Annotated in this window: 50 protein-coding genes and 1 pseudogene (2 of these 51 running past the window's edge); 39 read left to right on the top strand and 12 right to left on the bottom strand. The window is 48.0% G+C overall.

The window, feature by feature from the left end:
• The 3 genes from CWE08_RS02875 to CWE08_RS02885 form a co-directional block, all read left to right on the top strand.
• Positions 1-1281, top strand: partial view of a DUF1302 domain-containing protein gene (locus CWE08_RS02875; RefSeq protein WP_126765397.1) — the 3' portion only. 522 nt of this gene lie to the left of the window's left edge; only the last 1281 of its 1803 coding nucleotides appear in the window; the start codon falls outside the window, past its left edge; the stop codon is at positions 1279-1281.
• A gap of 85 nt (positions 1282-1366) precedes the next feature.
• Positions 1367-2122 (top strand): uracil-DNA glycosylase, encoded by a 756-nt coding sequence (gene ung / locus CWE08_RS02880; RefSeq protein ID WP_126765399.1) that lies wholly within the window; start codon positions 1367-1369, stop codon positions 2120-2122.
• An 89-nt stretch (positions 2123-2211) separates the two neighbouring features.
• Positions 2212-2385: a DUF3545 family protein gene (locus tag CWE08_RS02885; protein WP_126765401.1), complete on the top strand. Its 174-nt coding sequence runs from the start codon at positions 2212-2214 to the stop codon at positions 2383-2385.
• A 200-nt stretch (positions 2386-2585) separates the two neighbouring features.
• Here CWE08_RS02885 and suhB read toward each other — a convergent pair whose 3' ends face one another.
• Complete coding sequence (gene suhB / locus CWE08_RS02890; RefSeq protein WP_126765403.1) at positions 2586-3386, bottom strand: inositol-1-monophosphatase; 801 nt, start codon at positions 3384-3386, stop codon at positions 2586-2588.
• 187 nt (positions 3387-3573) lie between these two features.
• Here suhB and trmJ point away from each other — a divergent pair, with 187 nt between their 5' ends.
• From trmJ to CWE08_RS02905, 3 genes and pseudogenes are all read left to right on the top strand, one after another.
• Complete coding sequence (trmJ, locus tag CWE08_RS02895) at positions 3574-4299, top strand: tRNA (cytosine(32)/uridine(32)-2'-O)-methyltransferase TrmJ (RefSeq protein ID WP_126765404.1); 726 nt, start codon at positions 3574-3576, stop codon at positions 4297-4299.
• 153 nt (positions 4300-4452) lie between these two features.
• Entirely contained in the window at positions 4453-4935 is a 483-nt protein-coding gene (iscR, locus tag CWE08_RS02900) for a Fe-S cluster assembly transcriptional regulator IscR (protein ID WP_126765406.1), read from the top strand.
• Positions 4936-5074: 139 nt separating this feature from the next.
• A pseudogene (locus CWE08_RS02905) lies at positions 5075-6223 on the top strand (IscS subfamily cysteine desulfurase); the annotation flags it as partial.
• 148 nt (positions 6224-6371) lie between these two features.
• Here the strand turns inward: CWE08_RS02905 and msrA are convergent.
• Positions 6372-6935, bottom strand: coding sequence for a peptide-methionine (S)-S-oxide reductase MsrA (msrA, locus tag CWE08_RS02910; RefSeq protein ID WP_126765410.1), 564 nt, complete (start codon positions 6933-6935; stop codon positions 6372-6374).
• A 247-nt stretch (positions 6936-7182) separates the two neighbouring features.
• On the opposite strand from msrA, the gene ndk reads away from it, so the two are divergent.
• The 8 genes from ndk (at position 7183) to der (ending at position 16333) form a co-directional block, all read left to right on the top strand.
• Positions 7183-7614: a nucleoside-diphosphate kinase gene (gene ndk / locus CWE08_RS02915; protein WP_126765412.1), complete on the top strand. Its 432-nt coding sequence runs from the start codon at positions 7183-7185 to the stop codon at positions 7612-7614.
• An 85-nt stretch (positions 7615-7699) separates the two neighbouring features.
• Positions 7700-8836, top strand: coding sequence for a dual-specificity RNA methyltransferase RlmN (rlmN, locus tag CWE08_RS02920; protein WP_126765414.1), 1137 nt, complete (start codon positions 7700-7702; stop codon positions 8834-8836).
• A 55-nt stretch (positions 8837-8891) separates the two neighbouring features.
• Positions 8892-10121, top strand: coding sequence for a RodZ domain-containing protein (locus CWE08_RS02925; protein WP_126765416.1), 1230 nt, complete (start codon positions 8892-8894; stop codon positions 10119-10121).
• A 167-nt stretch (positions 10122-10288) separates the two neighbouring features.
• Positions 10289-11404, top strand: coding sequence for a flavodoxin-dependent (E)-4-hydroxy-3-methylbut-2-enyl-diphosphate synthase (ispG, locus tag CWE08_RS02930; RefSeq protein ID WP_126765418.1), 1116 nt, complete (start codon positions 10289-10291; stop codon positions 11402-11404).
• Positions 11405-11647: 243 nt separating this feature from the next.
• Positions 11648-12925: a histidine--tRNA ligase gene (gene hisS / locus CWE08_RS02935; protein WP_126765420.1), complete on the top strand. Its 1278-nt coding sequence runs from the start codon at positions 11648-11650 to the stop codon at positions 12923-12925.
• Between the two features lie 12 nt (positions 12926-12937).
• Positions 12938-13558, top strand: coding sequence for a YfgM family protein (locus CWE08_RS02940; RefSeq protein ID WP_126765422.1), 621 nt, complete (start codon positions 12938-12940; stop codon positions 13556-13558).
• Positions 13555-14742: an outer membrane protein assembly factor BamB gene (gene bamB / locus CWE08_RS02945; RefSeq protein WP_126765424.1), complete on the top strand. Its 1188-nt coding sequence runs from the start codon at positions 13555-13557 to the stop codon at positions 14740-14742. The genes CWE08_RS02940 and bamB overlap by 4 nt, the downstream gene beginning before the upstream one ends.
• A gap of 139 nt (positions 14743-14881) precedes the next feature.
• Entirely contained in the window at positions 14882-16333 is a 1452-nt protein-coding gene (gene der / locus CWE08_RS02950; protein WP_126765425.1) for a ribosome biogenesis GTPase Der, read from the top strand.
• 194 nt (positions 16334-16527) lie between these two features.
• Here der and hslO read toward each other — a convergent pair whose 3' ends face one another.
• Together hslO and hslR are read right to left on the bottom strand one after the other, a co-directional pair.
• On the bottom strand, positions 16528-17400 hold the full coding sequence (hslO, locus tag CWE08_RS02955) for an Hsp33 family molecular chaperone HslO (protein ID WP_126765427.1): 873 nt from the start codon (positions 17398-17400) through the stop codon (positions 16528-16530).
• A 21-nt stretch (positions 17401-17421) separates the two neighbouring features.
• Positions 17422-17808: a ribosome-associated heat shock protein Hsp15 gene (gene hslR, locus CWE08_RS02960; RefSeq protein ID WP_126765429.1), complete on the bottom strand. Its 387-nt coding sequence runs from the start codon at positions 17806-17808 to the stop codon at positions 17422-17424.
• 155 nt (positions 17809-17963) lie between these two features.
• On the opposite strand from hslR, the gene gspC reads away from it, so the two are divergent.
• The 13 genes from gspC to CWE08_RS03025 all read left to right on the top strand — a co-directional run bounded on the left by gspC (position 17964) and on the right by CWE08_RS03025 (position 30234).
• A complete protein-coding gene (gene gspC, locus CWE08_RS02965; RefSeq protein WP_126765431.1) occupies positions 17964-18830 on the top strand; it encodes a type II secretion system protein GspC in 867 nt (288 codons plus the stop codon).
• 10 nt (positions 18831-18840) lie between these two features.
• Positions 18841-20934: a type II secretion system secretin GspD gene (gspD, locus tag CWE08_RS02970; RefSeq protein WP_126765433.1), complete on the top strand. Its 2094-nt coding sequence runs from the start codon at positions 18841-18843 to the stop codon at positions 20932-20934.
• Positions 20931-22526 (top strand): type II secretion system ATPase GspE, encoded by a 1596-nt coding sequence (gene gspE, locus CWE08_RS02975; RefSeq protein WP_126765435.1) that lies wholly within the window; start codon positions 20931-20933, stop codon positions 22524-22526. Before gspD ends, gspE begins: the two co-directional genes overlap by 4 nt.
• A gap of 3 nt (positions 22527-22529) precedes the next feature.
• The gene (gspF, locus tag CWE08_RS02980; protein ID WP_126765437.1) at positions 22530-23750 is read left to right on the top strand and encodes a type II secretion system inner membrane protein GspF; all 1221 of its coding nucleotides are present in this window, start codon (positions 22530-22532) and stop codon (positions 23748-23750) included.
• A 2-nt stretch (positions 23751-23752) separates the two neighbouring features.
• Positions 23753-24190 carry a type II secretion system major pseudopilin GspG gene (gene gspG / locus CWE08_RS02985; RefSeq protein WP_126765439.1) on the top strand — a complete coding sequence of 146 codons (438 nt, stop codon included), beginning with the start codon at positions 23753-23755 and terminating at the stop codon, positions 24188-24190.
• Between the two features lie 8 nt (positions 24191-24198).
• Positions 24199-24759, top strand: coding sequence for a type II secretion system minor pseudopilin GspH (gene gspH / locus CWE08_RS02990; RefSeq protein ID WP_126765440.1), 561 nt, complete (start codon positions 24199-24201; stop codon positions 24757-24759).
• Entirely contained in the window at positions 24750-25124 is a 375-nt protein-coding gene (gene gspI / locus CWE08_RS02995; RefSeq protein WP_126765442.1) for a type II secretion system minor pseudopilin GspI, read from the top strand. Before gspH ends, gspI begins: the two co-directional genes overlap by 10 nt.
• Positions 25124-25747 (top strand): type II secretion system minor pseudopilin GspJ, encoded by a 624-nt coding sequence (gene gspJ, locus CWE08_RS03000; RefSeq protein WP_126765444.1) that lies wholly within the window; start codon positions 25124-25126, stop codon positions 25745-25747. Before gspI ends, gspJ begins: the two co-directional genes overlap by 1 nt.
• On the top strand, positions 25744-26763 hold the full coding sequence (gspK, locus tag CWE08_RS03005) for a type II secretion system minor pseudopilin GspK (RefSeq protein WP_126765446.1): 1020 nt from the start codon (positions 25744-25746) through the stop codon (positions 26761-26763). Before gspJ ends, gspK begins: the two co-directional genes overlap by 4 nt.
• Positions 26756-27958, top strand: a complete 1203-nt coding sequence (gspL, locus tag CWE08_RS03010; protein ID WP_126765448.1) for a type II secretion system protein GspL — start codon at positions 26756-26758, stop codon at positions 27956-27958. Before gspK ends, gspL begins: the two co-directional genes overlap by 8 nt.
• Positions 27955-28500, top strand: coding sequence for a type II secretion system protein GspM (gene gspM / locus CWE08_RS03015; RefSeq protein WP_126765450.1), 546 nt, complete (start codon positions 27955-27957; stop codon positions 28498-28500). Before gspL ends, gspM begins: the two co-directional genes overlap by 4 nt.
• Before the next feature lie 84 nt (positions 28501-28584).
• The gene (locus CWE08_RS03020) at positions 28585-29331 is read left to right on the top strand and encodes a type II secretion system protein N (protein WP_126765452.1); all 747 of its coding nucleotides are present in this window, start codon (positions 28585-28587) and stop codon (positions 29329-29331) included.
• 33 nt (positions 29332-29364) lie between these two features.
• Complete coding sequence (locus CWE08_RS03025; RefSeq protein ID WP_126765454.1) at positions 29365-30234, top strand: mechanosensitive ion channel domain-containing protein; 870 nt, start codon at positions 29365-29367, stop codon at positions 30232-30234.
• Positions 30235-30612: 378 nt separating this feature from the next.
• Here the strand turns inward: CWE08_RS03025 and xseA are convergent, their stop codons facing one another.
• The gene (xseA, locus tag CWE08_RS03030) at positions 30613-31971 is read right to left on the bottom strand and encodes an exodeoxyribonuclease VII large subunit (RefSeq protein ID WP_126765456.1); all 1359 of its coding nucleotides are present in this window, start codon (positions 31969-31971) and stop codon (positions 30613-30615) included.
• A 394-nt stretch (positions 31972-32365) separates the two neighbouring features.
• On the opposite strand from xseA, the gene guaB reads away from it, so the two are divergent.
• The 7 genes from guaB (at position 32366) to tadA (ending at position 43137) form a co-directional block, all read left to right on the top strand.
• Positions 32366-33832: an IMP dehydrogenase gene (gene guaB / locus CWE08_RS03035; RefSeq protein ID WP_126765458.1), complete on the top strand. Its 1467-nt coding sequence runs from the start codon at positions 32366-32368 to the stop codon at positions 33830-33832.
• A gap of 106 nt (positions 33833-33938) precedes the next feature.
• Complete coding sequence (locus tag CWE08_RS03040; RefSeq protein WP_126765459.1) at positions 33939-34163, top strand: hypothetical protein; 225 nt, start codon at positions 33939-33941, stop codon at positions 34161-34163.
• A gap of 335 nt (positions 34164-34498) precedes the next feature.
• Complete coding sequence (guaA, locus tag CWE08_RS03045) at positions 34499-36076, top strand: glutamine-hydrolyzing GMP synthase (RefSeq protein ID WP_126765461.1); 1578 nt, start codon at positions 34499-34501, stop codon at positions 36074-36076.
• Positions 36077-36204: 128 nt separating this feature from the next.
• Complete coding sequence (locus tag CWE08_RS03050) at positions 36205-40644, top strand: ExeM/NucH family extracellular endonuclease (RefSeq protein WP_126765463.1); 4440 nt, start codon at positions 36205-36207, stop codon at positions 40642-40644.
• A 23-nt stretch (positions 40645-40667) separates the two neighbouring features.
• Positions 40668-40994, top strand: coding sequence for a hypothetical protein (locus CWE08_RS03055; protein ID WP_126765465.1), 327 nt, complete (start codon positions 40668-40670; stop codon positions 40992-40994).
• A 172-nt stretch (positions 40995-41166) separates the two neighbouring features.
• A complete protein-coding gene (locus CWE08_RS03060) occupies positions 41167-42564 on the top strand; it encodes a Na+/H+ antiporter NhaC family protein (RefSeq protein WP_126765467.1) in 1398 nt (465 codons plus the stop codon).
• A gap of 51 nt (positions 42565-42615) precedes the next feature.
• Positions 42616-43137, top strand: a complete 522-nt coding sequence (gene tadA, locus CWE08_RS03065; protein ID WP_126765469.1) for a tRNA adenosine(34) deaminase TadA — start codon at positions 42616-42618, stop codon at positions 43135-43137.
• Here tadA and CWE08_RS03070 read toward each other — a convergent pair.
• Entirely contained in the window at positions 43127-43309 is a 183-nt protein-coding gene (locus CWE08_RS03070) for a hypothetical protein (RefSeq protein ID WP_126765471.1), read from the bottom strand. The genes tadA and CWE08_RS03070 overlap by 11 nt on opposite strands.
• Positions 43306-44754, bottom strand: a complete 1449-nt coding sequence (gene mltF / locus CWE08_RS03075; RefSeq protein WP_241973812.1) for a membrane-bound lytic murein transglycosylase MltF — start codon at positions 44752-44754, stop codon at positions 43306-43308. Before mltF ends, CWE08_RS03070 begins: the two co-directional genes overlap by 4 nt.
• Before the next feature lie 151 nt (positions 44755-44905).
• Between mltF and purL the strand changes: the two genes are divergently transcribed.
• The 3 genes from purL to CWE08_RS12455 all read left to right on the top strand — a co-directional run bounded on the left by purL (position 44906) and on the right by CWE08_RS12455 (position 49242).
• A complete protein-coding gene (gene purL / locus CWE08_RS03080) occupies positions 44906-48817 on the top strand; it encodes a phosphoribosylformylglycinamidine synthase (protein ID WP_126765472.1) in 3912 nt (1303 codons plus the stop codon).
• A 228-nt stretch (positions 48818-49045) separates the two neighbouring features.
• Entirely contained in the window at positions 49046-49180 is a 135-nt protein-coding gene (locus CWE08_RS12395; protein WP_275540778.1) for a hypothetical protein, read from the top strand.
• Positions 49144-49242 (top strand): hypothetical protein, encoded by a 99-nt coding sequence (locus CWE08_RS12455; RefSeq protein ID WP_275540777.1) that lies wholly within the window; start codon positions 49144-49146, stop codon positions 49240-49242. Before CWE08_RS12395 ends, CWE08_RS12455 begins: the two co-directional genes overlap by 37 nt.
• 293 nt (positions 49243-49535) lie before the next feature.
• On the opposite strand, the gene CWE08_RS03090 is transcribed toward CWE08_RS12455, so the two are convergent.
• From CWE08_RS03090 to CWE08_RS03100, 3 genes are all read right to left on the bottom strand, one after another.
• On the bottom strand, positions 49536-50918 hold the full coding sequence (locus CWE08_RS03090) for an alkaline phosphatase (protein ID WP_126765474.1): 1383 nt from the start codon (positions 50916-50918) through the stop codon (positions 49536-49538).
• Between the two features lie 37 nt (positions 50919-50955).
• Entirely contained in the window at positions 50956-51552 is a 597-nt protein-coding gene (gene smrA, locus CWE08_RS03095; RefSeq protein WP_126765476.1) for a DNA endonuclease SmrA, read from the bottom strand.
• Between the two features lie 118 nt (positions 51553-51670).
• Positions 51671-52825, bottom strand: coding sequence for a DcaP family trimeric outer membrane transporter (locus tag CWE08_RS03100; protein ID WP_126765477.1), 1155 nt, complete (start codon positions 52823-52825; stop codon positions 51671-51673).
• Between the two features lie 187 nt (positions 52826-53012).
• On the opposite strand from CWE08_RS03100, the gene acs reads away from it, so the two are divergent.
• Both acs and CWE08_RS03110 read left to right on the top strand, forming a co-directional pair.
• Positions 53013-54956 (top strand): acetate--CoA ligase, encoded by a 1944-nt coding sequence (gene acs, locus CWE08_RS03105; protein WP_126765479.1) that lies wholly within the window; start codon positions 53013-53015, stop codon positions 54954-54956.
• A 40-nt stretch (positions 54957-54996) separates the two neighbouring features.
• A complete protein-coding gene (locus tag CWE08_RS03110; protein WP_126765481.1) occupies positions 54997-55653 on the top strand; it encodes a response regulator transcription factor in 657 nt (218 codons plus the stop codon).
• 15 nt (positions 55654-55668) lie between these two features.
• On the opposite strand, the gene CWE08_RS03115 is transcribed toward CWE08_RS03110, so the two are convergent.
• Complete coding sequence (locus CWE08_RS03115) at positions 55669-57249, bottom strand: protein adenylyltransferase SelO (protein ID WP_126765483.1); 1581 nt, start codon at positions 57247-57249, stop codon at positions 55669-55671.
• Positions 57249-57671 carry the end of a PAS domain-containing hybrid sensor histidine kinase/response regulator gene (locus tag CWE08_RS03120; protein ID WP_126765485.1) on the bottom strand. It continues 3042 nt past the right edge of the window, so only the last 423 of its 3465 coding nucleotides appear in the window; its start codon lies off the right edge, out of view; it ends in the stop codon at positions 57249-57251. The genes CWE08_RS03115 and CWE08_RS03120 overlap by 1 nt, the downstream gene beginning before the upstream one ends.

Consider the following 57671-nt stretch of genomic DNA (forward strand, 5'->3'; position numbering starts at 1 on the left):
TTAAGTTGGGGTGAAAGTACCTTAATTTTTAACGGCATCAACTCAATCAACCCACTTGATGTAAACGCAGCTCGTCGCCCAGGCGCTGAAGTACGTGAAGCTTTGCTACCTGTGGGAATGGTAAGCCTATCGGTTGGTGTTGGAGTGAACACATCACTCGATACCTTTGTTGGTTTTGAGTGGGATAACACCAAACTAGATGGCTGTGGTACTTTCTTCTCAACCGTAGATATTCTCGGTGGGCCAGGTTGTAATAAAGTAACCTTGAACCCCGAAGTTGCACCAGGCCGTTTCTTAAGCGACCAAGAATCGGTTGAAGCCGGTTTATATGTTTCTCGTGCGGCAGACCAAGATGCCAGTGATAGTGGCCAATGGGGTGTGGGTTTACGCCATTACTCTTTGGACTTAGATACTGAATTTGGTTTGTACTACATCAATGTGCACAACCATGCGCCGATTATTTCTGCGTACGATTGGGACACGCCAAACTTTAGTAACAATATTGTGGCTTCAAATGGCCCAATGTATTTTGCTGAGTGGCCAGAAGACAACCAAATTTTTGGCGCAAGCTTCAGTACAACTCTAGCCGGCTGGTCTTGGGCTGGTGAAGTGAGCTATCGGCCGAACCAAGCGGTGCAAATAAATACCACGGAAATCCTAACCGCAGGTTTGCAGCCTAACGTTCCAAGCTCGTTCTCTGGCCGCATCCAAGAAGCTCGCCCAGATGGTATTCCAGTGGGTAACTATGCTGCGGGTTATGAAGAGTTAAAAGTGTACCAAGCACAAATGACTTTCATTAACTTCTTCGAACAATTCTGGATTTCGGATCGGTTAACATTACTTGCTGAATTCGGTATGAATCACATTGATAACTTACCGGATTTAGATACCCAACGCTTCGGCCGCAGCCCAGTGTACGGTAAGTGTTTAACAATGCGTGATCAGCGCCAACTGGGTAACCCAGATCCAGCTGCAGATATTAACTGTGAAGGCTTCGTAACCACTACATCATTCGGTTACCGTGTTCGTGCCGCATTTGATTTCAACAACGTTTATCGTGGTTGGAACTTATCGCCTACGTTGGTATTGAACCATGATGTTAAAGGCTACTCGCCAAACGCTAACTTCATCGAAGGCCGCTTGAACTTAGGCTTGGTGATGAATGCAAGCTACATGAGTAAATACAATGTAAGCTTGGCATACAATAACTACAGCGGAGCAGATTACGATCCGATGCAAGACCGTGATCACGTATCTGCGAGCTTCTCAGTAGCGTTCTAATATCATCACAGCAGTGTTAGAACGATACGCTCAAGAATAAAAAAACCGCCTCCGGGCGGTTTTTTATTAGCAAAACGGTAAAACCATGGCGACTTGGCAAACGTTTCTTCAACGAGAGAAGAAAAAGGAATACTTTCAAAACCTGATTGCGCGCCTATCCGCAGAGCGTGAAGCGGGTGAAATTATCTTGCCACCTGAAAAAGATATGTTCAAAGCGTTCGAGCTCACCCCTTTGAATCAGGTGAAGGTGGTGATTATTGGTCAAGATCCTTATCACCAACTGGGGCAAGCCCATGGCTTGGCTTTTTCAGTGCCGAAAGGAATCAAACCACCACCATCATTGAAGAATATTTACAAAGCAATTCAGCATGACTATCCAAAGGTAAGCATTCCGAAGCATGGTGATTTACAAGGGTGGGCAGAGCAGGGGGTGTTTTTACATAATACCGCGTTAACGGTTCGCATGAGTGCGGCCGGTTCTCATGCAAAAATTGGTTGGCAAACCTTCACTGAAAACGCACTGCGCTATCTTGCTGAGCAGCGCACCTGTGCCTATTTGCTTTGGGGTAATCATGCGCAAAAATTCGAGCCTTTGATTACAGAAGCTCATAAAATGCTGCCCGCAAATAACGCACTGGGCCAAAATGAATCTGTAAAAGGGCGAAATATCTCCCCATTAATTTTAAAGGCCGTTCACCCTTCGCCACTTTCGGCTCACCGCGGATTCTTAAATTGCGGGCATTTTGCTGCAGTGAATTGTTGGTTACTACAACAAGGCGAAAGCCCAATTGAGTGGCTGAAAGCAGATACCGAAGCAGAGCAACAATACACATTATTGTAACATTATTCTTTTATAGTTCGGGTGTTTGTGGTACAAAGTAAAGGCGCTTTAACAAAAATATAACAGTAATATTTTTAAGGGGGATTCCCATGAACGACGAACTTAACAGTGCAGGTAGTAATGCTGATAAATCGGGTAAGGGTCGGGCAGCAAAGCGGAAATGGCGTGAAATAGAAGCGATACAAGAACGCCAACGTTTAGAAAAGGAATTAACAGATATTGATTACTGTTACGATCTAGAAACTGATGATTTAGATTTTTAAGCATAGATTTAAAACATCGTTATAGAAAACAAAACGCCGCATTGTGGTTACTCCACAAACGCGGCGTTTTTGATCTTCGTTATTTTAGCCTGCGCACTGAAGGCGCTAGCGCATGATTAGTTGCGCATGATTACTTGCGAACAATTATTTGCGAACAATTATTTGCGAACAATTATTTGCGAACAATCACTTGCGAACCATTACTTGCGCATAGATTCCGATAACAACGGGCGCATTTGCGTAACCATTGTTTGCAGAATTCGCGGTGCAGCAGCAACCACATTTCCTGAATTATTGTGATTCATACCACCACCAAAATCGGTAACAACGCCACCTGCTTCCCGAACAAGTAACTCGCCCGCAGCTGTATCCCAGTATTTAAGGCCGGCTTCGAAAAAACCATCATAACGGCCAGCCGCCACATAAGCCAAATCAAGTGCCGCAGCACCAGCGCGGCGGATATCGGCAGTTTGTTCAAAAAACTTATTAAATACCGCTTGGTATTCAGGAAGCAAATGTTTCATGCGGAATGGGAATCCGGTGGCTAAAAGCGCGCCATCAAGATCTTTACCACCACCAACCCGAATTCGGTAACCATTCAATTGCGCACCAGCGCCACGGCTTGCTGTGAACATTTCTTCGCGAACGGGATCATACACCACCGCGTGTTGGGTGATGCCCTTGTGGGTTAAGGCAATGGAAATACAAAAATGAGGAATGCCACGAACGTAATTCGTTGTGCCATCGATTGGGTCGATTACCCACAGGTAATCCCCTTTTGCACCGTGCTCACCAGATTCTTCTGCCAAGAAAGCGTGATCTGGATACGATTTTTTAATCGTATTGATAATTACTTCTTCACAAGCTTTATCAATGTTTGAAACGTAATCATGTAAGCCTTTTGAGCTTACCTCAACTTGGTCAGGCTGAGCGAATGATTTCATAGCTACACGGCCGGCTGCACGAGCAGCACGCACCGCAATGTTTAAAATTGCATGCATGGGGATTTCCTGTACTGGCAAAGAGCGGGTGAAAATTTCGCCGGCATTATAAGCATGTTCCGCGCCAGATGCAATCAAACTACTGCTGTGCTAGTATCTCAGCGCTTTTTTAAGCGCCAGATAACCGGTATATAGGGCTACAACGCCCAGTACTATAGAGCTTGAATATAACGATGGAAATTGCGCAATGTTAAGCGAAATTCGGATTGTGTTAGTAGGAACCACCGACCAGAGAAACATAGGATCGGCGGCTCGCGCCATGAAAACCATGGGTTTACAGGAATTGGTATTGGTGGATCCGCAAGAGATTCCGCAAGGTAAAGCGCAGGCCTTGGCTGCGGGTGCCACCGATGTTTTAGCTCATGCGCGTACGGTTGATACATTGCAAGAAGCCTTGGCGGATTGCACCCTAGTGCTTGCCACCAGCGCTCGCAATCGCACCCTCGATTGGCCACAGCTCACGCCTCGTGAAGCCGGTGAAAAAGCGATCAAAGAAGGTTTACAGGGCGCAAAAGTTGCTATTGTATTTGGCCGTGAAGCCAGCGGATTAACAAACGAAGAACTGCAACAAAGCAACTTTCATATACATATTCCGGCGAATCCGGAATACAGCTCACTGAATTTAGCCATGGCGGTGCAAACCGTAAGTTACGAGATGCGCATGGCGTTTTTAGCGGCGCAAACACAACCCGTTGAAGATGAACAGGTTTACCCATACCACAAAGAAATTGAAAGTTTTTATGATCATCTTGAACGTGTGTTAACCGCCTCGGGTTTTATTATTCCGCAGCATCCGGGCACGGTGATGACCAAGTTGCGCCGGTTGTTTACCAGAACACGTTTGGAAGAGAATGAATTGAAAATCTTGCGGGGCGTTTTATCCTCTTTAGAAAAACAAATTCCGAAAAACTAAACTTGAGTGTTTTACTAGGTTAAATACTTGATAGGAATAGTCGGGAATGGTAAAGTTTTCAGCATAAATTTCCTCATTGGGCGTTGCAAAAATGCGCGCAGTTAAGTTCAAACGCCGCCATCGGCTTTGGGCTATGGTAAACCGAGGTAACCTATGCGATTAACATCTAAAGGCCGATACGCCGTAACTGCTATGCTCGATGTGGCGTTACACAAAGATAAAGGGCCAGTTCCCCTAGCTGATATCTCCGAGCGCCAGGGCATTTCGCTTTCTTATTTAGAGCAACTTTTTGCGCGCTTGCGCCGCAGCGGCATTGTTAGCAGTGTACGTGGGCCTGGCGGTGGCTATCAGCTTGGCCGTGAAGCCAGCGAAATATCGGTGGCTTCAGTAATTCACGCGGTGGATGAAAGTATCGATGCTACCCGCTGCCAAGGTAAATCAGATTGCCACGGCGGTGCTCGCTGCCTCACTCACTCTTTGTGGTCTGGGTTGAGTGAACGTATCGATGAGTTTCTATCGGCTATCACGCTTGCAGAACTAGTGGCTCAACAAGATGTGCAAATTGTGTCCGAGCTGCAAAAGAAACGCTACGGTGAGAACCAAGAGCATAAAATTGAATTAAATATGCAACTGTAGAGATACGAATTCTCCGGTTGAAAAGCACCAGCAATAGTGCAGCAATCACATTGCACATAACTTATGTGCACTGATGAACTCACCGCATTTTTAACCAGCACGTATTTTTTACTAGCAATAGTGCACCAGGATTCCCTTGATGAAGTTTCCCATTTATCTTGATTATGCGGCAACCACGCCGGTTGCACCGCAAGTTGCGGAAAAAATGATGCAATACCTCACGTTCGATGGCGCCTTCGGCAACCCAGCCTCTCGTTCACATCGTTATGGTTGGCAAGCTGAAGAAGCGGTTGATGAAGCACGGGAACAGGTTGCTGAACTGATAAACGCCGACCCACGGGAAATTGTGTTTACTTCAGGCGCAACAGAAGCTTCCAACTTAGCGTTAAAAGGTGCCACCGAGTTTTATCAAGAACAAGGTAAGCACCTGATTACCGTAAAAACTGAGCATAAAGCAACGTTAGATACCTGCGCTGAACTAGAACGCCGTGGTTTCACTGTTACCTATTTAGATGTACAAGAAAGTGGCCTCATAGATATGGATGCGCTGCGCACTGCGGTGCGTGAAGATACGGTTCTAATTAGTGTGATGCAGGTGAATAACGAAACCGGTGTTATTCAAAACATTGCCGCCATTGCCGAATTGTGCCAAGAACAAAATATTCTTTTACATGTGGATGGGGCGCAAAGTGTGGGCAAAATGCCTGTCGATGTGCGCGCTTTGAATATCGATCTGCTATCGATTTCAGCTCATAAAATGTATGGCCCGAAAGGCATTGGTGCGCTGTTCGTGCGGCGCCGGCCGCGGGCGCAACTGATTGCGCAAATGCATGGCGGCGGGCATGAGCGGGGCATGCGCTCAGGTACCTTAGCTACCCATCAAATTGCTGGGTTTGGTGAGGCTGCTTATTTAGCGCAAACGCAAATGCTCGATAATAGCCAGCATATTCAGAAATTACGCGAACGGTTTTTAGAAAAGCTTGAAACCTTGCCTGGCATACAAATTAACGGCGCGGCTTCGCAAAGCATTCCTGGTATAGTAAATATTGGGTTTGCCGATGTTGATGGCGAAAAGTTGTTGCTAGGGCTGCACGAACTCGCGGTTTCCTCGGGCTCTGCTTGCACATCGGCAAGCTTGGAGCCTTCTTATGTGTTACGCGCCCTTGGGTTAAGCGATGCTTTAGCACACAGCTCTATCCGCTTTAGTTTTGGCGTTAATACTAAAGCGGAAGAGGTGGATTATGCAGCAGAGCTGTTGCTTGATGTGGTTCCGCGGTTGCGCCAACTTGGTTAAATTGTGCTTGGCTATGTTGCTTAGCCCAGTAAATTAGCTGTGTCATTGAATCATTTTACAAAGCCAGCATACAAAGCCAGCATACAAAGCCAGCATACAAAGCTAGTTAACATAGTTGAGCTGCGTGGCAAGCCCCGCTAGTTTAACTTGCCTGTGCCGAGATAACCGGCTTAAGTTTGGCGGCGAAGGTTTGCCGAAACTTCGCTAATTTAGGTGAAACCACGGCCTGGCAATACTGATTTTCTGGATTCCGTTCAAAGTAATTCTCATGATAGTCTTCAGCAGGGTAGTAACTCTGAATGGGCTCTACTTCGGTAACCACTTTTCCTGGCCAAATCTGTTCATCCTCTATTTCGCGAATAATCGCTTCTGCAATTAACCGCTGTTCTTCGTTGTGATAGTAAACACCCGAGCGATATTGAGTGCCAATATCGTGGCCTTGGCGATTCAACTGGGTTGGATCATGCAAGGCAAAGAAAACCTCAAGAATCTCGCGAAAGCTTATCTCTTCCGGGTTGTAGCGCAATCGAATCACTTCGGCATGACCACTGCTGCCACTACACACTTCTCGATAACTTGGATGCGCGATGTGGCCATTGGCATAACCCGAACTGGCTTTTTCTACGCCCTGAAGTTGGTTGAAAGCTGATTCCAGACACCAGAAGCAGCCACCAGCAAGGGTTGCTTCCTGAAATAAACCTGCCATACACACCTCGATAAAAGAGAATCAAATAACCATCTGGACGTCTAAACTACATCAGATTTTATCTTCTGCCAAGTGCTGAATCCACAAAAGCGACACATAAACGTGTAAATATCGTTTCAAGATCAGAGGAAACGCGTGCATGAACGGAAATTTATTGGGAAACTGGCGTTAAATCACGTATAATCCGCGCGTCTTTTTTAACCACTTTGAATGGCTCTGCGGAGCTTCATTTTACTAGGAGTATACAATGGCTTTGGAACGTACACTTTCCATCATCAAGCCTGACGCGGTTGCTAAAAACGTGATCGGCGCAATCGTAAATCGCTTTGAAACTTCAGGCTTACGTATTGTAGGTCAGAAAATGATGCATTTAAGCAAAGAGCAAGCAGAAGGCTTCTACGCTGAACACAGCGAGCGTCCATTTTTTGCTGCACTAGTGGAATTCATGACATCTGGCCCAATTGTTGTAATGACATTGGAAGGTGAAGATGCGGTTCGTAAAAACCGTGAAATCATGGGCGCAACTAACCCACAAGAAGCGGCTGCAGGTACATTACGTGCAGATTTTGCTGAAACTATCGATGAAAACGCGGTACACGGTTCAGATGCAGTTGAATCAGCAGCGCGCGAAATTGCTTATTTCTTCTCTGATGAAGAAGTTTGTTCACGTACTCGCTAAACTAAAAGTTAAGCACGTGATTGAAAAGGGGCTTAGTGCCCCTTTTTTGACTATGTTGGTAGTCATATGAAGAGAGGTCAATGCAATGGAAACCACAACTAAGAAAGTTAACTTACTTGATTTAAATCGAGAGGGAATGCGCAAGTTCTTTGCCGAACTGGGCGAAAAGCCATTTCGTGCGGATCAGGTGATGAAGTGGATCTATCACTATTGCATTGATGATTTCGATAACATGACAAATCTAAATAAGGCCCTGCGCGAAAAGCTAAAAGCGATTGCAGAAATAAAAGCGCCGGAAGTGAAAGTGCAGAATGAATCCATTGACGGCACGATCAAATTCGCTATGGAACTTAGCGATGGCCAAGAAGTTGAAACCGTATGGATTCCAGAAGCCGACCGAGCCACCTTATGTGTTTCTTCGCAAGTGGGCTGCGCATTGGAATGTACTTTCTGTTCTACCGGTCAACAAGGCTTTAACCGAAACCTCAAAGTTTCAGAAATTATCGGTCAAGTTTGGCGTGTAAATAAAGTGTTAGGGTCTTATGGCGATACTGGTGTAAAGCCCGTTACTAATGTAGTAATGATGGGAATGGGCGAACCATTATTGAACATGAAGAATTTAGTACCAGCATTGCAGCTCATGCTGGAGGATTTCGGTTATGGTTTATCTAAGCGTCGTGTTACCGTGAGTACATCAGGTGTGGTGCCAGCATTGGATCAACTGCGGGAGCAAGTGGATGTTGCGCTGGCTATTTCGTTACATGCACCGAACAACAAATTGCGTGATGAAATCGTGCCGATCAACAAAAAGTACCCGATCGCAGAGTTTTTAGCGGCTTCTCGGCGTTATGTAGAAGCCTCTAAAGCGCAAACAAAAGTTACCGTAGAATACGTAATGATCGACCATGTGAATGATTCAACGGATCATGCACATGAATTAGCGGAAGTGCTGAAAGACACACCAAGTAAAATAAATTTGATTCCGTTTAACCCATTTCCAGGTTCCGATTACGGCCGCTCGAGCAATTCACGCATCGACCGTTTCTCTAAAGTGTTGATGGAACACGGATATACCGTTATTGTAAGAAAAACACGCGGTGATGATATCGATGCAGCCTGCGGCCAGCTTGTTGGTGATGTGGTTGATCGAACAAAACGGTTATTAAAACGACAAGAAAAAAACAAATCTGGGGAACCGATCCAAGTTAACGTGGTCGGTTAAGAACGTTCGCGAACATGGCTATGGATAGCATAAACGTGGTGACTCTCAATCTATCATGACAAATAAAAATGAATCAGATAGCGATTTGCAACCAGAAGTTGTAGAAGAGCTTATTTCTCAGCGCCCAACACCTGGCGAGTTACTGCGTTCAGGGCGGGAAGCCATGGGCCTATCCGTTGGGCAAGTAGCAGATAGATTGCGCTTGCGGCAACAGCAAATTCAAGAACTCGAAGATGATGTATTCACAGCTCATGTAAGTGGAACTTATATTCGAGGGTATCTTCGTTCCTATGCCAAACTATTGCAGCTAGATGAAGGCGAAGTTCTTTCGGCATACGAGCACCTTGCCGGAGATCAGAAACCGAAAGGGCAAATGCAGAGTTTTTCACGGAAAACCAGCATTGAAACTCAAGATAACCGGTTAATGTTTTTCACTTGGATCGTTGTGCTGATTTTGGTTGGCTCCGTAGCCGTTTTTGTTTGGCAACAGTTCACCGCAGATCGGGATCAAGCGGCCTCTGGTAGCATTGAATCATCACTCGAAGCGATTAGTAATGCCCAGCAAGAAGTTGGACAGCAAGACCAACAGGATTCGCGTTCAACCGACACAACACCGGCGGACGCTGAGCTGGGGAATGTTGATCAAGGTAATGTTGCTCAAGGTAATGGTGGACAAGCCAGTTCAGCAACTTATGAGCCGGTAAATAATGGGGACAGTGGTGCCAATTCAAGTGCGAACGAGAGCAACACGAATGATTTGTCAACAGAAGGCGCCCGCGCCGCTAATGCGGAAGAAAATCCGCTAGAGAGCATGGCAAATAACGCTGAGAGAAATACGGAGAATACTGATTTAGCGGCAGCACAAGTTGCTGCGGTAGAGAGCGAAGAGCCTGGTGAAGAGAATTCAGGAAGCCAACTCAATACTATCGCAGACAACCAAGCTGCAGTTAATACCGATACAAACTCTGACGTTTCCGCAGCGCAATTATCGAATCAAGCAGAAGTGCAACAAGCTTTAGCTGAAACTGCGAATCCGGCTGAGTTGGGTGAGCTAGTGCTAGTATTCGCCGGTGATAGTTGGATTCGGATTGAAGATGGTAGCGGCGAAGCCATTGCCTATGGCGTAAAGGCCGGCGGTTACGTTATGCCGCTTAATGGTGTTACCCCATACGAACTAACCCTTGGTGCGCCAAGTGTGGTAACGGTTTATTTTCGTGGTGAACCCGTTGATTTAAGCGAGTTCAGTGGCGGCCGCATCGCCCGATTTAGCCTGCCGAGAAATTAAGTGGCGAGTGCTTTCCTCTGGGTCGGGTATAATTTTTAAAAGCTAGTTAGTTTGAGCATCGCTACACCACCAAAGAATAAACCATAACCAGAACAAAAGATCTGAACTAAAAAAATGAATGTACGCGTATTTATCTTAATTATTGATAGCAAAGAGCAGTTCATATCATGATCCATCATTCTCCGATAGTTCGTCGAAAAAGCCGCCGTATATATGTAGGTAACGTGCCGATAGGCGATGGTGCCCCGATCGCCGTGCAATCAATGACCAACACACTCACTGATGATGTTGCGGCTACGGTAGCGCAGATTGAACGGATTGTTGCTGCGGGCGCAGATATTGTTCGAGTTTCGGTTCCTACTATGGATGCCGCTGAGGCGTTTAAAAAAATTCGCCAACAAGTGACTACACCACTGGTAGCCGATATTCACTTCGATTACCGAATTGCTTTGAAAGTCGCTGAGTATGGCGTGGATTGCTTGCGCATAAATCCAGGCAACATTGGCCATGAAGATCGCATTCGGGCCGTAGTGGACGCGGCAAAAGATAAAAACATTCCTATTCGTATTGGTGTAAATGCGGGTTCGTTAGAGAAAGATATTCAAGAGAAATATGGTGAGCCCACAGGTGCTGCATTAGTGGAATCGGCGATGCGGCATGTGGACATTCTCGATCGTTTCGATTTTCAAGATTTTAAAGTAAGCGTGAAAGCTTCCGATGTATTTTTGGCGGTTGATGCGTACCGCTTGTTAGCTCAGCAAATCGAACAACCCCTACACTTGGGCATTACCGAAGCGGGCGGCATGCGTGCAGGCGCGGTTAAATCAGCGATCGGCCTCGGCATGTTATTAAATGATGGGATTGGCGATACGCTGCGAGTTTCCCTAGCCGCAGATCCTGTAGAAGAAGTAAAAGTTGGCTTTGATATTCTAAAATCACTACGCATTCGCAGCCGCGGTATCAATTTTATTGCCTGCCCGAGTTGTTCGCGGCAAGAATTCGATGTGATTTCTACCGTAAATGCATTAGAGCAGCGGCTTGAAGACATCACTACCGCACTTGATGTATCAATTATTGGCTGTGTAGTAAATGGCCCAGGTGAAGCGCTAGTAGCTGAAATTGGTTTGGCCGGTGCGAAAAACAAGAGTGGCTTCTATGTGGATGGTAAACGGCAAAAGCTGCGTATTGATAACCACTCTATTGTGGATGATCTTGAGGCCCAAATTCGTGATTATGTGGCCCGCAAAGAGAAAGAAGAGCCAATCCAAGTAGTGAATGTGTAAACAGAGTAGTTTACCAGAAGGTTTAACCTAGCAGCTGAGTGCTTGTTCTAAACTTAGGATTTAGAGGCAAGAACAAGTGGCTCAGATAGAGAGTTGTTAGCCCCAATTGCAGGCGATTACGAACCTAGGTGCCGCAAGTGTTCTTTCGCCAAGCTCAGTAAACACGTATAATGCGCGCATAATTTTGCAGAAGGTGGCGGCTGTCATTGGCAACCGCCTTTTTAATATAGGAAAATAACAACTGTGGCAAAGCAGATCCAAGCCATTCGTGGAATGAATGATATCCTTCCGGAACAGAGCGGGCGCTGGCAACAGCTAGAACACGTGATCCGTTCGTTGCTTGCGGGCTATGGTTACAGCGAAATTCGGATGCCTATCGTTGAGCAAACGGATTTATTCAAGCGCTCCATTGGTGAAGTAACGGATATCGTTGAAAAAGAAATGTACACCTTCGCCGACCGCAACGGTGATAGTTTAACGCTGCGGCCCGAGGGCACAGCAAGCTGTGTGCGCGCTGGCAACGAGCATGGCTTGTTATACAATCAAACTCGCCGCATGTGGTACATGGGGCCTATGTTTCGCCATGAACGCCCCCAGAAAGGGCGCTATCGGCAATTTCATCAGGTAGGTGTTGAGGCATTTGGTTTAAATGGGCCAGATATCGACGCTGAGTTGATTTTAATGACGGCCAGATTGTGGAAGCAATTGGGTATCGCCGAGCATTTACAGCTGGAGCTCAACTCCCTAGCATCGAACGAGGCGCGGGCGAGTTATCGGCAAGCGCTCACCGATTACTTGCGCGAGCACAGTGCCGTTTTGGATGAAGATAGCTTGCGCCGGTTGGAAACCAACCCGTTGCGTGTTTTAGATTCAAAAAATCAAGCCATGGCTGATATGTTAGCGGCCGCGCCAAAACTAAGTGAATACTGGGATGATGAATCACGAACTCACTTCCAAGGTTTATGTGAGCGCCTTGATGCTGCCGGCATTCAATACATTCACAATGAGCGCTTGGTGCGTGGTTTAGATTATTACAACCGAACCGTATTTGAATGGGTTACGGATAGCTTAGGTGCACAAGGCACTGTGTGTGCGGGTGGCCGCTATGATGGTTTAGTGCAACAGCTGGGCGGCAAAGCAACACCAGCCGTGGGTTTTGCCATGGGGCTTGAGCGCTTAGTATTGATGCTGGAAAATGCCGAAGCCTTCAAAGTACCACGAGAAGTGGATGTATATATCGCTGCAGTTGGTGATGTTGCGGAACTTCCAGCCATGGCGCTTGCCGAAGAAATTCGTGATGTACTGCCTAACTTGCGAGTTATGCTGCATTGTGGTGGTGGCAAATTTGCCAAACAATTGAAACGTGCTGATCAAAGCGGTGCTGAATTAGCTTTGATACTGGGTGCGGATGAAGTTGCGGAACAACGGGTTACTGTAAAATATTTGCGGCAAGATAAACCGCAAGAAACACTAGCATTTGCTGAACTTGTCGAGGTACTGGGTACCTTGGTAGTAGAATAAGAGGAATAATCAGTGGAACACGAAGATCAACAAGTTGAACAAATAAAAGGCTTTATTAAAGATTACGGCCCTTGGGTTGTAGCAGGTTTAGTGATTGGTTTAGGCTCTTTATTTGGTTGGCGCTACTACCAAGATAACCAATTAGCGGCTGCGCAAGAGCGCACCGAGAGTTACCAAGCAATGGCCGAGAGCCTGCAGTTTTCTGAGGGTGCCGAAGCGATTGCACAAGCCGAATCTGTTGCCGCTGAATTAGCCGGTTCCGAGCAAGGTGCGTTAGCATTTATGCAGTTGGCACAGGTGGCCGCAAACGATGGCGATTTAGAAAGTGCTGAAGCATTTTTGCAGGACGCCTTGGCGTCTACCAACGTGAGTGAGCTGCAAGGGTTGATTCGTGTGCGTTTAGCTCGGGTAGCTATGGCTACCGAAAACTTTGCAGAAGCAGAAAGCCAATTGAATGCGGTAACTAATCCGGCGTTCTCGGGGCTAGTAAGTGAGCTTCGTGGTGATTTGCAATTTGCTCAAGGTAATTTTACCGCAGCACTTGATGCCTATGAAGTTGCGGTAGCAAACCAAGGCGATAGCGCTTCACCGTATCTGCAAATGAAAATAGATAACTTGGCAGGAAAAGAATGATGGTATTGAAACGTTGGTTAGGGGCGTTCGCGGCGGTTGCCTTTTTGGCTGCATGCTCCTCAACCGAAGGGCCAACCTATGCAGACCTCACGGAAATAACACCTGAGGTGAGCGGATCGATTGTTTGGCAAAGCAAAGTAGGAAGTGGTAGCGAGGGGCATTACTCTCGCTTGGTGCCAGCCATTCAAGACGATGTTATCTATGCCGCAGATCGTCATGGCTTGGTTGTGGCAATGAACCTAGAAAATGGTAATCAGCTCTGGAGCCAACGTTTAGGTGGGCGCCCAGGCTTTTTAAATCGCTACTTGCGCGGTGAAAGTGCGCGCATTAGTGGCATTACTGCCGCAGGTTCCATGCTTTTTATCGGTTCGGAAAACGGCGTAATCACGGCACTGAACTCAGATAATGGCGAGCTCATTTGGGAACAAAAAGTGCCTGGCGAAGTGTTATCAGCGCCTACGGTTGGTGAAGGCCGCGTGGTTGCCCAACTGAGCAGTGGTTATGTTGTGGCACTGGCCGCTCGCACGGGTGAAATGCAGTGGAGTCACGAAGAAGAAGTATCCTTGCTATCGTTACGAGGCGTATCGCAGCCAGCGATCGAAAGTGGCGGTGTGATATTCGGAACAGCAACCGGTAAAGCCGTGGTATTGCTTGGCGAAACGGGCCAGCTCGCTTGGGAAGAGCGCTTAGCAACACCCTCTGGCGCAACTGAATTGGAACGCTTGGTTGATGTTGACGGATCCCCCTTAATCATTGGCGGCACCTTTTTTATGAGCGCCTTTAATGGTGAGCTTGTTGGATTGGAACTGCGTAGCGGTGAACCGATTTGGAAACAAGATCATGGCGCTTGGCGATCGCCCGTGCAGGCTGGCACACGCATAGTCTTAGTGAATCAAGATAGCCATTTGTTGGGCATCGATCGCCGAAACGGAATTGAGCTTTGGCGCAATAGTGATTTGTTCAATCGCAGCTTAACGGAACCGGCAGTGCTGGGTACCTATTTAGTAGCTGGCGATCGGTTTGGATATTTACATTGGTTCAACCGCAATGATGGCCGGTTAGTAGGCCGCCTTGAGTTAGAGGAAGATGTAGCGATTCAAGGGGCAATTCAGGTAGCCGGTGAAAACCTAGTGGTGCAAGATGCGAGTGGAAGCATTTACGTAATTAGCCAGCAAGCACGTTAATTTGCGAACATAGGGCTGGGAGTAGATACCTTAGCTTTTAGCATAAATTAATTTGCAAAGAATCGATGGCAATTGCCAATGAACGCCTGAGGTGTTGATTCACCCTCAGGCGTATTTTAGTTTAATGAGGACATAAAAAATGTTACCAGTGGTTGCATTAGTTGGCCGCCCTAACGTGGGTAAATCAACACTATTTAACCGGCTTACGCAAAGCCGTGATGCCCTGGTTGCAGATTTCCCCGGGTTAACTCGCGATCGCCAGTACGGCCAGGGGCATTACGAAGATTATAAATTCGTAGTGGTGGATACCGGCGGTATTCACGGTAAAGAAGAGGGCCTGGATTTAATGATGGCTCGGCAATCGTTGCAAGCAGTTGATGAAGCCGATGTTGTTCTATTTTTGGTTGATGCCCGGGAAGGTATTACGGCTGCGGATGAGTTTATTGCTGATTATCTTCGTAAGCAAAATAAAAAAATTCATTTAGTAGTGAACAAAGTTGATGGTATTGATGGTAATGCAGCTTCCGCTGATTTCTTTAGCCTTGGTTTAGGTGAACTCTGGCAAATTGCGGCGGCCCATGGCCGCGGTGTTACGCAATTATTGCAAGCAACGTTAGATCCGCTTGCGAATGAGTTTCCGGATATGCTTGCCAAAGAGGAAGCAAGCGAGGCAACTGAGCTCACTGAGGCAGATGCCGAAGCTGAAATTGCACGTTTACAGGCGCAGCCCATTAAACTAGCGATCATTGGCCGGCCAAATGTAGGCAAATCAACCCTAACTAACCGAATTTTGGGCGAAGAGCGGGTGGTTGTTTACGATATGCCCGGTACTACACGAGATAGCGTATATATTCCCATGGAGCGCGAAGGCCGGGAATATGTATTGATTGACACGGCAGGTGTGCGCCGCCGCGGCCGCATCGATATGGCGGTAGAAAAGTATTCCGTGGTGAAAACGCTGCAAGCTATTGAGAGTGCGAACGTGGTTATTCTTGTGGTTGATGCCCGAGAAACCATTAGTGATCAGGATTTAAACCTGCTCGGCTTCGTGTTAAATGCCGGCCGTTCGGTGGTAATCGCCGTAAATAAATGGGATGGTTTAGATACTGATGCGCGTGAGTGGATTAAAACTGAGCTCGATCGCCGTCTAGGTTTTGTGGATTTCGCTCGCCTGCATTTTATTTCGGCATTGCATGGTACCAACGTAGGCCATTTGTTTGAATCGGTACAAGAAGCCTATGCAAGTGCTACGCAACGCGTTAGTACAGCGCAGCTCACACGAATTATGGAATCAGCGCAAGAAGAGCATCAGCCGCCTTTAGTACGCGGCCGCCGAGTAAAATTAAAGTTCGCTCACGCCGGTGGTTATAACCCACCTTTGATCGTGGTACATGGTAACCAAGTAACGGATTTGCCCAATAGTTATAAACGTTACTTAATTAACTATTTCCGCCGTTCGTTAAAACTCATGGGAACGCCAATTAAAGTAGAGTTCCGCGAAGGGAAAAACCCATTTGCGGGTAAAAAGAATAATCTTACTTTATCGCAGCAACGTAAGCGCAAACGTATGATGCGGTTTGTTAAGAAATAAGCTTACGAAGCTGAGCAAGATTAGCATGTTTCGCAGTTGAACAAGGCGGCGCCGTATCAAAGCATAATCGTGGTTTGGCGAAGTAAAATATTTAGTGAGATGCATAGATAGATGCATAGTTAGATAAACACTAAGGTAAATAAAAAGGGCACTGCATTGGCAGTGCCCTTTTTGTTGTGGGGTATTCAGCTAGGTTATTGAGTTTGCTCAGGTGCCGAATGTGCGTTCAATGCATCAATATCAAAACGGGTGTACACATATTCTGTGAGGCAATAATCGCAGGTTAGGCGTAATTCGCCGTCCTCATCAAGGATATTGTGTAATTCAGCCAACGAAACATTCCGCAAAGCCGAGGCGGTGCGTTCTCTCGAGCAGCCGCATGAAAACGTAACCGGATCTTCAGGATACAACTCGATAGTTTCCTCGTGATACAGCCGGTGTAAAACCTCTTCCGTAGCGAGTGTGAAAAGCTCTTCCGCGGTTATGGTGCTAGCGAGTGTGCTTACATGCTCAAAGCTCGAATCTGTGTTTACGCCGGCAGGTAATACTTGCAAAAACAGCCCAGCCGCTTGGCCTTTATCTGCATCAGCAAATAACCAAATTCGCGTGGGTAGTTGCTCTGATTGCAAAAAATAACTCTCAATTGCTTCTGCTAAAGAATCACCTTCAATGGCCACCATACCTTGATACTTTTCACCATTGTTGGGCGTAAGCGTGATCACTAAATAAGCACCTTCGCCCACTAAGCTGCGAAAATCTTGCTGCTCCGGTTCACGGGTTAAACGAGCTACGCCTCGCAAAGCTTGGCCATGGCTGCCATTTACGGTAGCAAAATTTAACGGCCCATCATTCCCCTGAATTTGCACGTTAATATGCCCCTCAAACTTAAGGGTGGCTGTTAGCAGGCTAGTTACCGCCATTAATTCACCCAATAGTTGCTGCACTATTTTCGGATAATCATGGCCGGCCAACAAACTTTTGTAGCTCTCATGTAAACGCACAATCTCACCACGTACATCGTGATTAGTGAAAGCAAAACGAGCAATGGAATCTTGAGTTAGGCTCATACGAGCTCCTGTTTCTTCAGGCTATTGATTTTTGAATTTGATGAGTTCACGCCGCTCTTTTTTATCGGGGCGGTGATCAGGATGCGGATTATACATCTGATTGAGCTTACGCGCCTCCGCATTTGCCTCTCGTTTGCGGATGCTTTCAGCTGTTTCTTCGTATAATTTTTGCGCTTCTGTGGCATTGCGCCGTTGTTCGCTGATAGCACGAACAATCACTTCAACTTTATCGTGGCCACGTGGCACCACTAATTCAGCCCCTAACTCTACCGGTTTTGCGGGTTTACTCCGTTGGCCATTGTAAGTTACCTTGCCTGCTTGAACTGCAGTTCGAGCAAGCCCTCGGGTTTTAAAAAAGCGAGCCGCCCAGAGCCATTTATCGAGGCGAACAGCTACAGAGTCAGACATATTCAAGCCTTAGATTAAGGGTTTCAAAGCAATAGCTGTAGCCTATCACTTTTTGAAACATTTTTTTACAGAAACCGGCATTGTTGTTCCGGCTCGAGCAAGCTAGAATGAGTGCTCTTATAACAAAAATTTAATAGCCGATTAGGCAGTGAAACATGAGAAGTACTTTCCCTAAGGGGCTCTCATTTAACGTGAGCTCGGGTTTAATCAAGAATTTACTAACGTTGCTAGGTATCGTGCTGCTGCTTGTCGCGGCATGGTACGCTGCGGCTATCACTTGGCGGGTGTTAACGCCGGTTGATAGTGGGGCAAGCGTATTCAAACCGCAGGTAACCGCTAATCAATCAAATCGCAGCCGTGTTCGGCCGGAACAAATTGGCCAGCTGCATTTATTTGGTGAACGTGGCGCGGTGAACACGGTTGCGCAAAATCGTAGTGATGTGCCTCGAACCACCTTAAACATTCGCTTAGTTGGCGCAACTACTGCGCCAGATCCCGCTCGCTCTGCCGCCATTATTGAGCAAGGTGGGAATCAAAATACCTACGTAATCGATGAAACAATCGCATCAAGCCGCGCGGTTGTACGTGAAATTTATGTGGATCGTATTATTCTGGAAAATAATGGCCGCTTAGAAACCTTGTTGTTAGAAGGTGTTGATGGCGCCGATACCGGTATTTCTTTAGTTACTTCAGCGCCTTCTCGGCCAGTGGAAGAAACAGCACCAGAGCGTATCGAAGACGTATCGTATCAAAATATTGGTGAGCTAATTAACATAAGCCCGGCGCAAGAGGGTGGGGAATTAATTGGCTATCGCTTGGCACCGAAAACGAACCCGGAAATATTTAATCAGGCAGGATTCCGCAGTGGTGATATTGCGGTGAGCTTAAATGGCTATGATTTAACCAATGCGGCAGAAGCGTTGGTGATCATGAACGAAATACAAACGCTAACCAGCGCTACTGTTGTGGTTTTACGAGATGGTGATCTTGTTGAGCTGGAATTTAGCATTCCGAATGAATAGGTAATTATACATGCGCATTTTATCACGATTTTTTGGTTTAACCTTAGCGGCAACCATTGCCATGGTGCCGGCTAGTGCGATTTCACAAGAAGAGTATTCGGCCAGCTTTAAGAACACCGATATCAATGAATTTATTCAAGCGGTAAGCCGGAATTTAGAAGAAACCATCATTATTGATCCCGAGGTGCGTGGGCGCATCAATGTGCGTAGTTACTATTCAATGGACCGCGAGCAATATTACAGCTTCTTTTTGAACGTTCTAGAAGTCTATGGTTATGCGGTCATTCGCATGGATAACAATGTGTTAAAAGTTATTCGTGATCGGGATGCGAAAACTGAAGCCGTTCCTATTGTTGAGGGCGATGCCTATTCGGGAGATGAGTGGGTGGTTCGGGTGATTCCATTGCAAAACGTTACAGTCCGGGAGTTAGGCCCGCTTTTGCGCCAGTTTAATGATCAAACCGGCGGTGGCATTGTGGCTACCTATGATCCATCCAACGTAATTATGCTTTCTGGGCGTGCTGCAGTTTTGAACCAGCTTGCCGAAATTGTACAACGTGTCGACCGTGCAGGTAATGCAGAAGTAGAGGTTGTGCAACTGCAGCATGCTTCTGCTGCCGAAATGGTTCGGATAGCACAAAGTGTTTTTCAACAGCAGGGTACTTCAATTCCAGAAATGAGAATTCCACGCCTTTCCGCTGATGAACGTACCAACCGAGTGCTTGTAAGCGGACAACCAGAAGCGCGAGAACGGGTAATTCGCCTAATTCGCCAGCTTGATACAGAAATGGAAACGAGCGGTAATACGCGTGTGTTCTATCTGAAGTATGCGAAAGCGGAAGAAATGGTTACGCTTCTGCGGGGAATGACAGATACCATTATTGCTGAGGAGCGAGCTGCGGCTGCCGGCTCGAGTTCAAATGGCGCGGCACGTTCTACTCAAGGCCGCGGCGGTAACGTAAGTATTGAAGCACACGAAGCAACCAATGCCATTGTGGTTACTGCCCAGCCCGACGTGATTCGCTCAATCGAAGGTGTGATTGGTCAACTTGATATTCGCCGCGCGCAAGTGTTGGTTGAAGCCATCATTGTTGAGGTATTTGAAGGCGATGGCACCAATTTTGGAATTCAGTGGGCCAGTGAAGATATCGGCTTGATGCAACACAGCAACGGCCAAATGGTGCCCATTGGGCAGCTTGGTGTTGCGGTTGAAGCGGCGCGAACACAAGAAGGCGCAGAAACAACGCGGGTAGACAACGCAGGCAATGAATTTACTACTCGTGAACCGGATCGCCGCGGTGATTTTTCCTTGTTAGCCAATTTATTAGGCAATGCCAACGGCTTGCTCTTCGGAACAGTTGAAGATGGCTGGGCTGCGGTTGTGCAGGCGGTAGCGACAACAACCAACTCCAACATTCTCTCTGCTCCGAGTATTACTACATTAGATAACCAGGAAGCCAATATCTTGGTGGGCCAAGAAGTGCCTACATTAACTGGTGCCACTGCGGGTGCAAATAACGATAACCCATTTCAAACCATTGATCGCCGTGAGGTAGGTGTGCGCTTGCGGGTAACACCACAAATCAATGAAGGCGATGCAGTTCAGCTCATTATCGAACAAGAGGTATCGAGTATTGCCGGTTCAACAGCCGTTGATGTGACCTTCAATAAACGAGAATTGAGCACCACTGTGCTAGCTCGAGATGGAGAGACCATTGTACTCGGTGGCTTGATTGATGAAGATGTGCAAGAAAGCTTATCCAAGGTGCCATTGCTTGGTGATATTCCATTGGTGGGTCATTTATTTAAATCAACCAGTGTAACCACGCGCAAGCGTAACCTGATGATTTTCATTCGGCCGACGATTATCCGCGATGACACCACTATGGGGCAATTGAGCCAACGCAAATATAGCTATATGCGTGCGCAACAGGTTGAACAACGCCAACGTGGAATTTCCTTACGCCGCGACGATACGGTGCCAGTATTACCAGAGTGGGGTGATGATGCCGATTTACCACCTGAGTATCAGCGCTTTTTAGATGAATGGCGCCGTGAAATCGAGGATATGCGCCGTGAAGCGGAGGCTGGGAGCGAGCAATGAGTGAGCAACAAGCAGCGCCGGTAGCAGGCATTTCTAAGGCAACCAGTGATGCCATTCAGCAACTTCCAGATGAACAGGCGGTAACAGAACAGTTAACTGGGGAAGCAGTTGAGCAAAGTGGTAAAGGCCACAAGCGTGTACCTTATGCGTTTGCTAAACGCTATGGCGTAGTGCTCACCTATGAGGGTGAGCAACCCATTTTGAATAGCCGCAGCCAACCAAGCCCGCAAACTTTGCATGAAGTGCGGCGTTTGCTGGGCCAGCCATTTAAGGTGCAAGCACACAGTACGCAAGATTTTGAAGTGTTGTTGAGCCAGGCATATCAGCGCGATTCGTCTGAGGCGAAACAACTGATGGAAGATATCGGTAACGAGGTAAATTTATTTTCACTTGCCGAAGAGTTGCCGCAAACAGAAGATTTACTTGATAGCGAAGATGATGCACCCATTATCAAGCTCATTAACGCGATGCTTAGTGAAGCCATCAAAGAGGGCGCTTCTGATATCCATATTGAAACCTTCGAAAAAGATTTAGTAATTCGTTTTCGTATCGATGGCGTGCTGCGTGAAATTCTGCGCCCGCACCGGAAACTTGCAAGTTTACTAGTTTCGCGAATTAAGGTTATGGCGCAGCTGGATATCGCCGAAAAACGCTTACCGCAAGATGGCCGTATTTCATTGTTGATTGCCGGGCGTGCGGTTGATGTGCGGGTTTCTACTATGCCTTCGAGCCATGGCGAGCGAGCAGTGCTGCGGCTTTTAGATAAAAATAATGCGCAATTGGATTTAACGGAACTTGGCATGACCGATGCCAATCGCGTTATTTTTTCCAGCTTAATTAACAAACCGCACGGTATTATTTTGGTTACCGGGCCTACGGGTTCAGGTAAAAGTACTACTTTGTATGCGGGCCTTTCAGAAATAAATACGAAAGATCGCAATATTCTCACGGTTGAAGATCCGATTGAATATGCGTTAGAAGGCGTGGGCCAAATGCAGGTTAACCCGCGGGTTGATATGACATTTGCTCGCGGTTTGCGAGCTATTTTACGGCAAGATCCCGATGTGGTGATGGTAGGTGAAATCCGTGATGGTGAAACTGCACAAATTGCAGTGCAAGCCTCGCTCACCGGGCACTTGGTGCTCTCAACTTTACACACTAACACAGCAGCTGGCGCCATTACCCGTTTAGAAGATATGGGTATCGAACCTTTCTTGTTGTCGTCGAGTTTATTGGCGGTGTTATCGCAGCGATTAGTGCGCACCCTTTGTAAGGATTGCCGTAAGTTACATGTAGCCAGTGCGGAAGAGTGTCAGTTATTGGGTGTTAGCGCGGAAAATCCACCAGAAATTTATAGCCCGCGCGGCTGTGAGAAATGTAATCACACGGGATATCGCGGCCGAACCGGCATTCATGAAATGCTAGTAGTTGACGATAAAGTGCGGGAACTAGTGCATAACGGCCAGGGCGAACAGGCAATCGAGCGCTATATTCGAACCACAACACCAGGTATTCGCCAAGATGGTCGAGATAAAATTTTAGCAGGCAAAACTACGCTTGAGGAAGTCCTCCGCGTTACTCGCGAGGAATAATTTATGCCAGCATTTTCCTATGAAGCCCTCGATAAACAGGGCCTGAAAAAAACAGGTGTGCTAGAGGCCGATACTGAGCGGCAGATTCGTTCGCAACTGCGCGAGCAAGGTTTACTACCCCTTAGCGTTGAAGCCGCTAGTGCAGAAGAAAAAGGAACATCGCGTAAACGCAGCCTCTTTCAGCGCAAGATTAAAACTCATGATCTAGCGTTAATCACTCGCCAGCTGGCTACCTTGGTGGAAGCGGCATTGCCCATTGAACAAGCATTGTTGGCTGTCGCCGAGCAAACCGATAAGCCGCGCTTGCAAAAGATGTTGATGTCGGTGCGAAGCCGTGTTGTTGAAGGGTACAGTTTAGCCGATGGCATGCGCGATTTCCCGGGGGTGTTCGATGATTTGTATTGCGCCATGGTAGGCGCGGGCGAAAAATCTGGGCACCTTGATGAGGTGCTTAACCGTTTGGCTGATTACACCGAACAGCGGCAAGCAATGAACAGCCAAATCACGCAAGCTGCCGTGTATCCTATCGTGTTATCCATAGTGGCTTTCGGTGTGATTGCATTCTTACTTGCTGTAGTAGTGCCACAAATTGTTGATCAATTCGATAGCCTCGGTCAGGAGCTGCCCATGATTACGCAAATTCTTATCGCGATTAGTGATTTCTTACGCAGTTACGGTGTCTATCTGTTTTTTGCATTTTTAATTGCGTTTTTTGCCATAAAGCGCTTGTTACAAGTAACACGATATCGCTACATGTTGCACAAGCGCCTCTTACATTTACCTTTTGTAGGTAATTTAGTCCGTACGGTGAACACTTCACGCTTCGCACGAACATTGAGCATCCTCTCGGCCTCAGCAGTACCGCTGCTCGAAGGTTTGCGAATTTCCGGCTCAGTACTCGGTAATTTACGTATGCGCGAGGTAGTTGAAATAGCCGCCGATAGGGTTCGTGAAGGTACCAGCTTACGCGCGTCCCTAGCGGATAGTAAGTTATTCCCACCTATGATGTTGCACATGATCGCATCAGGTGAAAAAAGTGGTGAACTTGAGCAAATGCTGCGCCGCTGTGCAGATAACCAAGATAATGAATTTTCTGCGGTAGTGAATATTTCCTTAAAAGTATTTGAACCCTTGCTCATCGTAACGATGGCCTTTGTGGTTCTTTTTATTGTTTTGGCGGTGATGCTGCCAATACTCGCTCTTAATACAATAGCAGGTGGTTGAAGATGAGAATGAAACAGCAAAGTGGTTTCACCATGCTAGAGATGATGGTGGTAATTGTAATTTTAGGCATTATGGCAACCTTGGTTGTGCCGCAAATTTTCGGTCAACGGGAACAAGCTGATATGCAAAAAGCAGTATCCGATATCACAGCTTTGGAAAACGCGATGGAAATGTATCGCGTGCAAAATGGTATTTACCCTACAACTGAACAGGGCTTAGAAGCACTGGTTGTTGAACCACAAAGCGATCCGCGGCCGCGGAATTATCAAACGGATGGCTATATTCGCCGTTTACCTGCAGATCCTTGGGGCTTTGAATATCGCTTGTTGAGCCCAGGCCAAAATGGCCGGTTTGATATCTTCAGTGTGGGCCCTGATGGTCAACCGGGCACACAAGATGATATCGGTAACTGGAATATGCACGATAGAGAAGAGAACTAAGCAACTTTATGCGGAAAAGAGCGCGTGGTTTCACTTTAATTGAAGTGATGATGACCATTTTAATCATTGGCGTTGCGGCTATGGTGGTGGTATTTAACACGCCTACGCAACGCTTTGGTGATAGCGCCGAAGATGCCGCTGAACGGTTTCTCCAACAAATGCACCATGCCCGCGAGCAAGCCTTATTGCGTAATTACGTTTACGGTATTGAGGTGGAAGACAACAGTTATAGTTTCTATCGATGGGAAGAACAAGCTTGGCAGTTGGTTACTGAAACGCCGTTAGCGCCGGTAACAGCGCCGGAATTGGTTTCTATTGAGTTGGAAATGGGTGATTTCCGCCTACTTGATAATATGGAAGACGACCGCGATGCCATATTTGGCCGTGATGTCCGCCGAGATAATCAAGAAGAGGAAGTGCCAAAACCAACGATTTTGATTTTTGAAAGCACGGAATTCGTGCCCTTTAGCTTACTTTTCACTAATACAGAAACAAATACCAGCATATTTGCAGTAGATGGGCGCAGCGGTATTCAGCTTCAACTAGAGGAGCGGGATACATGGTATTAAAACATCGTGGTTTCACTCTGGTAGAAACTATGTTCGCCTTGGTGATCTTTTCGCTTGCGGCACTTGCGGCGCTAAACGTTGCCACCGAACAATTACGCAGTACCGGCATTTTAGAAACGCGCTATTTTGCTCAGCAAGTAGCGAGTAATCGTTTAGCAGAATTACATGCAAATACTCGTGCAGGTGAATGGCCACCACGCAATGAAGAAACCGGGAGCGCTGAAATGGCCGGATCGGAGTGGTTTTGGGAACAGCGAGTATTGGAAACAGTTACCGATGATTTGCGTGAGGTAACGGTTATGATTCGTGAGCGTGAAGATGGCCCTGTTGTGCTAGAACTTAGTGCGTTCGTAGGGCGGCGTTAATGGCTCGGGAGTTACGGCAACGCGGTTTTACGCTGATTGAAGTGCTAGTGGCTATGTCAATTTTAGCCATCATCGGGTTAGTGAGCGCAATTGTACTTACGCAAATGTTAGATTCCGAAGAAGTGAGCAAGGCTCGGCATGAACAATTAAGCGAACTGCAGTTTGCGATGCTCACGCTCGATCGTGATGTGAGGCAAATGGTAGTTCGAACAGTGCGGGCGAATCCAGAAGAGAGCCAGCGCTATTATGTAACCAATGATGCCGATTTAATTGATAGTGATAGTGGTGGTTTGGCCTTTGTGCGCGCAGGTTGGAGTAACCCAGATATGATGCTCCCGCGCAGTGAGTTGCAGCCTGTGGTTTATCGTGTTCGCGAGGGCGTATTGCAGCGTTTATATCGGCCGTTTGTAGATGATGTAAGCGGTGATCAAAGTATTCAAAATCTCCTTTCGGGCGTGGAATCGTTGGAAGTGAGCTTTTTACATGCGGGTCAGGAAAGTGATCGTTGGACACGGCCAAACGATTTACCTGATGTGGTTATTGTGCGGCTAGAGTTAGCGAGTTTTGGTTCCATTGAGCGCTGGCTCCTCACCTCGGGTGAGAAACCGGAGCCACTGCCGTGAGATATACAAGCGCAAGAATAAGGCAAGCAGGGCGTTCCCGAGGGTTCGCCATCATCACGGTACTGCTAGTGGTTGCATTAATCGCCGTGTTGGCTATTCAAATGAGCAGCCGGCTGCGAGTGCAAGTAGCGCGTATTGCTAGTAGCGATTACGCTGAACAAGCCTATTGGCATTGGATGAGTGCCGAGGCGTTAGTACGGCAAGTATTACTAATTGAACTAGAGCAAAATGAAGGGCAAACCAACTTATCGCAAAATTGGGCTACTGCGCAGGGCCCTTACCCGGTTCGGGGTGGCATGATTGCTGGCCGTATTCGCGATTTACACAGTTGCTTTAATCTGAATAGTTTATACACCGATGAAGAAACAAATGCTCAGTTTTTAATGGCACAAGAACAGTATCGAGCGCTGTTAACGGCTCTTGAAGTCGATGAATTTACCGCCGAGCGGGTTACCAGTACGTTGATTGATTGGCTCGATAAAAACACTGAATTACACAGTTCACTTGGCGCTGAAGATGCGGATTATGAATCGTTGCCGCAACCTTTTCAGGCTGGCAATAATTTGCTTTCGCATATTTCTGAATTGCGGCAAATAGCGGGTTATAACCGCGAATTGTATCAACTGATTAAGCCCTATGTATGTGTTATTCCAGCGGTTACTGAGTGGCAGTTGAACTTAAATACGGTAAAAGATACTCAGCCAGAAATAGTTATGGCATTTTTTCGTGGACAATTAGATCGCACCGCCGCTGAGAGTTTGTTGCGGGAACGGCCAGATGATGGTTATTCTGATGTTGAATCAATTCGGCAGCAAGGCGAAATACAAAATTTAGAGAACGATGGCACCAGTTTGAGCGAGCTTGATCAGCTTATCGTTGCCAGTGAATATTTTGAATTGCAGGCGCAAGTGCAATATGGTGATTTAGAGTATTACGGATTTAGCCAATTGCGTATTTTAAATGGCGTGGCTCATGTAGTGCATCGGTCCCGTGGAGGATACGAACAAGATGAATGAACAACTAATTATTCGTTTACCAGCGGGTGAACAAGGCCCGGTAAGCTGGTTGGTTTGGCACAGCGAAGAAGCCAGTGTTGTTGCCAGTGGCGAATTAAAAGATATTGCGGAACTAGGCGAGCTTACGGAACGCGCACAAAATCGTGAATTACGCGTTTATGTGAGCTCTGCGGCTATTGGTTTCCATCAAGTAGATTTACCAGCAAAATCGCGCCGTCATCTCGACCGTGTGATCCCCTACGCACTTGAAGATGAGATAGCCGAAGATATTGAGCAACTTCACTTCTTCTGGCCTGATATGTTGCCAAAAGAAAGTGCTATACCGGTATTTGTGGTGCGCCGAGATCAAGTAGAGCGCTGGTTAAATCAGCTCTCTGGTGCCGGTTTGCACACCACAGTGATGTATCCGGATATCTTTTTGTTGCCGTTGCAACAAAACGTTTGGAGCATGGCCGTGTTCCCCGGTGCGTTTGGCAAGGAATGGGTTATTCGCCAAGATGCTTGGCGCGGTATTGTGCTTGAACCTGAACTTGCGATGGGCATGCAGCCGGAAGAAAACGAAGTATTAACAGAAATTAGTGCCTTCGGGGATATCGAATGGCCACAACCACCGGCCCCACTGATAGCGAAAGATCCGGCGCTCCCCTTACAACTTGCGGTGCACAGCCAACCGCAGAGTGTGAACATTTTACAGGGTGATTATCAGCTGCACTCTGGTGGCAAAAAAGATTATAGCTTCCTGAAGTTTCCGAGCATCGCCGCAGCGGTATTTTTAGCCTTGCTCTTTGTTAATGAATGGATGGGTGCGGTAGCGCTTGAGCGCGAAGCCGAGCTTGTGCGCAGCCAATACGAGGAACTCTATCGGCAAACCTTCCCAGAAGATAGCCGCATTGTTGATATTCGTAGTCAGCTTGCGCAGAAAGTAGGAACAGGTGGCGCTGGGAACCCCGGGCAAGTTTTACAAATATTACAGCAGTTGCAACCGGCGTTTAATGATGTGCCCATGCAACTAACCATGTTGCAATATGATCACAGCCGCGGTGAATTACGCATGCAAGCTAATGGCGAGAATTTTCAATCATTTGAACGTTTTTCTCGAATCGCGCGTGAGCAGAATTTAGACGTTAATCAAGGCCAGCTTAACAGCCGAGGTGGTCAAATTAACGGCACTATTATTGTTAGGGTGGGAGTATGAGTAAACTTAAACAGTGGCTAACCCCGCTCACACAGAAGGTAGCACCGCCACTTATGCAAGTGCGAGCGAAGGCTTTGCAGCGTTGGCAATTATTGCAACCCCGCGAGCAAACTATGCTGCAATTAATGGCTGTGGTGATTGCCATTGCGTTGCTTTGGTTTGCGATCTGGCAGCCTCTGCAAGAACGCACACAAAGAGCGGAAGCCGCGCTAGAGAGTGAATATAACACCCAAAGCTTTGTGGAAAACCAAATCGCCCAAGTGTTGCAAGCGCGCAATAATCAACAGGGTGGCAGCAGGGTAAATGCTAATCAATTGAGCGGCGTTGTAACCACGCTTACCAATGAGCTGGAGCTCGAGGTAGCGCGGATGCAGCCTCAGAATGATTCACTGTTGCTCGTATTTAATGAAGCCGATTTCACAAACTTGTTAGAATTACTGGCGCGCTTGAGTGAACGTCAAGTTGTGATTGAGGCAGTTGATGTATCAGAAACGGATAATGCGGGTATTGTTCGCGTGCGTCGTTTATTGATTCGCGTTTAACGGCAGAAAATCTGCCCTCGCGCGTTTATTAAGTGCCTTTTAAGCTACAAAGTGCTGTAGAGAAAAGATAACTGGAGTATCTTCATGATAAAGAAATGGCAGCTGATTAGCCTTGTTGTGGCCGTGTATTTAGTTGGGCTAATTGTGCTTTTTCCCGCCAAAGTAGCACTTTCTTTTGCCCCTATTCCGGCGAACGTTAATATAAATCGAGTAGAGGGTACGATTTGGCGTGGTTCTCTAGGTTACCTAGAAAGTGAAGGGTTAAGTTTTCACGATGTGAGCTGGCGATTAAAATTTACGGATTTACTGCGTTTGCGAGCAACCGCCGATGTGAATATTCCAAGCCACCCGAATAACCTTCTTCAAGGCCAAGCCCAGTTACAGGCTAGCGGCAATAGTATCCGTATTCAAAATGCAAATTTGGCTGCGAATTTAGAAGATATGCTGGTACTAAGCCCAGTGTCATCACCGATTCCTTTGCAAGGCGGTGTGAGTATGAATATTTCCGAGTTTGAACTGGGTAACCCAGTATGCAACGCTTTTGTTGGCCAAGCATATGCCATTCAAGTTCAGGCCCGGCTCGGTTCGAGCTGGCAAAATCTTGGTGATTACGAAGCGCAACTTGGCTGTACTGATGGGCGCATAAGTGTGGATATCCCTGAAAACAACCTCCTAGGCTTGAGTGTAACGGGGAGTTTTGCGCCGACAGGTATCGATTTTCGCATCGGTATAGCACCGCAACCCAGCGCGCCACAGGGTATTCGCGATCTCATGCAATGGCTGGGTGAAGCGGATAGTCAAGGTCGAAGATATTTCAATTTCCGGCTATAATGCAGAAAAACTCATACAATTAAGGGTATAACCATGGATCAAGCAGTGAACTGGCTCGTTGAAAACCAAGAAGCAATTTTGCTTTTTGCTGGTAAGTTCGTTATTGCACTCGCTATCGTGGTGGGTGGTTTCGTGCTCTCCGGTATTCTTACAAAGAGCATGAAAAAGCGTTTAGATAAAAGCAAAATCGATAACGCGGTTGTATCTTTTATGGCGGGGATTATCCGCACGATTATCATCATCGCTTCATTACTCATGGCGCTTTCTCATGTAGGTGTGCAAACCACCTCGTTCATCGCTATTTTAGGTGCTGCCGGTTTAGCTGTAGGTTTGGCTTTACAAGGTTCACTTTCAAACTTTGCTTCTGGTGTGCTCATCATGATTTATCGTCCGTTTAAATCGGGTGATTATGTAGATGCGGGTGGTATCGCCGGCACAGTTGAACGCATTGAGCTGTTTATTACTGTTTTGAAAACACCGGATAATAAAATTGTCATGGTGCCGAACTCCCGTATCACGGGTAATGAAATCACTAACTTTTCACAGGAACCGATTCGCCGCGTTGATATGGTAATTGGTGTTTCTTACGATGCTGATCTGAAAAAAACCAAAGAAGTTTTAATGGAAGTAATCAGCTCGGATGAGCGCATGCTTCAAGATCCAGCACCTCGAGTATCAGTTAATGCACTGAATGATTCCTCGGTAGATTTTATCGTTCGCCCTTGGGTGAAAAGTGAAGATTATTGGCCAATGTATTGGGATAGCATGGAGCGCATTAAAAACGCACTTGATGCTAATGGCATTGGTATTCCATATCCGCAAATGGATGTTCACTTGCACCATCCTGAAGGCCAAGTGAGCGAGCTTCGTATCGCAAACCCCGAAAAGCTCGAACAAAAATAAGCCTGGTGGTTGCTGTGGATGCATCTTCCGGTGTGGGAGCTAGCATTCGCAGGGATGCCGAATATACATCCTTGTAGGCTTGGCTGCCGCATGGAGCTCAGTGGCTTCCGCGGGGTCTGTGGGTGCCAGCCAGAACCGCTCAAGCACATCCATGTGTCGCTGTGATCCGCGCCATCCTTGGCGCGGACACTTCTGGCTAGCACCCACAGACCAAGCTCGCGCCACTGAGTTCCATGCGGCAGACACCCTGCGAACGCTAATCTCCCACCTCGAAACATTCAGCCAAGCCCCCAGGGATGGGTTTACGGCGTCTCTGGATCGTGAGGGGCTTAAGCGGAATACAGCTGTTGCCTTGGCGAAGCCTTGCCGAGAGCTGGATTATTCTGGCTTTATGTTTTCGATGCGGCTGAGGATTTCGCCGTTGGCGAAGCGGGTGCGCAGTTGATCGCCGGCTTTGAGGTGATTTACATCGCGAATAATATTGCCCGCGTTATCGAAACTGATGGTGTAGCCACGCTCAAGGGTTTGTAAGGGGCTTACCAGGCCCAACGCTTGTTGGTTTGCTTGCATACGCGCATTCGAACGATTCAGCTGCGAGGTAATGGCTTTTATTGCGCGCTGTTGATATTGCTCGCGCAGAGCCTTTTCTTTTTCAATGCGAAACGCTGGGTTTACTCGAACTAGCCGTTGCTGCATTTGTGTTTGCACTTGTTTGGATGTTTGCAAATTCCGGCGCAAGCTACGCTGCAAGCGGCTGTTGAATTCATCGAGTTGCTGCGCTTTGGTTTGTAGGCGTTGCTGCGGGTTTAGTGGAACCAAACGGCGCTTTGCGTGCTGCAACATCAGGTTGCGGCTCTGCCGATATTGCTGCCAGGCTCGTTGTAAGCGCAATTGTGTTTGCGCCAGTGAGCGCAAATACTCGCTGCGATCTTGGCTCACGAGTTCTGCGGCTGCCGAGGGCGTGGCGGCGCGCACATCGGCTACGAAATCAGCGATGCAGAAATCAACTTCATGGCCAACGGCGCTGATAGTGGGGATAGGCGATGCGGCAATATCTCGCGCTAGCGCTTCATCGTTAAAGCACCACATGTCCTCCAGCGATCCGCCGCCCCGCGTTAGTAGCAAAGCATCCACCTCGTTGCGATTCAGTGCAATAGCAAGTGCTTGGCGGATTTGCTCTGCTGCGGTGGCGCCTTGTACTTGGGTGGGGTAGATGATAACTCTGAGTTCGGGGTCGCGACGTTTTAGTACGCTCAGAACATCACGAATAGCGGCTCCGGTGGGTGAAGTGATAATACCTAAAGTGCGAATCGGTGTGGGTAGGGGGCGCTTATTTTCTGCTGCAAACAAGCCTTCGGTATTGAGTTGCCGCTTTAAAGCTTCGTATTGCTGTTGTAGCAAGCCCTCACCGGCAGGCTCGAGTTGATCGATGATGAGCTGATAATCGCCGCGTGGCTCGTAGAGGCTGAGCCTGCCACGAACTAATACTTGCATTCCGTTCGCTGGACGTAATTTCACGCGGGCGTTGTTGCCACGGAACATAGCGGCCCGAATTTGCGCGTCTTTATCTTTTAAGCTGAAATACCAATGCCCAGAACCGGGCGCTGAGAAGTTGGAAATTTCTCCGAGAAGCCACACAGAACCCCATTGCGATTCAAGTAAACGCCGCACTTCACTGTTTAATCGGGCTACGGTGAAGATTTTTCGTTGGCCATTGCTATTGCTATCGGGTTGCATCAGTAACACCTTTTCACATACTCAGTATTGGCACCTATGATAGCGGAATCTCGATGGAATGAAATGGTGGATTTTAGTTATTATTAGCCAAAAATTGGTTATTATTCGCCAAAATTGGGGCGCTGTTTTATACTTCAAAGAACCCACTCCCAAAAACATCCCAGATTATACTTGTAAGAACGCCCCAGCAAACACGCCAAAAAAATGCTGTAAGAATGCCTTAATTTACGCCGTAATTTACATCCTAATGAACGCTTAAAAAAATATGTTGCGAAAAAGTGAACATAAATTAAGCAGCCGGAAACGAAGATTTTAGTTTACTGAGGGCCTCATTGTGAGTAAAATACCGCCGCAACATTGATCCAGTCATTCACCTCTAGCGAGAGATGTTGCCATGCTACGATTAGCTCAAGAAGCACTTACCTTTGATGACGTTCTATTACTGCCTGCGCATTCTTCTGTTTTGCCGCATACAGCCAATCTGAACACCCGTTTAACACGTTCAATTTCGCTTAATATTCCAATGGTCTCTGCGGCCATGGATACAGTAACGGAAGCTGATCTCGCCATCGCACTTGCCCAAGAGGGCGGTATTGGATTTATTCACAAGAATATGAGCATCAGTGAGCAAGCCGCTCACGTGCGTAAAGTGAAAAAATACGAAAGTGGTATTGTTTCCGATCCTGTAACCGTTACCTCCAAAACCACGATTAAACAAGTCAAAGCCCTTGCTGCCGAGCATGGTTTTCAAGGTTTTCCTGTGGTTGATAATAATCGTTTGGTGGGCATTGTTACCGGCCGTGATACGCGTTTTGAAGAAGCAAATAACAAAACCGTTGCCGATGTAATGACCCCAGAAGAGCGCTTGGTTACCGTCACTGAAAATACCAAGAGCAAAGATATTCTGAATTTGATGCATAAACATCGAATTGAAAAGATTTTGGTAGTGAATGATAACCACGAATTGCGTGGCATGATTACCTTAAAAGATTTCGAGAAAGCGGCGAACAAACCGAATGCTTGTAAAGATGAACAAGGCCGCTTGCGGGTAGGCGCGGCAGTAGGTGTTGGCGCGGGTACTGAAGAACGTATTGCTGCTTTGGTTGACGCAGGTGTAGATGTGGTATTGATTGATACCTCTCATGGCCATTCTGAAGGGGTATTGGAGCGTGTTCGTGCAACTCGTAAAGAATATCCTGAATTAAATATTATTGGTGGCAATGTGGCTACCGCAGAAGGTGCGCAAGCACTGGCCGATGCGGGTGTTGATGCAGTGAAAGTAGGTATCGGCCCAGGCTCAATTTGTACCACGCGTATTGTTACCGGCTGCGGTGTTCCACAAATTACTGCCATCTCAAATGCGGTAGCGGGCCTTGAAGGGCGCGATATTCCAGTTATCGCCGATGGCGGAATTCGCTTTTCAGGTGATATCGCCAAAGCCCTTGTTGCTGGCGCAAGCTGTGTAATGGTTGGCAGTATGCTGGCGGGCACCGAGGAATCTCCCGGTGAAGTAGAGCTATATCAAGGCCGTTACTACAAATCCTATCGGGGTATGGGTTCTTTGGGCGCCATGAACCAAAGCCATGGCTCTTCCGATCGTTACTTCCAATCTTCGAATCAAGCTGAAAAGTTAGTGCCGGAAGGTATCGAAGGGCGCGTAGCTTACAAAGGCCCAATTGCGAATATTATTCACCAGCAAATGGGTGGTTTGCGTTCAGCGATGGGCCTTACTGGTTCTGCGGATATCGAAACGCTGCGCACGAAGCCACAATTTATCAAAGTAACATCAGCGGGCATGGGTGAATCGCACGTACACGATGTACAAATAACCAAAGAAGCACCAAACTACCGCATGGGCTAAGTTGCCTATGTTGAAAGCGGCTGCACTGGGTGGCTTCCGCGTCTAGGTTGGGTGCCACCGGGAACCGCTCGAGCACGTCCATGTGGCGCTATGATCCACGCCATCCATGGCGTGGACATTTCCCGCCGGCACCCAACTAGACGCTCGCGCCACGCAGCGCCGCCGCTTTCAAAGGCAACGAGGCAAGGTAGCTTCCGCATCTACGTTGGGTACCACCGGGAACCGCTCGAGCACATCCATGTGGCGCTATGTTCCACGCCATCCATGGCGTGGACATTTCCCAGCGGCACTCAACGTAGACGCTCGCGCTACCCAGTGCCGCCGCTTTTAAAAGGCAACGAGGCAAGGTTGCTTCCAAGTGAGCCGTAGGTGCCAGCGGGAACCGCTGGAGGTAAGGTTTCTATGGGCGGCTTAGAAGCGATAGAATGAATTTATATATAGGATGATGATAATGCTGCGCTCGTTACACGAAGTTGAGAGCGCGAGTGGGGTGGCATAGCCATTGCTGGAATGTCCGCGCCAAGGATGGCGCGGATCATAGCGTCACATGGATGTGCTTGAGCGGTCCAGCAATGGCTGTGCCGCCCCACGGAAGCTGGCTTCCGTAACTTTCCGCAGCATTATTATTATCCTAGAACCTTGAATTAATTAGATATTGGGAAAGCCATGACACAGGATATTCACCAGCACCGAATTTTGATACTTGATTTTGGATCGCAGTATACACAGCTTATTGCGCGCCGAATTCGTGAAATTGGCGTTTATTGCGAGCTCTGGGCTTGGGATGTGGATGCCGAAGATATCAAAGGCTTTAAGCCAGATGGCATTATTCTCTCGGGTGGCCCCGAGAGCGTGCCAGAGGCGAACTCGCCGCGGGCGCCAGAATATGTTTTCGAGGCAGGTGTGCCGGTGTTTGGAGTGTGTTATGGCATGCAAACCATGGCTGCACAACTCGGTGGTGCGGTTCAGGGCTCTAATTTACGCGAGTTTGGTTATGCGCGGGTTGAGCAAATTGCGGATTGTAAGTTGTTTGCGAATATCGAAGATGGCGTAAGTAAAGATGGTTTGCCGCTATTAGATGTGTGGATGAGCCACGGCGATAAAGTAGGCGCAATTCCAGAGGGCTTCAGAACTGTAGCGCGCACGGATACATGCCCACATGCAGCTATGGTGAACGAAGAAAAGCAATTTTATGGTGTGCAATTTCATCCGGAAGTAACTCACACACGCCAAGGCCAGCGCATGCTTGAACATTTTGTGCTGGATATTTGTAAGTGTGAAAAGCTATGGACACCGGGCGCGATTATCGACGATGCAATCCATCGCATTCGTGAACAAGTAGGCACTGAAAAAGTAATGCTGGGCCTTTCCGGCGGTGTTGATTCATCGGTAACGGCTATGTTGCTACATCGGGCAATTGGTGATCAGCTTACTTGTGTATTTGTGGATAACGGTTTATTGCGTTTAAACGAAGCTGATCAAGTGATGGAAATGTTCGGCGATCATTTCGGTTTGAATATTATTCGTGTGGATGCTGAAGATCGTTTCCTAGATGCCCTAGCGGGTATTGATGAGCCAGAAGCGAAGCGCAAAGCAATTGGACGCTCGTTTATTGAAGTGTTTGATGAAAAAGCGAATGAGTTAACTGATGTGGATTGGTTGGCGCAAGGCACGATCTACCCCGATGTTATAGAATCGGCGGGCTCAAAAACTGGTAAAGCGCATGTGATTAAATCTCATCATAACGTGGGTGGTTTACCACCGGGTATGCGCATGAAGTTGGTGGAGCCGTTACGGGAATTATTTAAAGATGAAGTGCGTAAAATCGGTCTTGAACTGGGTTTACCCTACGATATGTTGTTCCGCCATCCTTTCCCTGGGCCGGGCTTAGGCGTGCGAGTGTTGGGCGAAGTGAAGAAAGAGTATTGCGATTTACTCCGCCGTGCAGATGCTATTTTCATTGAGGAGTTACACAAAGCGGAGCTTTATCACAAAGTAAGCCAAGCTTTTGCCGTATTCTTGCCGGTGCGTTCAGTAGGCGTAATGGGCGATGCGCGTAAATATGATTGGGTAATTTCTTTACGTGCGGTAGAAACCATCGATTTTATGACGGCGCATTGGGCACATTTACCCTACGAACTTTTGGGCCGAGTTTCGAATCGAATTATTAACGAAATCGACGGTATTTCTCGAGTTGTATACGATGTATCTGGAAAGCCTCCCGCTACTATTGAGTGGGAATAGTGAAGCTTATCCGTTAGTTGAGTGTTTTTCACTATACAAAATGATGTAAAGATTTTGTAATAATCAAGCGCTATACTCCAAAGCCATTTTAATTATTTTAATAACTTAAATATGCTTGGAGCTACCTCATGAAGGTTTTCATTAAGGCGCTATTCACGGCTGCACTGTTGTTGCTCGCAACAACAGTGCAGGCTAACGATCGCGAAGTACTTGGTTACTGGAGTTTTAACCAAGGCGAATTCACGGAAAACTCATTTCCTTTAACCCCCGATGTTGGTAATCGCGCTATGTTCACTTTGGTGAATATAGGTGATTACGCTGATGGTATCGCCGATTTTACTGGCACAACAACGAACCGTTTAGATTCTAGCTTTCCAGCTGGCCGAGATTTAGCTATTCGTGGTGGCACGGATACCGCAAATAATGGTGCATCATTCGAGTTAATGATTGATATGACCGGGCTGGTGGATTTAGAAGTAAGCTGGGCACAACGTGGTTCAAGTACGGGCTTCGTTGAGCGCGTTGTGGCCTACTCTTTAGATGGTGAAACCTTCACAACAGTGGAGACCGATAGTGGCGCGTTAAGTAGCAGTTACCAAGCTCGCAGCTACGATTTATCCGCTATCAGCGAACTTAATGATCAAGCAAATGTGTTCGTGCGCGTAACCCTAACAGGTGCAACGTCTACCAGCGGTAATAACCGCTTTGATAACGTGCAAGTAACGGCTTTAAGTGCGGCCGATGCCGACCGAATTACCGTATACAACAAAGATTTTAGCTCAAACCCATTTGAGATGGGCTGGAGTGAAGTTGCTGTATCTGGCGAACAGCGCTGGGATTGGAACGGTAGCTTTGGCAATATTTCTTTCTCACCTTTTGTTAGCGGCTGCCAAGCTAATGATAACTGGTTGATCTCACCTGCGATTAACCTTGATAGCCAAATCGATGAGCGCTTGAACTTTGATATCGCGCGTGGCTTCCCTGGTGATAACCCGCTTGAAGTTTACTACACCACGGTGCCGCAAAACGGTGATGCGGTTAACCCAGAAGATTGGGTATTGCTCACTACTGTTAATAGTAGTGATTTCTCGAGTAATAACGCACCGGAACGCTTTGCTGGTTTCGAGGAACTGCAAGCTCTAGAAGGTGTTGCCCATATCGCGTTTCGTTTTAATTACGAAAGTGGCGAATGTGGCACGTGGCGAATCGCCCAGTTGGATATGAGTGCGTTAATGGCGCCTTTCGATCCAGTTGAGTTTGCTTGTGGTGCGCCAGTAACTCGCATTCACCAAGTGCAAGGTTTTGGTTTCCAAAGTCAAATGCAGGGTGCCCAAGTTCAAGTTGAAGCAGTAGTAACGGGTGTTTACCAAGATACCAGCGACGGTGGTTTAGGCGGCTTCTTCTTGCAAGAAAAATCAGAAAATGCCGATAGCAACCCCCTCACCTCAGAAGGCATCTTTGTATATGATGCTGGTTTTGGTGTGCCGCTTGCGGAAGGTGATGTAGTTCGGGTGCAAGGCACGGTAAGCGAATACTTCTACAATACGCAAATTAGCGATGTTACTAATGTAGAAATCTGTGCTACCGGTGAGCTCGATACCGTTTCCGCGGCGAATTTCTCGTTACCTATTGAGAACTTCACTGATTTGGAATCGCTTGAGGGTATGCTCGTGAGCAGTGAACAGCCGCTCACGGTTACTGAAGTATTCAGTGCTGTGCGCTTTGGTGAAATCCAAGTATCTAACGGCCGTTTATTTGAACCAACGCAGGTTGCAGCGCCGGGCGAAGCTGCTCGTGCAGTATTGGAAGAAAATGCGCGAAACAAATTAATATTTGATAACGCGCGCACCGGCACCTACCGCACCCCATTCTTAAGTGGCATTGATGGTAGCGAAGTTAATTTTGAAAACCCAATTCGCAACGGTTTCTTGGTGGAAACTGATGTAACTGGCCACATGGGGTATAGCTTCGGTTCTTATCGTGTGCACGTGGGTACTGAAATTCCATTTGTGCAAGGTGCCAACGAACGGCCAGAGCCAGTGGTTCGTGCTGCAGGTAGCAACCTGCGCTTGGCAACCTTAAACGTTGAAAACCTGTTCACCACTTTAAGTGGTAGCTGTGGCCCGAATGAACTGAGCTGCCGTGGTGCATCAACTAGCGAAGAATTGGAATTACAATTAGCCAAGTTAACCGGTGCTATTGCGGCATTAGATGCTGATGTAGTGGCATTGGTGGAAATTGAAAACGACGCTGATGATTCTACGCTGCAAGCGCTAGTTAACGCGTTAAATGAAAACCAGGGTTCTGAAGTTTGGGATTATGTAGCAACAGGCTTTGTTGGCACGGATGCTATTAAGAACGGCTTTATCTACCGCACTGAAAGTATTGCCACCGTAGGTGATTTCGCAGTTCTTGATAGCAGCGTGGATCCTGATTTTGATAGTTCCCGCCAACGCCCTGCGCTGGCACAAACATTCATTGCTGATGATTTCTATCAGTTCACGGCTGTGGCATTGCACTTACGAGCGAAATCTTGCTCTGGTGCTTCCGGTGCGAACAGCGATGCAGGTGATGGCCAAGGCTGCTGGAATGAGTGGCGTACGCTTTCTTCACAAGCCTTAGCTCGCTGGTTAGATAGCAACCCAACGTCGGCTGATAGTGATCATACCATTGTGTTAGGTGATTTTAATGCCTATGCGCAAGAAGATCCTTTAGCAGCGTTATACACAAATGGTTACGTGAATGCGGCGATTGCAGCTAATTTTGATAATCCAGAAGTGTATAGCTATGTGTTCCAAGGCCAATCAGGTAGCTTAGATCATGCCGTAGTGAATAGTTCTATGGCGCAAAATATGGTTGATGCGCGCGCTTGGCACATTAACAGCGATGAGCTTCCGGTGTTTAATTACACACTAGGAAACTTACCTTCTAGCTCGATTCCGAAGCCAGCAAACTTCACTGGTACTGCACCATTCCGTTCATCGGATCATGATCCAATCGTGGTTGATTTCTTCTTTGAAACACCGGCGCCGGTTGATCCTGAAACAGCGTTACCACGCGGCGTAAACTTGCCAAGTAACGCTACGGTTGAACGCTTCACCGTACCGGGTAGTGAGAATACGAGCATTGAAGTTCGCTATGAAATGGGTGAGCGGTTAGTGGATGCTAACTTGTTGGTGAGCCCAAATAACCGCGTACTGGAACTACAAGTAACTTCTGCTGTGCATGATTATCAAGTGCATTTCGCAGCGGCTGCAGAAGCGATTACTCTTGCAGAAGATGGCATGTGGGAAGTTAAAGTGGGCAATCATACCTTGCATGTTTTAGCCGGCAACGAAATGCCACTAGCGCTAACCACTGCAAGTGAAACAGAAACCACTAGCGTTTACGCCAACGAGCAAGCAGAGATCGAGTTTACTGCCGATTACCAAGCACAAGTAATCACCGATGATGGTTATGAGCAATTGCGTGCGGTAGTTACAACGAATGCTGGTTTAGCTAACTTCTTCTCTGTAATTGAAGGAAGCCTAACCTTAATTAGTAGTGCTGATGCGGGTGTGTCGGCAGAATCTGCGATAACAGGCGCATTCGCAATCACTAAAGGTGAGCAAAACTTGTTGCTAGATAGCATGGGCAACCTAACGCTTGATGGTGAAGCTCAAACAAGTGGTGTGAGTTACCTTTGGGCAGGTACTGAGTTGCAATTAATTGATGCGGTGATTGAAGGCAACGCGTTGAGTATAGCAACGGCTGATGGTGAGCTGATCAACGTAGATTTAGGGCCTCAGCCTATTCAAGATACCCAGCCAACCAGTAACAACATGGATGGGATAACGGCGAGTGGTTGGCAAACTGATTTGTTCGGTGCTGTTTACTCTGCCACAGTAAATAACCTTGAACTTGAAGTGCTAGCTAACGGCGCACTGTTCATAGAGCAATGGTTAGATGATGTGGCCTCTATGTTCTCAAGCTCAGTGGCTGGTGTAACAGCAAATGTTGTACCGGCAGAACTCGTAATACCTTTGGCAAACGATGATTTCGTAGCCCGATTCACTGCCAGCAACGATGTATTGAACTTCGCTTTAGATGCCAACGGCTTTATTGAGTTAACGGCCGAAGGCGCGGAGGTTGCGGTGCATAGTGCGGGTAGCCAAGTTGGTTTTACGGATACCGAGCATGGTGTTGTTGAATACGCTGCGGGCGATGTTGATGTGCATTTCAGTGTTATGCCGCAACAAGTGCACAGCACGCGCACAAACTTTAGCGGTGAAACCTTAATGGTGAATGCCGAAGGCTTCTTGGCTACTGGCGCGTTAATGGCAACGGAAGATGGTTATGAGCAACAGATAGCGGTGCAAAATGAAGAAGGCTTGAGTGCCCGCGTTATCATGTTGAACAGCGAAATTATTGCGCGCTTCGAGCAATGTACAGAAAGCTGCACTACTTTGGGTGATGTGTTACCAAGCTCGGTAACTATTCCAGCAGATGCAAGTATTCACTTACATGATGAAAATGGCGTAAACGCGCGTATTCGCATGAGAGTGAGCAACCCAATCGTATTTGAATAAGCAGCGAGAAAAGAGGATATTTTATGAAAATTATCATTAATACGGCACTTAAAGCTGCACTCATTATGGTTGCTGCGTTCGGCTTAGCCGCCTGTGGTGGCAGCGATGGCCCAACGCAATTTGATACGGTAAATCCGCCGCAAGCTACACCGGCACCGGAACCAGAACCTACGGATCCGGAACCGGTAGTTGTGAGCTTGGAAATCAATGATGAGTTCGAGATTCTAGCGGGTGATGAGTTACGTCCAGATGGTGAAGCAGAAGTAGAGTTTCGCGTTAATGCGGAAACGGGCGCTCGTTTTGTTACCTTAATTTCAGGTACCGCAGAAGTAGAGCGTGCGCCGGAATAATTAACGCCAAAATAACCAATAAGGCAGTAATCAAAAGCCACTCGTGCACACGAGTGGCTTTTTTCATGCTGCGGCACAAACGCCTTACCCATCATGTTATTTTTGCGCTAAAGTTTTGTTTTAAGTTTAGTGATAGAATCGCAACATAACAAAAGCAAATAAGGCCTACTTCATGAATACAGAGCTCGGTTGGTTAAGCTTATTACCATCATTGTTAGCCATTCTTTTTGCCATCATCACGCGGAAGGTGGTGTTAGCTCTGTTGGGTGGTGTGCTTTTGGCCCACGTGTTGTTATTTATGCCGAGCTTGGGCACTGGTGTTATTTCCGGGGTAAGTAGCTTAGGTGAAGTTCTCATCGACCCTTCCAATCAGCTTATCTGGGGTTTTACTTTAGCCATTGGCGCCTTGTTTGGAGTGCTCGAACGCGGTGGCACCTTTCGCCACTTTGTTGCCGCCTTGCAGCAAAAGCAGTTGGTTCCGAATAAGCGCCGAGCGCGAATGTTTACCTGGATCTTGGGGGTGTTGGTGTTTATTGAATCCAATGTTTCCATCATGACATCAGGTACCACTTCACGCCCAGTTTACGATCAACTGGGGATTTCTCGGCAGAAATTAGCCTATCTCATTGATTCTACCTGCGCACCGATATGCATTTTGATTCCTCTGAACGCTTGGGGCGCCTTCAATATTGGCCTTATCGGGAACCAAGGAATTAACGATCCGATCAGTACCTTTGTGGCGTCCATAGGCCTGAACTTTTACGCCATTATTGCCTTATTTCTCGCGCTCTTTGTGGCTTGGACGGGCTGGGCATTCGGGCCAATGAAGGGTTTTGAACAACAAGTCAGTAGCAACCATGTGCAAAAGCCCATGGCAAAAGTGAATAATGAAACGGTGAATAAAGGTGCGCTGTACACCGTTATTATCAGCTTGGTGACTATGGTGCTGATGGTGCCGGTTATGCTCTATATTACTGGGGAAGGGCGCATTGTTTCCGGTGATGGCATGGTGAGTGTGTTCACCGCTATTATGGTTGCGCTTGGCATTGCCATCGCCGGCACGGTATGGAGCTTGGGCGCATCGAGCAAAGTTATTCTAAGTGCAATTTTGCGCGGAGCTTGGAAGATATTGCCACTTGCCATTATTTTGTGGGTTGCCATTGCCCTCGGCGATGCTACCCGTACCTTGGGGTCTGGCGAATACCTAGCCGGCATTTTGAATGCCAGTTTGCCTATTTGGCTGTTGCCCGCTTTAATTTTCCTATTATCAGCGCTTACCGCCTTTGCCATTGGTTCAAGCTGGGGCACTTTTGCTATTATGTTGCCGCTTGCCATTCCGCTGGCGCTCGGCCTCGATCTTCCAGTAGCGTTATTCGTGGGTGCGGCGCTGGCTGGTGGCATCTTCGGTGATCACTCATCGCCCATTAGTGATACCACAATTATCGCTTCGTTAGCTTCTGGCTCCGAACACATCGATCACGTGCGAACCCAGCTACCCTATGCCCTGTTAGCCGCAACCTTGGCAACCGCTGGTTATATTGTGGCGGGGATTTGGATTGCCAGTGCCTAAACTGCCGGGTTTAAACATATTGCCGTTGCATGAGAAAGGAAATAAGTACAAATGAGCACAGACTTTACTTCGGCAGCGCAACAGGAACTGGATGAAGTTTATATGCGCAAAGCCATCGCTTTGGCAGCACAGGCCGAAGCCGATGGCGAAGTGCCTGTGGGTGCGGTATTAGTGCACAACAACGAAATTATTGGGGTTGGCCGCAATCGCGTAATTGGGGGCTGCGATCCCTCGTTGCACGCGGAGTTTGAAGCCATTCGCCAAGGCGCCCAAGAAATCGGCAACTATCGATTATTAGAAACTACCTTGTATGTAACGCTCGAGCCGTGCCCAATGTGCGCAGGCTTGCTCGTGCATAGCCGCATTGGCCGTTTAGTGTATGGCACGCCAGATCTGAAAACAGGCGCTGCGGGCAGTTTAATGAACTTACTCCAACACCCGGAGCTGAATCATCAAATTGCAATCACCAGTGGCGTGTTGCAAGCCGATTGTGCCGTACAGCTCTCGGGCTTCTTTAGTGCCCAGCGGGAACGCAAAAAAGCACTAAAAAAGCGCTTAAAGCCTAATCTTTAAGCGCCTGAAAATCCAAATATTCTGGATCTGGCGTATGCGGGCAAACAGGTGGCCGCAACTTGGTTTCGGTAAGGTAAAACCATTTATTTCGGCGATCTACAATGTTTCTGCTATGGCGCTTCCATAATTGCCGGCGGCGTTCATTTTTGATGAATCTGGATTTTAGTTTCATTGCTCTTCAGCCCTTTCCGCAGGTTGTGTAATGTTGGCGTAATCTGTGTCTGAAACGGGCAACCGCCCCTGTTCATCGAGCCATACCAGCGTATCAAAGTAACGGCGAATATTCTCTACGTATTTAACCGGTTCATCGCCTCGAGCAAAGCCAAAGCGCGTAGTGCGATAGAATTGTTTTTGCCGAAGCAGGGGTAAACGCTCACGAACATCAATCCAATAATCGGGGTTTCCACCTTGGCGCTGAGTAATAATTCGCGCATCCTCCAAGTGTCCCAAACCCACGTTGTAAGCGGCAAGTGCTAACCATGTGCGATCCGGCTCTGTAATGCGATCAGGTAAGCGCTGATGTAACCGGCGCAAATATTCGGCACCACCACGTATGGCTTGCTGGGGATCTAATCGGCTATTCACCCCCATATCTTGCGCCGTAGGCAGGGTTAGCATCATTAACCCGCGCACGCCGGTAACCGAACGCGCACGTGGGTTCCAGTGTGATTCTTGATAACTTACCGCGGCTAGTAAGCGCCAATCTAAATCACCGGAATATTCTTGAAAATAATCTAAGTAGTTGGGCAATACCTGCTCGGTAGCGGCAATAAAAGCACGTGTATCTACGAAATTAAAGTTCGCCACATGGCCAAAATAGCGGTCGATCAGTTGCGCGATTTCGCCACCCTCGTGCTGACGGCCAATATATTCAACCGCTGCCGCGTAAAGTGAATCATCATGGCCACCGCGAAATGCCCAAGCTATAGGCACAGAATCGCGAGTAGTAAACGCAATACTTAGATTTGGAAAAGCACGGCGCTTAATGTCTAAATGATGAGAATCGGCAATGGTGTAATCGTATTTCCCTTGAATAACATGCTCAAGAATTTCATCGGCATCATAGAGGTGAGTACTTGTCCATTGTAAATGCGGATAAGTTTTGCTCAGCTCGCGCAAGTGTTCCTCATGGCTACTGCCCGCAACTACACGAATCGTGCCGGTTACATCATCCCAATTACGTGGGCGATTTTGCGCGCCTTGGCGAAAAACCAGTTTTTGTTCAACGTTGTGATAAGCCGGGGTAAACTTCAACCACTCTAAGCGCGGTTCGGTTACATCAATGCCCGCAGCAACAAAATCAATGTCACCGTATTCAAGTTTGCGCCATAAATCACGGAGCTCGTAACTCGTGCTCATTTCCAGCTCTACCCCTAACTGGTTTGCTAGGTTAGCGGCTAACTCAAACTCGAATCCTGTTTCTAAATTATCTGCCCCATAATAGTAATTCACTGGGCTCATCATGGTGCCAACCCGCAACACACCGCGTTCTTGGATACGCTCCAATTGATTTTGATCCACGCGCTCGCGGCCACAACCCGATAGGCTAAATATCAGTGCAAGGAGCAAAATAATAGGCATTGCCGGCCAAGCGCTATCTTTTGAAACAAGGTTCATGGCTGTTGTTGCAACTCGGTTGATAGTTTCATACCGCTAGTTATAACAGAACAACACGATTTCTGCATTGTCATTTATGTCGCAACTTAGTGTCATTTTCTTTATAATATGAGCCCATCTTCATTCCTCAAAGTAATCTGGAGCTCAACCCGTGGATATCCTTCGTGGTTCACCTGCTTTGTCCGATTTTCGTGCCGAGAAGCTTAGTCAACGTTTACACAGCGTAGGCTTACCAATTAATGCCATTTATGCTGAGTTCGTGCATTTTGTGCATAGCACGAAAGAGGGGGCTAACGCTGCATTAGCAGAAAATGAAAAGCAAGTTTTAGATAAACTACTCACCTACGGGCCACAGCGTGAAGCACATACACTAAGCGGGCACTTAATTCTTGTAACGCCGCGCATTGGCACCATTTCGCCATGGGCTTCGAAGGCAACGGACATTGCCCACAATTGCGGCTTGAGTAATGTTGAGCGAATTGAACGTGGTATTGCCTATTATTTAACAGGCAATTTAAACCCTGAGCAGCTCAAGCAAGCGAGCGCGTTGTTGCACGATCGCATGACAGAGAGCACATTCTCAGATTTATCTGATGCTGCGGCACTTTTTACCGAGCAAAGCCCAGCACCTTTTACGTCGGTAGATATTATCAACGCAGGGCGGCAAGCCCTAGTTGATGCCAACCAAAGTTTAGGTTTGGCATTGGCGGATGATGAAATTGATTACCTCACAGAGAATTTCGAGAAGCTAGGCCGCAACCCGGTTGATGCCGAGCTGTATATGTTTGCTCAGGCAAACTCCGAACATTGCCGGCATAAAATTTTTAACGCTTCATGGACAATCGATGGTGTAGCACAAGAAAAATCATTATTTAAAATGATTAAGCGCACCTATGAAGTAACGCCTGAATACGTGTTATCGGCCTACAAAGATAATGCCGCGGTGATGGTAGGCTCTGAAGCCGGCCGTTTCTTCCCCGTAGCGGGCAGTGCCGAATATCATTATCACGGTGAGCCGATTCATATTTTGATGAAAGTGGAAACTCATAATCACCCTACCGCGATTTCACCCTATCCTGGCGCAGCTACTGGCTCAGGAGGAGAAATTCGTGATGAAGGCGCCACTGGTATTGGCGCAAAACCAAAAGCAGGGTTGGTTGGCTTTTCGGTTTCGAATTTACGTATTCCCGGATTTGAGCAGCCTTGGGAAGAAGATTTTGGGCGCCCAGAACGCATTGTTAGTGCGCTAGATATTATGATTGAAGGGCCACTGGGCGGTGCCGCGTTTAATAACGAATTTGGCCGGCCGAATATTCTTGGTTACTTCCGCACCTATGAAGAGAAAGTAAACAGCTTCAATGGCATGGAAGTACGGGGCTACCACAAGCCTATTATGATCGCGGGTGGTTTAGGCAATATCCGTGAAGAACATGTAGAAAAGCACGATATTCCGGTAGGGGCGCCTCTTGTTGTACTCGGCGGGCCGGCTATGAATATTGGCTTGGGTGGCGGTGCGGCCTCTTCTATGGCCTCGGGCGATTCCTCTGAAGCGCTGGATTTTGCCTCGGTACAGCGGGAAAACCCAGAGATGGAACGCCGTTGCCAAGAAGTGATTGACCGCTGCTGGCAGCTTGGTGAAGAAAACCCAATTGTATTTATTCACGATGTGGGTGCCGGCGGTTTATCTAATGCCTTGCCTGAATTAGTGAACGATGGTGGCCGCGGTGGCGAGTTTAAATTACGCGCGATTCCAAATGATGAACCGGGCATGTCGCCAATGGCGGTGTGGAGCAATGAATCGCAAGAGCGTTATGTTATTGCGATTGCGCCGGAACGCCTAGCCGCGTTTGAGCAAATATGTAAACGCGAGCGTGCACCCTTTGCGGTAGTAGGCGAAGCCACAGAAGCGCAAACTCTACGTTTGTACGATGAAGTATTTGATAATTACCCGGTGGATATGCCACTCAATGTGCTGCTGGGTAAAACGCCCAAAATGCATCGAGAGGCCCAATCCAGCAAAGTAGAAAATACCGCGTTGGCTACGGATACGATGCAAATAGCGGATGCCGTAAATCGCTTGTTGCGCTTGCCGGCTATCGCGGAAAAAACCTTTCTAATTACGATTGGTGATCGCAGCGTAACAGGCTTGGTGGCGCGGGATCAGATGGTTGGGCCTTGGCAAATTCCGGTGGCTGATTGTGGTGTTACGGCCGCCTCATACGATAGTTATGCGGGCGAGGCTATGTCGATGGGTGAGCGCACCCCAGTGGCATTGCTGAACCATGGCGCTTCTGCGCGTTTAGCCGTAGCGGAGGCGATTACGAATATCGCTGGTACCGCGATTGGTGATTTTAAACACATTAAACTTTCCGCCAACTGGATGGCACCTGCGGGCCACCCAGGTGAAGATGCTGGATTATACGAGGCGGTAAAAGCCATTGGCGAGGAGCTTTGCCCAGAGCTGGGTATCACTATTCCGGTGGGTAAAGATTCTATGTCGATGCAAACGCGTTGGCAGGAGAACGGCAAGGATAAGGCGGTTATATCGCCACTATCATTGGTGATAACCGCGTTTGGCCGAGTAACGGATGTGCGCAAAACGGTTACCCCCATGCTGCGCAGTGAACGCGATGATGCACGTTTAGTATTGCTTGATTTAGGCCGCGGGAAAAATCGCTTAGGTGGCTCTGCGTTAGCGCAGGTTTACCGTGAGTTGGGTGATGTGCCGGCTGATTTAGAAGCCCCTGCGGAGCTGCGTTTCTTCTTTGAGTTAACACAAGAGCTGGTAGCTAACAAAGAGCTTTTGGCGTACCACGATCGCTCTGATGGTGGTGTTTTCGTAACTGCCGCTGAAATGGCTTTTGCTGGCAACTGTGGAGTTGAGTTACAGCTACCGAATAATGTTGATGCGATTGCTGCTCTGTTCAGCGAAGAACTAGGCGCTGTGTTGCAAGTGAGCGCGGAAGTTGCAGCGCAAATTCAGGCGAAGTGCGAAGCGGCCGGTTATGCGGATATGTATTTAGATATTGGCCGCGTGAGTAGCCAAGATGAGATTCGTATAGTGCAAGCTGATACGATTATTTATCAAGAGAAGCGTTCAGCATTGCGTGCCATATGGGCAGAAACAACGCACCAGATGCAGCGGTTACGTGATAATCCGGCTTGTGCTGATGAAGAATTTGTAGCCAAGCAAGATGTAAACAATCCTGGTTTAAGCGCGCAATTGAGCTTTGATCCGGCAAAAGATGTGGCGGCATCGCATATTTTAAAAGGCTTCTCACCGCGTATCGCAATTTTGCGGGAGCAGGGTGTAAATTCCCATTATGAAATGGCGGCAGCATTCGATAGAGCCGGTTTCACTGCGATTGATGTGCACATGAGCGATATTCTTAGTGGCCGCGTTACTTTGGATGGCTTCCAAGCATTGGCTGTGTGTGGTGGTTTCTCTTACGGTGATGTTTTGGGTGCAGGCGAGGGCTGGGCGAAATCTATTTTGTTTAACGCCAACGCCCGTGAGCAATTTGCAAACTTCTTTGCTCGTGAAGATACGCTCACTTTGGGTGTGTGTAACGGTTGCCAGATGCTTTCAAATTTACATGAACTGATCCCAGGCACGGAGCACTGGCCCCATTTTGTTACCAATCGCTCTGAACGTTTCGAGGCGCGGGTGGCCATGGTTGAGGTGCAAGATAACAATTCACCGTGGTTCAGCGGCATGGCAGGCTCGCGAATGCCTATTGCGGTTTCCCATGGTGAGGGCCGGGTAGAATTTAGCCGCGGTGATGGTAATGCTGCGCTTGCGGGCTTGGCGAAAGGCAAGCAGGTGGCTTTGCGCTATGTGGATAACTATGGCGAAATAACGGAAACCTATCCGGCGAATCCGAATGGCTCGGTGCAAGGCATTACTGGCCTCACCAGCGCCGACGGTCGGGTGGCAATTATGATGCCTCATCCGGAGCGAGTATTCCGCGCCATTAGTAATTCATGGTACCCCGAATCCTGGGGCGAAGACGGCGCCTGGCTGCGCATTTTCCGCAACGCCCGCCGCTACTTCGGCTCGTAACCCCCAGGCTTGGCTGCGCACGGAGATCAGCGGCTTCCGCTGGGCCTGTGGGTGCCAGCTCAGTTTCTGGGAGGTTATGTGCTAATCCGGGACGCCGTAAATACGTCCATGTAGGCTTGGCTGCCGCATCCATGCGGCAGACACCCGGCTTCTCACATAACCTCCCAAAAACCCGCCAGCACCCACAGGCCCAGCTCGCGCCATGAGTTCGCGGGCTTTAATAAAAAAATGGCTGACGTTGATTCTGGTGTAGCAATGTTGCGTGTATTAATGGATCAATATGGTTTAAAAACAGCGGATTTTGAGCACGAAATCGGAAAAAAAGCATGGTTTCGCAAGTACTTGCTGGTAAACGAAATCTGACGAAAGAACATATTATTAAACTCGCCAATCGTTTTCAGATCAGCCCATCATCTTTCTTCTAAAGCTCGAGTTTGCGCCGACAAAATTATGGTTCATGTGGTGAACTGCGGTTCTGCAGGGCGCCCGAGGCGGATCTGTGGGCGAAGGCGCGTTTGTGGAAGGCTACGGGCAAAGCTGGGTGTCTGCGGCATGGAATTCAGTGGCGTGAGGTGGGGCTGTGGATGCCAGGCAGAAGTGTCCGCGCCAAGGATGGCGCGGTACACAGCGTCACATGGATGTGCTTGAGCGGTTCTGACTGGCATCCACAGCCCCGCCGGAAGCCGCTGACATCCATGCCGCAGCCAAGCCGGAGTTTTTAGTTCTGTACCCAATCGATGAGTTGGGTGGCGATGTCGATGTGATCTTGGGCGCCTTTGAAGTTTTCTGACCATGGGCCAATGGCGATTACCGGTACATCTTCACCGGTGTGTCCGCCTGTGGTCCAACCGGCGCCGGTGTGAAAGCGCACGATATCAATCAAAATGGCTTGGATTTCGGCGCGGCGGCGCTCGCTAGTGCTCGCGGCTACATCGGTGAGAGCGGTTTGGTGCTCCGTTGTTAACGTGAACGGCAGATATTCATCGATATAGGCATCCCAATCAACAGCGGGCATATCGTTGAGCTCAGTAGCCATCACGCGTAGGCTTCGGCCTACATTATGAATATCACCGGCACGGAATTTGTAATCACCATCAGCGCCCAAAGTTAAACCGCCGGTGCTGTGATCCGCGGTTAAGATGATTTGCGTGTCATCGCGGCCTTCGGCATATTCTTCTAAAAACAGCATTAAATCATCAAGCTCCGCCATTTCATGCATCGCACAGGCGATATCGTTAGCGTGGCCACACCAATCTACCATCGAGGCTTCAATCATTAACACGAAGGGCTTTTCGCTGTTGCCGAGTAACCGTAAGCCCTCTCTTGCCATTAGCTCTAAACGTTTTTGATCGTCGATCACAAACGGGAATGCATCGTCATGAAATAGGCCAAGCAGTGGCAAGCGCTGCTGAGTTTGCAGTTGCTCATAGCTTTCAACAACGCGAACACCGCGGTTGTTCAATGTGCGTAAATGGCTTACACGATTGCCATTTTCATCTTCGAGAACAAAATGTTTGCGGCCGCTACCGAGGAGTAAATCAAACATGGGTAAGCCATTATCATCTACCACTGCGAACTGATCAGCAATTTCATCTTCCATGCGGCGCGAGGGCACATGGGTAAAAAATGATGCCGGGGTTGCGTGGGTTACCCGTGTGGTGGCAATAGCTGCCGTTTGCCAACCTAAATCCCGCGCTTTGTGCATGATGGTTGGGATCGGATTACCATCAGCATCTACTGAAATAGCGCCATTGTAGGTTTTTACTCCAGTAGCGAGGGCGGTAGCGCTCGCGGCCGAATCGGTTACTAGCGTATCATCGGCAGGGTAGGTGCTGGCGCTGCCTACGAGGTAACGATCGAAAATGGTTTGCTCAACATCAGCGGCCATCGTGTGATTACGGCCATCTTTAAAATACCGATAGGCAGATACGAACGGGTGGCCCATACCATCGGCAATCACTAAAATGATTTGCTTAGGTTTTTCTGGCTCTTTATCGCTATCGTCATGATCATGAGCATTCACACTGAAAGGTACGGCGAGGCTCAAAAGCGTGGCACTTAATAGCAAGGTGCGTTTAAATGGCTGGCTTGATATCAACATCTTGGTATTCCTATATTTAAACTAAGGTAAACAACGTTTACCGTTTACGGTTTTGTTCTTTAGTAGCTAGTTTAACAGCCGAATTTTTCCGTATCATGACATAGCTGGCGCCGGAGCCGCCGTGAAACTTTTGGGCGGTGTGAATGGCTAATACGGGCTCGAGTTCAGGGAGCCATTGATGGCACAAACTTTTCAGTAAGGCAGGCCTAGGTTGGCTCTTCAAACCTTGGCCATGAATGATGAGTGCGGTGCGTACGCCGGTGCGGTAGCACTCTTGAATAAAGCTAGCCACCTCGCGGCGCGCTTCGCTTACTCGCAATCGATGCAAGTTAAGTGTGGCTTGTGGCTCGTAGTTACCCCGTTTTAATTGTCGGTATACGCCATCTTGCACCCCGTCATGTTTCCAACCAATCACATCGGTAGGTGCTACCCATTCGCGCACTTCTTCGCTTAACGCGGCGGCGGCATCTTCTTCTATTTTTGCTTCGGCGGCGCGGCGGCGTTCTTCTAGGCTCTCGGCCGATGCTGCCGGTGTTTTAACGGTAGCTATTTCTTTTTGTGGTAAGGGCTTCACGTCCTGCATCATTTCGCGAAACAGGTCGATGTCGTTTTTGGTTTGCTTCTGCTCTGACATAAAAAACCTCCGACACTCGCAAAGATAACTGAGTATCGGAGTTTACCAAAAATTAAGAGAGGTAACTAAGGAAAGTGGTGGCGTAAGCGCTCACTTGCTGAACACTTACGCTGAACGGTTAAAATGCATAAGTTGCGCTCACTTGGAAACGATCGAGATTGCCATCATCGCCGCTGAGCAGTTCCCGGTTAGCACGGCTTAATTCAGCTCCCACCACAAGCTTTTCGTTCACTTGATACATCAAGTTAGCAGCAATACGCTGGGTGTGATCGTTGGCATCAATACCGGTAAACTCGCGCTTATCATCGAACATGCCGCGGGAAAAAATAAAGTTTGTGCGGTATTTATCGCTCCAAACATGGCGATATGCCAAAGTAACACCGGTGTAGCCCAAGGTATCAAGGTTTAGCGCATCATCAACTACAGCTCCGTTCACAGAGTTAATACCCACGTAACGGCCAAGGCCTTCACCATATACGAAGCCTGCACGTATATCATGCTTACCCAGCTCAATTTTGGTTGAGAGGTTAATACCGTAGCCATTAATGGTATCGTTCACGCCGTCTTTACGATACTCGAGTCGCCGCACAATAGCCGCCACGCTATAATGAACATTATCGATTTTAGTTTGGTAGCGCGCGGTAAGATCGGGCATGGCGGTATCACCGGTGGTTACGCGGCTGGTGCCGCCCATATTAGGTGTTACCGTGGTTTCCGGTGCTTCTACTGAGAAACTCCAACCATTCGCCATGGTATACCGAATTTGTGGCTGCCGATTAAACACAATGCCATCGGGCGCACCTACAAAATCAGGTGCTTCCGGAATAATGGTAACATCTTGGAAATTACTCCAGTATTGGCCGGCCATCCAGTTTCGGTATTGAATAAAGGCGTGGCGCACGCGCGGCGAATAGGAGTTGGTAATGCGCTTATCACCACCTGGCGTGCCGAGAAAATCAAACTCAACATAGCCAGAAATTTGCTCACCGTTTTCTAACGTTTGTTCGGCACGAAAGAAGAATCGTGTTTCCCGAGCGTGAAAATCGGTGTAGGTGTTACTATCACTGTTACCTACTGGCGTAAGGCCCGGAATGTAAAAATCTCTGCCAATGCTGCCTGAAGGCAATGAACCGCTATCGGTTCGGCTAATCATGGCATCTAATTTGATATAGCCGCCGTAACTAAATTCGGTTTCTGCAGAAGCGTTTGCCATGCTTGCTAAGCCGCTAGCCACTAAAGTGCTCGCTAGTAAAGCGGTGGTTAAACGTTGCATATCGAGTTCCTCGTTGTGATTATTCAACAGATGGATTAGTTTTTATAAAGCGCAATTTCATGCGTTTGTAATGTGTTACAAGCATTCGACAATATGCAGATTCGGTCAATCTAGACTATGGTCTAATAGGTTTCAGGGCCCGAAATCAGTACAAATGCATACAAGAAAAATTCAGGAGGAAAGCTAAATGTCAGCACACGTGTACCCAATGCCTGACGCGGTAAAAACAGATGCGCGTTTGAATCCAGAAACTTATGCAAGCAAATATCAAGATTCAGTAAGCAACCCAGAAGCATTTTGGGCTAAAGAGGGTGAGCGCCTCACGTGGTTCAGCCCTTACAGTAAAGTTAAGCAAACAAGCTTCGCTCCCGGCAATATAGATATTCAGTGGTATGCCGATGGCACGCTTAATGCCTGTTATAACTGCGTAGATCGGCATCTGGCTGAGCGCGCCGATAAAACCGCCATTATTTGGGAAGGTGATGAAGTTGATGTACAAAAATCAATTTCCTTTCGTGAGCTGCACGAGCAAGTTGCGAAGTTCGCTAATGGTTTGAAAAAGCTGGGTGTGAAGAAAGGTGATCGAGTAGCGATTTACATGCCAATGGTGCCGGAAGCCGCTTATGCAATGCTTGCTTGTGCGCGTTTAGGTGCAGTGCATTCAGTGATTTTCGCGGGTTTTTCTCCCAATGCAATTGCCGATCGTGTTAACGATTGCGGTGCGAAAGTGGTGATCACCTCCAATGAGGGTCGCCGCGGTGGCAAAGGCGTTCCTTTAAAGCCGAACGTTGATGAAGCCCTGAGTGATGATGCATGCCCAACGGTGGAGCATGTGGTGATCTTGAAACACACGGATGTTGCTTACGACATGCAAGATGGCCGTGATGTTTGGTGGCATGAACTGATTGGTGATTGTGATACCGATTGCCCCGCCGAAGTGATGAACGCCGAAGATCCACTCTTTATTTTGTATACCTCAGGCTCAACAGGGCAACCTAAGGGCGTGGTGCATACCACCGGCGGTTACATGGTGTATGCATCCATGACTCACGAGTATACTTTTGATATCCGTGAAGATGATGTGTATTGGTGCGCGGCCGATGTGGGCTGGGTAACCGGCCATAGCTACATTGTTTACGGGCCACTGGCGAACGGTACTACAACCCTTATGTTTGAGGGCGTGCCTACTTATCCGGATGTTTCGCGTATCGGCAAAGTGGTAGATAAACACAAAGTAAATATTCTCTATACCGCACCTACGGCCATTCGTGCCCTCATGGCGAAAGGGGATTCGGCGGCAAAAGGCAGTAAACGAGATACTTTGCGTATTTTGGGGTCAGTGGGCGAACCCATTAACCCAGAGGCTTGGGAGTGGTATTACAAAACTATCGGTAATAGCCGTTGCCCTATTGTGGATACTTGGTGGCAAACAGAAACGGGCGGTATTCTAATTGCGCCATTCCCTGCGGCTACCGATATGAAGCCTGGTTCGGCGATGCTGCCATTCTTCGGCGTGAAGCCGAAGCTTGTAGATAACGAGGGGCAGGAGCTTCAAGGCGCCACGGAAGGGAATTTAATTATCGAAGATTCTTGGCCGGGGCAGGCACGCACGCTGTGGGGCGATCATGAGCGCTTTGAACAAACCTATTTTAGTACGTATAAAAATGTGTACTTTACGGGTGATGGCGCACGCCGCGACGAAGACGGTGATTTCTGGATTACCGGCCGTGTTGATGATGTCTTGAATGTTTCTGGCCATCGCTTGGGCACCGCTGAGATCGAGAGTGCATTAGTGGCTCATGAATGTGTTGCCGAAGCGGCTGTAGTGGGTTACCCCCATGATCTGAAGGGCCAAGGTATCTATGTATATGTTACCGTGGTGGATGGCGTTGAAGCCAACGATGAACTGAAGAAAACCTTGGTGCAATGGGTACGGAAAGAACTTAGCCCAATTGCTACACCAGATTATATTCAGTGGTCGCCAGGCTTGCCGAAAACCCGTTCAGGTAAAATTATGCGCCGGATTCTGCGGAAAATAGCTGGAAACGATTACAGCAATTTAGGGGATACCTCTACGCTCGCGGATCCGAGTGTGGTAGATTCACTCATTGAGAATCGATTAAACCGTTAAGGATAGGAAGCGATTAGATAGCGCTTCCGGTAAAAGTGCTATGACTCGACTACTAATCGCTGACGATCACCCATTATTTCGCGAGGCCCTGCAAGGGGCGCTCGCGAATCATTTTTCCGATCTAATAATTCGCGAAGCGGATAGCTTAGATTCCACTCTCGATGCCTTAAATCAAGATGATGACGTAGATTTACTTCTCCTCGATCTGCATATGCCAGGTGCGGGTGATTTGTATGGCTTAATTCGGATCCGCAAAGATTATCCACTACTTCCTGTAGCGGTAATTTCCGGTGCCGAGGATCAACAAGTTATTAGCCGGTGTATGGGCTTTGGTGCCTTAGGTTTTATCCCGAAATCTTTAGCCTCTGCGGAAATTGCCAATGCGATTGCCAGTATTCTTGATGGCGATGAGTGGCTACCCGAGGGTATGGCTGAGCAAATCGGTGATGTGAGCCAAGAAGATAAAGAGCTCGCTGAGAAAGTTGCGGATTTAACACCGCAGCAATATCGGGTGCTATTTTATGTGCATGAAGGTTTGCTGAATAAGCAAATTGCCTACCAGCTGGGCATTACCGAGGCCACAGTGAAAGCCCATATGACGGCTATTTTCCGTAAATTGAACGTGTATAGCCGCACCCAAGCCGTGCTGCTAGCTGAACGTTTACAACTTTCCCCACCCGAGCAAAGTAGCAATTAGGTAGTTAAGCGCCAGTTAAGTGCCACAAAAGGTGCGGGTAACTTCCTCACCTTTGGCGGGGCCCTGATAAAGCGCTAACTCGCTTTCGCTGCGGGGCATTTCATAAGGGTGCTGCCAGGCATTAAGTAGCGCGTTGAACTGAGTTAAATCACCATTTTCCTCTACCGCTAAAATTGCTTCGGCAATACGATGATTGCGGGGAATAATTGCCGGATTCACTTGCTGCATATTCGTTTGCATCTGTTCAGCGCTGGTATCATTGCTAATTAAGCGCTCAAGCCAACTTTGCCGCCATAGCTGAAAATCTGAGTTCGCTGCGGCAGAAGCATTCAGAAACAACGAAGATGTTGGGCTTTCCGGCCCGCTGTTCGCGCTTTGCGTACAGTTGAGTTCATTGGCGAGTTGCCAAAACGCTTGGGTGTAATCAATATTATATTGGTGCAACAAAGCTAAGAACTGGTTAATTAAGGCTAAATCAGCTTTGGTAACATGCTGAATGCCCAATTTAGCACCCATAGTGGTGAGCCATAGTTCATTTGCATACTCGCTGTAATCGTCAAGGACACGAGTGGCGAGCTCAATAGCTTCAGCTTTATCAGTCTCTCCGGCTGTATCTCCGGTAATCAGGGGCAATAAGGTTTCGGCAAAACGCGCAAGGTTCCACTTGGCAATCTCGATTTGTTGATTAAAGGCATAGCGGCCGCGGCGATCAATAGAACTAAATACTTTATTTGGATTGTAACTATCCAGAAATGCAGCGGGGCCATAATCAATAGTTTCGCCACAAATCGATGTGTTATCCGTATTCATTACGCCATGTATAAAGCCAATTCGCAGCCACTGGTTTACTAACTCGGCTTGCCGCTCAGCAACCTGAGTAAGTAATCCAAGGTATCGGGTTTTGCTATCGTCAATTTTCGCTAAGTGCGAAAAGTGGCGAGCAATGGTGTAATCCGCTAGCGCTTTAACCTTATCTTCGCCGCCGTGCAAAAGTGCGAATTGAAAGCTGCCAACGCGAATGTGGCTGCTGGCTACTCGGGTAAAAATAGCGCCGGGTACTGCATCTTCACGAAACACCATTTCGCCGCTGGCCACCGCTGCTAGTGCTCGGGTAGTAGGTACACCAAGTGCCTGCATGCTCTCGCTTAAAAGATATTCCCGCATCACTGGGCCAATGGCAGAACGGCCATCACCGCCGCGGCTAAAAGGGGTTCGGCCAGCACCTTTGAGTTGCAAATCGAAAAGCTTACCATCAGCTGAGCGAACTTCGGCAAGAAGCAGCGCGCGGCCATCGCCAAGTTGCGGGTTCAAATGAGCAAATTGATGGCCAGAATAAGCAAGTGCCGCTGGCTTCGCCCAATCTGGGGTGTGGTTCCCAGCCCAGATGAATAAACCCTCATCGGTATCCCTTATCTTTTCTGGAATATTTAATTGTTCCGCAAGGCTCTGGTTAAAGGCAATCCACTGCGGGTTTCGCACCGCGGTGGGTTCTGCATCGCGATAAAAAAAATCACCGAGTGCTCGCAAGCTGTGCTCAGTTTCCCAGCCTTCGGTAACGGCTGTTGAATCTTGGCGATGTGTTGGCTGCTTGTGCATTATCGTGTTTCCTTTTGCCGCTGCATGTGTTGCATCAAAGCTTTGAGCTGAGCGGGTTTTACCGGTTTAGCTAAAAACTGTAAACCCAAGTTACGCGCTTCTGCTTTCACTTCCGGTTCGCGCACAGCGGTTACTAGTGCGCCGGGTACTGGGTTTTGCCATATATCTTGCAAGGCACGCCAAAGGGAAATGCCATCACCGTGCTCTCCTAGTTGGTAATCAAGCAGCGCACCATCGGGTGCGGGATTGCTTTGCGCCCAAGCAATGGCTTCACTTGGCGTAGTAAATTGAATGGCTTGGCAGCTCCATTTACTTAGCAGTGCCTGCAGTGCTGCTAAGTTTTCTGGGTCATCATCCACGCAGAGCACTTTTAAGCCATCATAGGCTTGGCTTGAACGCTCGGGGCGTGAGCGCGGTATTAC

Source organism: Aliidiomarina iranensis (assembly GCF_003987135.1).
Classification (GTDB): Bacteria; Pseudomonadota; Gammaproteobacteria; order Enterobacterales; family Alteromonadaceae; genus Aliidiomarina; species Aliidiomarina iranensis.

Excerpts from the sequence above, each read along its gene's own strand:
- ung (WP_126765399.1), top strand. The coding sequence starts at position 1,367 with ATGGCGACTTGGCAAACGTTTCTTCAACGAGAGAAGAAAAAGGAATAC.
- CWE08_RS02885 (WP_126765401.1), top strand. The coding sequence starts at position 2,212 with ATGAACGACGAACTTAACAGTGCAGGTAGTAATGCTGATAAATCGGGT.
- suhB (WP_126765403.1), bottom strand. The coding sequence starts at position 3,386 with ATGCATGCAATTTTAAACATTGCGGTGCGTGCTGCTCGTGCAGCCGGC.
- trmJ (WP_126765404.1), top strand. The coding sequence starts at position 3,574 with ATGTTAAGCGAAATTCGGATTGTGTTAGTAGGAACCACCGACCAGAGA.
- iscR (WP_126765406.1), top strand. The coding sequence starts at position 4,453 with ATGCGATTAACATCTAAAGGCCGATACGCCGTAACTGCTATGCTCGAT.
- msrA (WP_126765410.1), bottom strand. The coding sequence starts at position 6,935 with ATGGCAGGTTTATTTCAGGAAGCAACCCTTGCTGGTGGCTGCTTCTGG.
- ndk (WP_126765412.1), top strand. The coding sequence starts at position 7,183 with ATGGCTTTGGAACGTACACTTTCCATCATCAAGCCTGACGCGGTTGCT.
- rlmN (WP_126765414.1), top strand. The coding sequence starts at position 7,700 with ATGGAAACCACAACTAAGAAAGTTAACTTACTTGATTTAAATCGAGAG.
- CWE08_RS02925 (WP_126765416.1), top strand. The coding sequence starts at position 8,892 with ATGACAAATAAAAATGAATCAGATAGCGATTTGCAACCAGAAGTTGTA.
- ispG (WP_126765418.1), top strand. The coding sequence starts at position 10,289 with ATGATCCATCATTCTCCGATAGTTCGTCGAAAAAGCCGCCGTATATAT.
- bamB (WP_126765424.1), top strand. The coding sequence starts at position 13,555 with ATGATGGTATTGAAACGTTGGTTAGGGGCGTTCGCGGCGGTTGCCTTT.
- der (WP_126765425.1), top strand. The coding sequence starts at position 14,882 with ATGTTACCAGTGGTTGCATTAGTTGGCCGCCCTAACGTGGGTAAATCA.
- hslO (WP_126765427.1), bottom strand. The coding sequence starts at position 17,400 with ATGAGCCTAACTCAAGATTCCATTGCTCGTTTTGCTTTCACTAATCAC.
- hslR (WP_126765429.1), bottom strand. The coding sequence starts at position 17,808 with ATGTCTGACTCTGTAGCTGTTCGCCTCGATAAATGGCTCTGGGCGGCT.
- gspC (WP_126765431.1), top strand. The coding sequence starts at position 17,964 with ATGAGAAGTACTTTCCCTAAGGGGCTCTCATTTAACGTGAGCTCGGGT.
- gspD (WP_126765433.1), top strand. The coding sequence starts at position 18,841 with ATGCGCATTTTATCACGATTTTTTGGTTTAACCTTAGCGGCAACCATT.
- gspE (WP_126765435.1), top strand. The coding sequence starts at position 20,931 with ATGAGTGAGCAACAAGCAGCGCCGGTAGCAGGCATTTCTAAGGCAACC.
- gspF (WP_126765437.1), top strand. The coding sequence starts at position 22,530 with ATGCCAGCATTTTCCTATGAAGCCCTCGATAAACAGGGCCTGAAAAAA.
- gspG (WP_126765439.1), top strand. The coding sequence starts at position 23,753 with ATGAGAATGAAACAGCAAAGTGGTTTCACCATGCTAGAGATGATGGTG.
- gspH (WP_126765440.1), top strand. The coding sequence starts at position 24,199 with ATGCGGAAAAGAGCGCGTGGTTTCACTTTAATTGAAGTGATGATGACC.
- gspI (WP_126765442.1), top strand. The coding sequence starts at position 24,750 with ATGGTATTAAAACATCGTGGTTTCACTCTGGTAGAAACTATGTTCGCC.
- gspJ (WP_126765444.1), top strand. The coding sequence starts at position 25,124 with ATGGCTCGGGAGTTACGGCAACGCGGTTTTACGCTGATTGAAGTGCTA.
- gspL (WP_126765448.1), top strand. The coding sequence starts at position 26,756 with ATGAATGAACAACTAATTATTCGTTTACCAGCGGGTGAACAAGGCCCG.
- gspM (WP_126765450.1), top strand. The coding sequence starts at position 27,955 with ATGAGTAAACTTAAACAGTGGCTAACCCCGCTCACACAGAAGGTAGCA.
- CWE08_RS03020 (WP_126765452.1), top strand. The coding sequence starts at position 28,585 with ATGATAAAGAAATGGCAGCTGATTAGCCTTGTTGTGGCCGTGTATTTA.
- CWE08_RS03025 (WP_126765454.1), top strand. The coding sequence starts at position 29,365 with ATGGATCAAGCAGTGAACTGGCTCGTTGAAAACCAAGAAGCAATTTTG.
- xseA (WP_126765456.1), bottom strand. The coding sequence starts at position 31,971 with ATGCAACCCGATAGCAATAGCAATGGCCAACGAAAAATCTTCACCGTA.
- guaB (WP_126765458.1), top strand. The coding sequence starts at position 32,366 with ATGCTACGATTAGCTCAAGAAGCACTTACCTTTGATGACGTTCTATTA.
- CWE08_RS03040 (WP_126765459.1), top strand. The coding sequence starts at position 33,939 with ATGGCGTGGACATTTCCCGCCGGCACCCAACTAGACGCTCGCGCCACG.
- guaA (WP_126765461.1), top strand. The coding sequence starts at position 34,499 with ATGACACAGGATATTCACCAGCACCGAATTTTGATACTTGATTTTGGA.
- CWE08_RS03050 (WP_126765463.1), top strand. The coding sequence starts at position 36,205 with ATGAAGGTTTTCATTAAGGCGCTATTCACGGCTGCACTGTTGTTGCTC.
- CWE08_RS03055 (WP_126765465.1), top strand. The coding sequence starts at position 40,668 with ATGAAAATTATCATTAATACGGCACTTAAAGCTGCACTCATTATGGTT.
- CWE08_RS03060 (WP_126765467.1), top strand. The coding sequence starts at position 41,167 with ATGAATACAGAGCTCGGTTGGTTAAGCTTATTACCATCATTGTTAGCC.
- tadA (WP_126765469.1), top strand. The coding sequence starts at position 42,616 with ATGAGCACAGACTTTACTTCGGCAGCGCAACAGGAACTGGATGAAGTT.
- CWE08_RS03070 (WP_126765471.1), bottom strand. The coding sequence starts at position 43,309 with ATGAAACTAAAATCCAGATTCATCAAAAATGAACGCCGCCGGCAATTA.
- mltF (WP_241973812.1), bottom strand. The coding sequence starts at position 44,754 with ATGAACCTTGTTTCAAAAGATAGCGCTTGGCCGGCAATGCCTATTATT.
- CWE08_RS12395 (WP_275540778.1), top strand. The coding sequence starts at position 49,046 with ATGGCTGACGTTGATTCTGGTGTAGCAATGTTGCGTGTATTAATGGAT.
- CWE08_RS12455 (WP_275540777.1), top strand. The coding sequence starts at position 49,144 with ATGGTTTCGCAAGTACTTGCTGGTAAACGAAATCTGACGAAAGAACAT.
- CWE08_RS03090 (WP_126765474.1), bottom strand. The coding sequence starts at position 50,918 with ATGTTGATATCAAGCCAGCCATTTAAACGCACCTTGCTATTAAGTGCC.
- smrA (WP_126765476.1), bottom strand. The coding sequence starts at position 51,552 with ATGTCAGAGCAGAAGCAAACCAAAAACGACATCGACCTGTTTCGCGAA.
- CWE08_RS03100 (WP_126765477.1), bottom strand. The coding sequence starts at position 52,825 with ATGCAACGTTTAACCACCGCTTTACTAGCGAGCACTTTAGTGGCTAGC.
- acs (WP_126765479.1), top strand. The coding sequence starts at position 53,013 with ATGTCAGCACACGTGTACCCAATGCCTGACGCGGTAAAAACAGATGCG.
- CWE08_RS03110 (WP_126765481.1), top strand. The coding sequence starts at position 54,997 with ATGACTCGACTACTAATCGCTGACGATCACCCATTATTTCGCGAGGCC.
- CWE08_RS03115 (WP_126765483.1), bottom strand. The coding sequence starts at position 57,249 with ATGCACAAGCAGCCAACACATCGCCAAGATTCAACAGCCGTTACCGAA.